Raw genomic sequence first — 55,316 nt, 5'->3', positions numbered from 1 at the left:
GAAGGAAAAGCCGGTCGACGCAGCCTATGGCGGCGCCACCCTGCTGCCGGCCTCCGAGACCACCCGCAAGGACGAGTACGAGCCAGCGGAGAAGTCCGGCGACGACCTCAACGTCGACGCCGTGTTCGCCAAGCTCAAGACACTCGGCGGCAAGAAGCACGAGGACAACGAGGAGTAACGCTCCGCTCTTCGTTTACGATCGAACAAGAAAACGCGGCAGGGAAACCTGCCGCTTTTTTTCGAGCTCAATTGCCCATTGTCGTGGGATAACTCTCAGCGATTTCGTCATTGCGAGCGCAATGACGGCGAAAGTGGAGGGAGCGCGCCTTACGGCCGCTCGGGATGGTTCAGCATGTATTCGCCGAGATCGCGCTGGCGGCGGTCGGCGCGGGCGGTGGCGGCACTGCGCTGGACGTCGCGGTCCTTGCGGCAGGCCACGTATTCGGGCGAGCCCTGCGCATAGCCGCGGCTCTGGCAGACCGCATCGTCATCGTCGCCGCCCATCGCCACCGGCGTCTGGTAGCGCGCGGAGCAGGCGGAGAGGGCGATGGCGAGTGCTACGGCTGCAAGCAGGCGCGGCGCGGTGGCGAGTGGCATACGAGGTCCCCTGTTGGCACGGCCCTGTTTAACGCGGAATGAGGAGATAGTAAGTCCCCGGATGCCGTTCCCCAGTCGTCGTCATTCCCCGCGAAAGCGGGGAATCCAGTACGCCGCGGCGGTCAACGGGTTAGACAACAACCGCCGCGGAGTACTGGATCGCCCGCCTGCGCGGGCGATGACAGTGGAGGCGGTGAAGCAGCGCCTCTCCTCGCTGCCATGACGCTTCACCTCACACCCGCCCCTTCAGCGCCTCGCCGATCTCGTCCAGCACCTTGGGGTCCTCGATCGTGGCCGGCATGGTCCAGGGCTCGCCGTCGGCGATCTTCTTGATGGTGCCGCGCAGGATCTTGCCCGAGCGCGTCTTGGGCAGGCGGCCGACGGTGATGGCGAGCTTGAAGGCGGCGACGGGGCCGAGCCGCTCGCGCACCAGCGCGACGATCTCCTTCTCGATCTCGTTTGGTGCGCGCTTCACGCCTGCCTTGAGCACCAGAAAGCCGCAGGGCACCTCGCCCTTGATCGCGTCCTTGACGCCGAGCACGGCGCATTCGGCGACATCCGGATGCGAGGCCAGGATCTCCTCCATGCCGCCGGTGGACAGACGATGGCCGGCGACATTGATGATGTCGTCGGTGCGGCCCATCACGAAGACATAGCCATCCTCGTCCTTGTAGCCGGCGTCCGAGGTTTTGTAATAGCCGGGGAATTCGCTGAGGTAGGCTTCCCTAAAGCGCGCATCCTGATTCCACAGCGTCGGCAGGCAGCCGGGCGGCATCGGCAGTTTGATCACGATCGAGCCCATCGTGTTGGGACCGACCGGCTTTGCCGCTTCGTCCACGACGTCGACCTGATAGCCCGGCATCGGCACCGTCGGCGAGCCGTGCTTCACCGGCAGCATGCCGAGACCGACCGGATTGCCGGCGATGCACCAGCCGGTCTCCGTCTGCCACCAATGATCGATCACGGGCACCTTCAGCTGCTGCTCCGCCCATTCCACCGTCGGCGGATCGGCGCGCTCGCCGGCGAGGAACAGCGTGCGGAATTTCGAGAGGTCGTATTGCCGGATGAACTTGCCGTCCGGATCCTCCTTGCGGATGGCGCGGAACGCGGTCGGCGCCGTGAAGAAGGCGACCGCCTTGTGCTCGGAGATGACGCGCCAGAACGCGCCGGCGTCGGGCGTGCCGACCGGCTTGCCCTCATACATGATCGAGGTCGCGCCATGCAGCAGCGGGCCATAGATGATGTAGCTGTGGCCGACCACCCAGCCGATGTCCGAGCCGCACCACCAGACCTCGCCCGGCTGGACGCCATAGAGGTTGAACATCGACCATTTCACCGCGACCAGATGCCCGCCATTGTCGCGCACCACGCCCTTGGGGATGCCCGTCGTGCCCGAGGTGTACAGAATGTAGAGCGGATCGGTGGCGGCGACGGGAACGCAAGGCGCCTTCTTGCCCTCGTTCAGTGCCTTGCGGCGCAGGCTCGCCCAATCATAATCGCGCCCCGGCGTGAGATCGCAAGTTAGTTGGGGACGTTGCAGCACGATGCAGGCCTTGGGCTTCGCTGATGCGAGCTTGATCGCCTCGTCGAGCAGCGGCTTGTACTGCACGATGCGGCCGGGCTCGATGCCGCAGCTCGCGGAGAGAATCAGCTTTGGCTGCGCGTCGTCGATGCGGGTGGCGAGCTCCTTGGCCGCAAAGCCGCCGAACACCACCGAGTGCACCGCGCCGATGCGCGCGCAGGCGAGCACCGCGACCACGGCCTCCGGCACCATCGGCATATAGAGGATGATGCGGTCGCCCTTGGCGACGCCGAAATCCTGCATGACTGCGGCAAGCGCCTGCACCTCGCCGAGGAGTTCGGCATAAGTGAATTTGGTGATGCTGCCCGTCAGCGGCGAGTCATGGATCAGAGCGACCTGGTCGGCGCGGCCGCGTTCGACATGACGGTCGAGCGCGTTGTGGCAGGTGTTGACCACACCGCCGGTGAACCAGCGGCCGTAGACGCCTTGCGAGGCATCGAAGATCTTCTTCGGCGACTCGATCCAGTCGATCTCCTTGGCCGCCTCGGCCCAAAACCCTTCCGGATCGGCCAGCGAGCGCGCATGGACCTCGTGATACTTGCTTCCACCCTCGGCGTTCATTCCGCGCTCCCGTTCCCTTTATTCGCCTGGCCCCGACCTTGCGGCACGACGGACGTCCCGCCATGACCCGGATCAAGTGCCGGCCTTGTTTGAGGGCTATTTTCCCGGGAACGGGCCGCGGTTCAAGCTGAAATCTATCAGCTCCCTCTCTCCGTTCTTACGGGGAGAGCGTCGGGGTGAGGGTGCTGCATCCGCAAAAGGCGGAGGGAGTCGAACGCGCGGAGAGTCCCCTCGCCCGGAAGCGGAGAGTCCCCTCGCCCGGAAGCGGAGAGTCCCCTCGCCCGGAATTTGCTATCGCAAATTCCGGCCTCTCCCGGCACGCGGGGAGAGGCGAAGAAGAACCTCAATACCCGTCCACGCCGTTGATCCGCTGCAGCCGCTCCTGCATTGCCTTCTTCAGATCATACCCGGGCCGGCCGTACCCGGCATTGCGGCGGGCGATGAATTCATCCTGCTCGCGCTGGTGGTTCTTCGCTTCCGCAGGATTGCGCGCTTCCCGGATCGCGCGCGCATTCGACGCAAAAATCTCGCGGTCGAGATCGGCGAGCTCGCGGCTGGCGCAGATCGCCTTCTCGACGGCCCGGGAGGCGCGGGCGCAGTTGAAGCTTGGCTTGCCGGCGACCGCCATCTGCGCCCCGATCCGCTCGAGCTCCCGCGCCATCGTTCTGTGATTGGCCTTGGCCTTCTCGTGGTTCGGATCGATCTTCAGCGCAGCGCCGAAATCCTGTACCGCCTTGGGCTTGTCGCCCTTCTTCAGCCAGAGCTCGCCGCGCGCGTTGAAGACATCGGCGAGCGTGGGATCGAGCTGCAACGCGCGGGTGTCGTCGGCGATCGCGCGGTCGATCTGGTCATGCCGCGCATAAAGCGCGCCGCGCGCGATCAGCGCCTTGACCAGATCCGCCTTCGCCGTCTTCTCGTTGTCGATCACAGCCGCGCAGGCGGAGGCCGCCTTGTCCATGTCGTCGGCCACGGTTGCCGCGAGGCATGGCGCGACGTCGACCGGCGCGACGGCCACCGGCTCGCCGCCGGTCGCGGCATGAGCGGCGGCGAGCAAGAGCGCGGAAAGCAGAACGGCACCTGACGGTTGAATGAGCTTTTGAAAACGCATGCTGTTGCGGTCGGAAATTCGTCTTCTTGCCTTGCGGCCGTACTATCCAACATACGGCCGGATTGGTGCTAGCTTGTGGCAACGTTCAAATTGGCCTCGGGGATCGACGTGTCGACATTCGAATGGATCATCGCGCTGCTGCTCGGCGCCGTTGCATTATCGGCGCTGGCGCGGCGGATCAAGGTCCCCTACCCGACCTTTCTCGCCATCGGCGGCGCGCTGATCGCCTTCGTGCCGAACAGCCCGTCCTGGGCGCTGGAGCCGGACCTCGCCTTGGCGCTTTTTGTCGCACCGGTCCTGCTCGATGCCGCCTTCGACACCTCGCTGCGGGACTTGCGCAACAACTGGGTTCCGGTCTCGACCCTGGTGGTCGCCGCGGTCGGTCTGACCACGGCTGGCGTCGCCTATGTCGCGCACCGGCTGATGCCCGACATGCCCTGGGCCGCGGCGGTGGCGCTCGGTGCGATCGTGGCGCCGCCGGATGCCGCGGCCGCGGTCGCGATCCTGAGCCAGGTCAAGCTGCCTCACCGCATGGTCAAGGTGCTAGAGGGCGAAAGCCTGCTCAACGACGCCAGCGCGCTGCTGATCTATCGCATCGCGGTCGGCGCGGTCGCCACCGAGCATCTGACCTGGAGCGAGGTCGCGCCGACCCTGGCGCTGGCGCTGGTCGGCAGCGTTCTCGCCGGTCTCCTCGCAGCCCGCATCATCCCGCCGATCATGGAGCGCGTAACCGAGGCCCCGAGCGCGATCATCGTGCAGTTCGCCACCACTTTCATGATCTGGATCGCCGCCGAGCATCTCGGCCTCTCCGGCATCCTCACCATCGTGACCTACGCCATCACCATTGCGCGCACCGCGCCGGCGCGCATACCGGCGCGGCTGCGGGTGCCGTCATATGCGGTGTGGGAGACGATGGTGTTCGTGCTCAATGTGCTCGCCTTCATGCTGATCGGCATGCAGATGCGGCCGATCTGGACGCGGCTGGATACGGACGTGCGGTGGGAATATTGCGTCGCGGCGGCCTGGATCCTGCTCACGGTGGTGCTGGTGCGGCTCGCCTGGATTGCATTCTACCGCACGACATTGCGCGTGCTGATCGCGCGCGGGCTCTATCACCCGAAGGACCCGAAGGCCGTCGCCTCGCCCAAGGGCGGCCTCATCATCTCCTGGTGCGGCATGCGCGGCCTCGTCACGCTTGCCACCGCCTTTGCCTTGCCCGAACACTTCCCCTATCGCGACTTCATCGTCTTCATCGCCTTTGCCGTCGTGCTGGGTTCGCTGGTGGTCCAGGGCCTGACGCTGCGGCCGCTGATCCTGGCCTTCAACCTCAAGGACGACGACCCCGTCGGGATCGAGGTCGCGCGCGCCCGCGCCGTGGCCTATCGCGCGGCGCTCGATGCGATCGAGGACGATCCGTCGGAGGAGGCGGAAATCCTGCGGCTCGAATACCGCGCCATCCTGATGCAGGCCGACGATGATCCGCACGGCGGCATCGCCGATGGCGAACTGCCCGCCGATCCCTTGCGCCGCCGCGCCATCGAGGCCGCACGCAAATCGATCTTCGACCTCCGTACCACCGAGGTGATCGGCGACGATGCGTTTCACCGCATCGAGGAAGAGCTCGATCGCGCAGAATTGAGCGCGGGGGGATAGGCTAGGCTCGCTGTCGTCCCGGACAAGCGTAGCGAAGCTGAGCGCCGATCCAGGACCCATCAGCACAGGGAGAGGTTTTGGCGCGAGACTGCCGATTCCGAGGCTTCGTCAAACACGATCCTGCGGTTATGGGTTTCGGGCTCGCGCTGCGCCGGGACGACACAGGTTTGAACCAAACCCCACTTCCGCAGACACATTCCAGATGACGACCTTGATCGACGACCGTCGTGTACGCGCGCGTGATGCGTCGCCTGCACGATATTTTTATCTCCACATGGCGCTGGCCTGCGCGGCCACCGCATTCCTCGGCTTTGCACCGACCTATTGGCTACCGCTCGCCCACCGGACATTTTCCGCCGGCCCGGTGATTCATTTCCACGGATTGCTGTTCTTCACCTGGACGCTCTATTTCGTGCTCCAGACCTGGCTCGCGGCCTCCGGCCGCGTGGTCAATCACCGCGCCCTCGGCATCGCCGGCGTGTCGCTCACCACCGCGATGACGATCTTCGGCTTCCTCGCCTCGGTCACGTCGATGAAGCACGCCGCTGCAGTCGGGCAAACCGACGCCGGCGTCGCCTTTTCGATCGTGCCGATGAGCGGCATCGCGTTCTTCGCGGTGGTGTTCGTGGTCGCGATCATGAACACGCGCCGGCCCGAGATTCACAAGCGCCTGATGCTGCTCGCTGCGGTCTCGATCCTCGATGCCGCCATCGCACGCTGGTTCCTGACCTTCCTCGCCCCTCCCGGACCGCCCGGCCCGCCGCCGGTGCCCGTCACGATCGCCCCGGCGGTGGTGGCCTCGCTCCTGCTCGTAATCGCCATGGTGCGCGACTGGCGCACCGAGGGCCGCGTGCATCCGGTCTACATCTATGGCACGTTGGCGATGCTGGCGGTGAAATTCTTGAACTGGCCGATCAGCGGGACCGCGACGTGGCACACATTCGCCGGCGGGATCTTGGCGCTGGCGCAGTAGGAGCCACAACCACCGCCGTCGTCCCGGAAGCATGAATGCAAAATCCGTCACCCTGAGGTGGCCGCTTCTTCAGCGGCCCTCGAAGGGCGACGGCCCGGCTGCAGCGGGGCCGCTCATCCTTCGAGGCTCCCCGCGCGATGCTCTGCATCCCGCGCGTCGCACCTCAGGATGACGGGGCTGGTTGAAGTGCGTTAAGCCCCCGCCTTGCACGTGATCCCGCCGTCCACCACGAGCTCGATCCCCGTCACATATTTCGACTCGTCCGACGCCAGAAACAGCGCCGCATTCGCGACGTCCCAGGCATCGCCCATATGCCCCATCGGCACCTGCGCATCACGGGCGCGCCACATCGCCTCGATATCGCCCTTGGCGTAGCTGTTGGCGAGGCCCGCGGAATGCTCCACCATCGGTGTCTTCATCAGGCCGGGCAGGATTGCGTTGACGCGGACATGATGCCGCGCGAACTCGATCGCGGTGGTGCGCGTCATCTGGTTCATCGCCGCCTTCGAGGCGCCGTAGGTCACGTAGGAGATGCCCATGTGGCGGATCGAGGCGATCGAGGAGATGTTGATGATCGAGCCGCCGCCCTGCTTCACCATCACGGGGATGACGTGCTTCATGGCGAAATAGGCGCTCTTGAGGTTGACGCTGAAGACGCGGTCCCAGCTCTCCTCGGTGACCTCGACCACGCTGCCCATCTCGGCGATGCCGACATTGTTGTCGAGCACGTCGATGCGGCCATAGGCTTTCAGGCAAGCGGCGACCATCGCCTCGATCTCGGCAGGCCGCGCGACGTCGGCGGTGAACGCCATCGCCTTGCCGCCCTCGCTGGTGATAATGTTCGCGGTCTCCTGGGCCGCCGCGCCGTTGCGGTCGACGCAAAACACCTGCGCGCCCTCGCGTGCGAATGTCACCGCGGTCGCCTTGCCGTTGCCCCAGCCGGGTCCGATCGAGCCGGCCCCCACCACCATCGCAACCTTGCCCTTGAGCCGATCCATCGCGTGTCTCCCGTGTTGTTGTTCTTGTAGCCCGGGCGTGGCGGGCTACGGATCGTTGCATATCTTCATCGTGGTGACGTTAGCACCGACGGGATGGCCGACAATCTCCGAAAGCGTCTGGCACGTACCCTCATGGCACAACCGCCACTCCCCCGCCGCGCCGGAATTGCCGAGCACGACCTCCGGCAACGACGCGCGCTGCGGCTGCCACTGAAACCAGCCGTCGGCGAGCCGCGCCTCGGGCGGCGGCTCCATGCCGGGACCGGTGCCCTTCACGCGCGCCTGCACCAGCTCGAGACCGGCCGGTGTGACGCGCCAGTCTTCCTGCCAGTCGACCTTGGCGATCGAATGCGTCCATGCAAGCGTGAACGCGGACAGCGCCAGCGCCTTCACGCCGCCAGCTGTCGCAAAGCAGAGACTCACACCGCCTCGACCGCTGCCGGCCGGCGCTGCCGCCATTGCCACAGCAACAGCGCAGCCGAGAGCACGAAGCCCGCGGTGTCGCTGAAGGCGAAATCGCCGAGCAGACACAGCGCGGCCCCGAGCGCGACCACACGTTCGAGCAGCGACAGCCGCGTGAACAGGAATCCGATCGCCACCATGCCGAACAGGCCGATCGCCACCAGCGCCTTGAAGCTCGCCAGCGCCACCGCACCGTAGAAGCCGAGCTTGGCCGCCATGGGATCGCCGGCCTGCAGCATCAAGGCCGGCGAATAGACGAAGATGAAGGGAATGACGTAGCCGGCGAGCGCGATGCGCATCGCCTCCCACCCGATCTTGTCCGGGTTCTCCTTGGCGATCGGCGCCGCCGCGAGCGCGGCCAGCGCCACCGGCGGCGAGAGGTCGGCCATGATGCCGTAATAGAACGCGAACATGTGGCTCGCGATCAGGGGCACCCCTAACTTGGCCAGCGCCGGCGCGGCCAGCGCGGCGGTGATGATGTAGGTCGGGATGGTGGGAATGCCCGTGCCGAGCAGGATCGAGAGCAGCATGGTCATGATCAGCGCCAGGAACAGGCTCTTCTCGCCGAGCCCGATCACCCAGCTGCCGAAGATGGTGCCGACGCCGGTCTGCGACATCATGCCGATGATGACGCCGACGATGGCGCAGGCCATGCCGACGGTGATCGCGGACTTCGCGCTCTCGGCCAGCGCATCGCGGCATTCGCGCAAGGCCTTGAGCCCGCCGCGGATGAAAGCGGTGATCACGATCAAACCGACCACGACGCTCGCGACCGGCACGATCTGGAGACCGTCGCGCGACAGTGCGGCGACGACCAGCGCAAGGCCGATCCAGAAGATGGTGCGGATCACATTCGAGGGCGCGCCGGACGTGATGGCGGTGCCGAGGATCAGCGTCACCGTCAGCGCAAGGCCCATGCTGCCGGCATAGAGCGGCGTAAAGCCTTTGAACAGCATGTAGACGAGGGCTGCCAGCGGCAGCACGAGATACCAGCGCGTCACCAGCGCCTTCCACGCGCTCGGGATCTCCGAGCGCTTCATGCCGACGAGCCCGTGCTTGCCAGCTTCGAGATGCACCATCCAGAACGCGGAAGCGAAATAGAGGATCGCGGGGATCGCGGCGGCCTTCACGATTTCCGAGTACTGGACGCCGAGCGTCTCCGCCATGATGAAGGCGACGGCGCCCATCACCGGCGGCATGATCTGGCCGCCCATCGAGGCCGTCGCCTCGACACCGGCGGCGAAGGCGCGGCGGTAGCCGAACTTGATCATCAGGGGAATGGTGAACTGGCCGACGGTGACGACGTTGGCCACACCCGAGCCGGAGATCGTGCCCATCATGCCCGAGGCGAACACCGCGACCTTGGCGGGGCCGCCGCGGGTGCGGCCGAACAGGCCGAGTGAGACGTCGGTGAACAGCTGGATCATGCCGGCCCGCTCTAGGAACGAGCCGAACAGGATGAAGAGAAAGATGTAGGTCGCCGAGACGTAGATCGGCACGCCGTAGAAGCCTTCGGTGCCGAACGACAGATGCGTGACGATCTGGTCGAAATCATAACCGCGGTGATTGAGCGGCGACGGCAGATATTGCCCGAAGAACCAGTACAGCAGACAGGCGCCGCACATCAGCGGCAGCGCCGCGCCCATCAGGCGCCGCGTTCCCTCGAAGATCAGCACCGCCAGCAGCGTTCCGACCGCGAGGTCGAGTTTGGTCGGATCACCGTCGCGCGCGATCAGATCGGCATAGAAGATCCACTGATAGAGCCCGCAGAAGAAGCCGGCGGCGCCGATCACCCAGCCCAGCGCGCGGCCGAAATCGCTCTTCGCGGTGAAGTTGGCGATCAGGCCGAAGGTGAGCAGCACCAGGAAGCCGACATGAACGCCGCGCACCACCTGGCTCGGCAGATAGTTGAAGGCGGCGACATAGAGCTGGAAAGTCGCAAACGCGATGCCGATCCAGTAGGCGAGCGTGCCCCACCAGCCCGGGCCGAAACCTTCCGGGAAACCGTGCTCGAAATTGTCGAACTCGACCTTGATGGGGTCCTCCGTGGCCTCTGCCTGCAACATCAATGTTCCCCGCGCCCTGATGAGCTCCTACAGCATTCGCTGCTGCACCCCAAATACGTCATGCCCTGCATAGCCGTCTGAAGGACGGCGCCGCTTCCGCTCGCCTATGACCCGGGCATCCACGAAAGTCTCTCGTCGTCATTTCCGGGGCGATGCGAAGCATCGAGCCGGAATCTCGAGATTCCGGGTTCGGCTCTGACGAGCCGCCCCGGAACGACAACAGAGGGAGATTACTTGATCAGCCCCTTTTCCTTGTAGTAGCGGATCGCGCCGGGGTGCAGCGGAACCGGGCTGCCGGTAGCGGCGGTCTCGAGCTTGATCTCCTTGCCGGCGGCGTGCGCGTTGGCAAGCTCGGGCAGCGACTCGTAAACCAGCTTTGTCATCTGATAGGCGAGATCATCCGACACCGCCGAGCTGGTGACGAGATAGTTCACCACGGCCGCGGTCGGCACGTCCTTGTCCTGGCCGGTATAGGTGTTGGCCGGAATGGTCGCGGAGATGAAGGGCGGGCCGATCTTGTCCACGGTCTCCTTCGGCACCGACACCACGGTGATCGAGGCCGAGGTCGAGAGGTCCTTCAGCGAGGCGACGCCGAGGCCGGCCGATTGAAGCGTCGCAACCAGCTGGCGGTTCTTCATGAGGTCGACGGATTCGGCGAAGGGCAGATATTCGACCTTGCCGAGGTCCTTGTAGCTCATGCCGGCGGCGGCCAGGATCGCGCGGGAGTTCAGCTCGGTGCCCGATTTGGGCGCGCCGACCGAAAGGCTCTTGCCCTTGAGGTCCGCGAGCGTCTTGATGCCGCTTTCGGCGGTTGCGACGATCTGGATGTAGTTCGGATAGATCGCGCCGATGGTGCGCAGCTTGTCCAGCTTGGTCTTGAAACCGGCTTCCTCGTCGCCATCCCAGGCGGCTTTCAGCGAGTCGCCCAGCGTGAACGCCAGCTCGCCGCGGCCCTGCTGCAGCAGGATCAAATTCTCGACCGAGGCCTTCGTGGCCTGCACCTGGGTCTTCACGTTTGGAATCTTGTCGCCGTAGATCTTCCCGATCGCGACGCCGAGCGGATAGTAGACGCCGGAGGTGCCGCCGGTCAGCACGTTGATGAAAGACTGCGCGTGCGCGCAAGGCGCCGACGCCGCCAGGGCAAGAGCCGCGGCCACGCCGATGATCGTCCGTTTCATGGTTGTTGTACTCCCCAAACCGGCGGCGAAATTGGCCGGATGAAGGGGGCGGGTCAACCCATCCAAAAGGCAAAACAGCACTGCGGTAAACGGCCGTTCCGGCTCGACTTTTTGGGAACCGGACGGTGCGGCGAGGTGGCGCAGCCGCCCGCGTCACATCCTTCGAGACGCCCGCCTACCGCGGGCCCTCAGGATGAGGACGGAGAGCGTGGCAACAGTTTCGACAGGCAAAGCTGCCGCTCAGCCTCCTCCTGAGGAGACCGCTGAAAGCGGTCGTCCCGAAGGACGAGGCGCTCGCTCAGGCCCCGCCAAACTCATATGCGATCGCGCTCCCCGCAAGCTTGCGGGAGAGAGCGCGGCATCACTGGAACGTCATGTCCAGGCACTTCGAGATGTCGGAGCCGAGGCCGGAGGAGATGGTGATGCAGCCGCGCACTTTCTGCGCAGTGACATCGGCGGCCCAGATCGAATAGCCCCCGGGGCCGAAGAACGAGTTGGTGTTCGGCGGCTCGGTCTCGGTGGTGTCGAAATCGTACTTGCCGTCGGTCTCGAAGATGCGCGGCTTCTTGGTGCAGCCGCCGTCGGTCTGGACGTTGATGACCTCCTTGTTGTCGCGGGTCAGCGCCAGCGAGACCTGGCAGCGGAAATATTCCGAGGTCTTGGTGTTGAAGACATAGGTGTAGGATTTGCAGGTCGCGGTGTTCAGCTTGCCCGGGGCAAGGCCGCGGCTGCAGGAAATGCGCTGGTTGTGGCTGAGCTGGTAATCATCGGCCCTGGCGGCCGGCGCCAGCACCGTCAGCAGCAGCGCCGCAGCCGGGCAAACTCTCATCACATGCTTCATCCCGAATCATCCCCACCAATATTTTTGTCGAATTGCGTTCTAGACCGAAAGCGGAACATAGTCGCGCGGGGTCGAAGGGAAAATCACAAACTGCTGGGCAGGACGTGATGCGCTGCGGCGCTATCGCAAATTGACCGGGACATACCGTTCGTGATTTGTTCAAGACGGATGCCCCAACGAAGGGGAGGATGGATGATGGCATTTTCAACGAAGCCGTTTGCAGTTGTAGCCGTGCTCGGCGCATTTGCCGCGCCCGCATACGCGCAGACCGCGGCGATGCCGTGGGAGCTCAAGCCCGACACGGGCTATGCCTATGACAAGGACGGCAAGACCTTTTCCTACAAGATGGGCACGAGCAATGCCGGCGAACTCTTGAAGGGCGCCAAGAAGGTGCCGAAGGGCACGCTGTTTTTCATCGGCCACAACGGCCAGCTCTACATGCGCAGCGGCCCGTATCTGGAAGGCGACGGCAAGTTCAAGTTCGGGCCGGATCAGTAGGGCGACGCGGGGTGACGGCGGGCGACAGCGCTGCCACACACTCGCTGTCATCACCCGCCTTGTGCGCAACTTGCGCACTGGGGCGGGTGATCCAGTACTCCGAGGCGCCAGTAAGATACGGAGAAGCCGCGGCGTACTGGATGCCCCCGCCTTCGCGGGGCATGACGGCTCCCTGGCACTAAAACGCCCCCGCCAATTCCCTTGCACCGGCGTTGCTGCTGTTCGAGTCCATCCGCGTATCCGTCACCGCCAGCAGCTTCGCCACCGTGTTGTGGCGGATCGCGACCGGGTTGCGCTCGTAGCCGCCGCGCTGGAAGAAGTTCGAGGTCGGCACCTGCTCGCGCATCGCCTGCGGCATCGTCACCATGTCGAGGCCGGTGCCGTCGCCGGTGAGATTCATCATCTCGAGCTCGGCCGCGGTGAGCGGACGGGTGTAGCCCTTGGCGCGCGCGAACAGCACTGACGTCAGGAGCTTGTGGGTCTGCAGCATCGGGCCGACATCGACGTCGAGCACCATGGCATGCATCGCCCAGCCCTGCGCGGTGTTGCCGATCTTCTCGTGCTCCGACCAGGTGTCCGGCACCGACTTCGCATGCGCCACCATCTTCTTCAGCACCGCAAGCTTGTGCTCGAGGGACTGGCGCGCCGGCCCGGAGGTGCGCGCCACCTTGTCGGAGAGCGCGCGGATGAATTCATGTCCCTGCTCGGCCAGCAGCTCGACGCTGTTGGTGGTCAAAAGCTGGTTGTAGCCGATTGCGGTCGAGATCGCGCGCTTGCCGCCATGCTCGATGCCGGCCTGCACGTCGTAGCTGCCGGTGCCACCGGTCTCGAACGAATAGACCCGCACCGCCTGCTCGCGGGTCAGGCCAGAGGTCAGCGCGTAGCGCGCATAGGCGCGCTTGAACTCGAGCTCGCTGGACGGACGCTGGGGCGTGAACTGGTAGAGCTCCTGCGCGGCGCGCAGGAAATCGGCGACGACGGGAATGGGCTTCCTGGCGGGACGCTCGGGCGTCTCCTCCGGCTCCGGGTTCACCGGCCGCTTCGGCCCGTTATAGAGCGGCGGGTGCTCCAGCACGTAATCGTCGAGCGTGATCTGCTGGCCATTGCGCCGCTTGGCGTTGCGACCTTTCCGCTTCTCCGAGATCTGGCCCCAATAGGCGCCGGCCTCCTCGTCGAAGGCGGCGCGCGCGGCCTGATATTCCTGGAGCTTGCGGCGATATTCGAGCACGGCAGGCGACGCCCCGCCTTGCGCGAAAAACTGCGACAGCAGCTGGGCGTTGGCGTCACGAAGGGCCGGCGGCAGCGCGTCGGCTTCGCCGCCGCGCGCGGTGGGGGCGAGCAGGACAAACGCGAACGGAACCAACGCCAGAGATTTTCGAATCGAGTGATGCATGCTGCCCTCTTAGCAGGCATCCGGTAACCGTCACGTTAACACGCCGTTTACCATCTCATTTCCAGGCGAACACCGGCTGTTCCAGGTCGGTGACGCGGGTGTGACGCCCTGCCAGCACCTCGCGGAACTGGTAGATCAGCGCCGCCGTCGGCGCGTGGATCAGGCTCATCTGGTGATGGAAGCGGATCACCCGGCGCGTGCTTTCGGGGATCGCGGTGAAATCGAAGGCGTCGTCGCGCTCGATCGTGTCGAGCGCGATGCGATGGACGGAGGCGACCTCGTCCGGGTTCGGGTGGATCGCGGCGCTGTCCGCGGCCCACACCACGACCGGCGTGATCAGATAGCCCGAGCGCGTCGGATAGTCGTCGAGCAGGCCGAGCACCGCGTCGGCCGAAAGCCGGAGCGCGAGCTCCTCATCGAGTTCGCGCAGCGCCGCGTCGACCGGCGTCTCGCCGGCATCGCAGCGTCCGCCCGGCAGCGCCCATTGGCCGCGATGCGCACGCAAGCTCGATGCACGCCTGGTGAGCAGGAAAGCCGTGTCGTCACCGTCATTGGACTCGGTGAGCGCCAGCACCACCGCGGCGCGCTTCAGCGCCGACGGCTCGGCCGCATCAGGCAGCCGCGCGAAGGCCGCGCAGGCCTCTGCGATATTCCGTCTGGTGGCATCGTCGAAAGCTCTCATGATGCTTGACTACACCAGGACCGCATCTGATGAAACGAGGAGAGACAGCGTTGCAGGAATGGACGGAGCGATGACGAGCAAGGCCGCCGCAAGGCTGAAATCAGACGGCTGGACCATCCTGGAGACCACCGGCTTCCTACACCTGATCGGTCCGTTATGGGAGCGCAAGGTTGACGGCCACTACGAATTCGCGCTCGCGACCGAAGACAAGCATCACAACCGCCGCGGCATGGTCCAGGGCGGCGTGATGATGACCTTCGCCGACCGCACCTGCGGCATGACCGCCCGCTATGTCTCGGGCAAGGAGTACATGGCGACGGTGCAGCTCGATACTCATTTCGTCGAAGCCGGCCAGATCGGCGACGTCCTGATCTCCCGCCCACGCGTGGTCCGCTCGACCCGCAGCCTGATCTTCATGAGCACCGAAGTGACGGTCGATGATCGCTGCATCGTGATGGCAAATGGCGTGTTCAAGATCTTGAAGGGGCCGGCGTAGCTCCACCCCACTGCTGTCATTCCCCGCGAAGGCGGGGATCCAGTACGCCGCGGCCTATCGATTGAACTACCAGCCGTCTCGGAGTACTGGATCGCCCGGTCAAGCCGGGCGATGACGGCGGAGAATGCGGAGCGCACCTGCCTCCTCAACTTCGTCATTGCGAGCGCAGCGAAGCAATCCAGGAATCCCTCGGCAGACACATTTCTGGATTGCTTCGCTGCGCTCGCAATGACGGGATTAGCTGGCTATGCTGCCAGCTTCGATAGCGTTGAGGACCCGCCCATGCAATACCGCCAGCTCGGCCGCTCTGGCCTGAAAGTGTCGCCGATCTGCCTGGGCACCATGATGTTCGGCGGACCGACCGATGAAGCCGTCTCGAAGCGGATCATCGACAAGGCGCGCGGCGCCGGCATCAATTTCATCGACACCGCCGACGCCTATTCGAAAGGTGCCTCCGAGGAGGTCGTCGGCCGTGCCATCGCCGATAGCCGCCAGGCCTGGGTGCTCGCGACAAAACTCGCGAATCCCATGAACATTGGTATGGGCGACGATCCCAATCGCGTCGGCCTGTCGCGCCGCTGGGTGTTGCAGGCCGCCGACGAAAGCTTGAAGCGGCTCGGCACCGATCACATCGACATCTACTATCTGCACAAGGAAGACCATGCGACGCCGCTGGAGGAGACCGTGCGCGCGATGGGCGATCTGATCCGCGCGGGCAAGGTGCGCTATTTCGGTGTCTCGAACTATCGCGCCTGGCGCGTCGCCGAGATCTGCAACATCTGCGACCGGCTCGGCATCGACCGGCCCGCCGTGAGCCAGCCTTACTACAACGCGATGAACCGCATGCCCGAGGTCGAGCATTTTCCGGCCTGCGCCTATTACGGCCTCGGCATCGTGCCCTATAGCCCGCTGGCGCGCGGCGTGCTCACCGGCAAGTACAAGCCGGATGCTGCTCCCGACAAGGAGACGCGCGCGGGACGCAACGACACCCGCATGATGCAGACCGAATGGCGGCCGGAATCGCTCCAGCTCGCGCAGGAAATCAAGAGCCACTCCGAGAGGAAGGGCATCACCGCCGGCCAGTTCGCGGTCGCCTGGGTGCTGAACTCCGCATTCGTCTCCTCGATCGTCGCAGGTCCCCGCACCGAGGAGCAATGGGACGACTACATCGGCGCGCTCGACTACCGCTTCACCGCCGATGACGAGGAGCTGATCGACCGCCTCGTCGTACCGGGCCATCCCTCGACGCCGGGCTACAACGACCCGGCCTATCCGATCGAAGGACGCCGCGCACGAACGGCTTGAACTTTCGGAGGCGACGATGGCGCATCAAGACCGTTACGGCCTTCCGATCTCCACCACCTCCGATCAGGCGGCATCCGCCTATCGCGACGGTGTCGATCTCATGCTGGCGGGATGGACCGGCACGGCGGAGACGCTGGAGCGCGCGATCGCCGCTGATCCGGATTTCGCGCTGCCCTACATCGCCCGCGCCCGCGTGCATGCCTTCTACCAGCAGGGCGATCTCGCACGGCAGAAGGCGGCGCTCGCGCGCGAGCTGGTCGTCAGACGCGGCACGGAGCGCGAGCGCTCGCATGTCGAGACGCTGGCGCTCGCGATCGAGGGCCGGCTGCCCGAGGCGATCGCATCGACGCTGAAGCACGTCGAGCGCTGGCCGCGCGATGCCGTGGTGCTGTCGCTGCCGCTCGGCGCCTTTGGCCTGTTCGCCTTCTCCGGCATGGCCGACCACGACCGCGCGCGGTTTGAGCTGCGCGAGCGCGTCGCGCACCACTATGGCGAGGACTGGTGGTTCCTCACCTTGTATGGCTGGGCGATGACGGAGAACGGCGACGTCGCCCGCGGCCGCAGCGTCACCGAACGCTCCTTCGCTCTGCGGCGCGCCAACGCCCACGCAGCCCACGCGGTGCTGCATGCGATGTTCGAGGACGGCTCGATCGAGGAGGCCGACCGCCTCGTCGACGAGTGGATCCCCTCTTACGACCGTGCCGGAATTTTGCATGGCCATATCCGCTGGCACCAGGCGCTCGGCGCGCTCGAGCATGGCGATGCGGCGCGGGCGCTTGCGATCTATGCCGACGAGCTGCAGCCCTCCGCCACGCAGGCGCCGCCGCTGAACGCCGTCACTGACAGCGCCTCGCTGCTCTGGCGCCTCTCGGCGTACGGCCACACGGTGCCGAAGGCGCTCTGGGTCGAGGCCGACGCCGCCGCGCAAAAACTGTTTCCGAAATCGAGCCTGCCCTTTGCCGACGTCCACATGGCGCTGTTCGCGGCGGCGACGCAAAATCGCGACGCGCTCGCCGCACGCCTTGCCGTGATCGAACAGCGGCTCGCCGAGGGCAAGCTGCCGGCCGGCTCGGTGGTGCCGGCGATCTGCCGCGCGCTCGCGGCCTTCGCCGATCAGGATTACGCGTCATGCGTGCAGACGCTGGCGCCCGTGCTCAGCGAGGTCGTGCGCATCGGCGGCAGCCACGCCCAGCGCGAGCTGATCGAGGACACTTTCATCGTCGCCCTCATGCGCAGCGGCGAAGTGCCTCGCGCCCGCGCGCTGCTCGATGCCCGCCTGCACCGCCGCCCGTCCCTGCGCGATGCGCGCTGGCAGGCGGCGATGGCGTGAGGCAGGATTCGACTTTGACGAGCCGGAGGTCGTGCGCGAAACGCCGCGGTCCGATGCGGCGACGCTTTGGCTGCGGCGTGGACGATTTTCGACGAGCTGGCCGAGACTTATCCGGCCTTTGCACGGGCCATGAGAGGCAGCTTGACCCGTCATCTCTGGGTCTCTGCCACGAAAAAAACATCGGCCTGACGGCAAGTGCCCGCCGGGACGGTCTTGGGGTGATGGGGCGAATCGCCGATGGGTGGTGCGGTGGTATTCCAGTCGGGTTTGACGGCACAAACGGGATCGCAACCAATTTCGGCTTCGATGGTTGTCAGACGGGCATATTCCGTGGCCCCTTGGCATACGAGCATGACGATGCGCCTCCGCAAACCGGTTCTGGCCGCAACGCTCCTCGCGTTGGCATGCGCAACTCCTTGTTTCGCCGAGTCTTCCGCGCCGATCCCGGTCAATAATCCGCAGCCTCAGCAGAACGCCTATATCGATCTCCTGGCGCTGATCTCAGGCCACTGCAAGACGCTGAAGGTCGCCGGGCGCACCCTCGCCTGCAAGACGGTGGCCTACGCCCATGGGGACAAGGGCCGGGTCAATTTCGCGGTCGCAGTCGACGATCCCAGCGATGCGAATCACGTGGTGTCGTTCTCCGGCGAGAACGGCAAGCGCGCCGACGACAATTCCTACGAGCTACCGGTCGATCGCATGCTGCTCAACTCCAAGGACCGGCCGAAGGTCGACGGCCTGCCGGTGCCGGCCGAGCAGGTCTCCAGGGGTGTCTGCCGCCAGACCGGCAATTTCGCCGCCAGGAAGGTCAACGACGTCACCTGCTCGGCGACCGACAGCGAAGGCCGGACCTACGAGCTGCTGTTCGTCTCCGACGGCAAGCCGGTGAGCGTGCGCCGCATCCGGCAGTCGGCGCCGTCGATCCAGGATCCGTTCAAGTAGCTCGTACTCCATTGTCGTCAGTGTGTATGATCGCGGCCATCTGGAGCGAGCCATGACGCGCGACCGCCTGTTTCTGCTGCGCCCCGGTTTCGAGGACCCGGCGTTTCCGAACCAGCGCTTCTATTGCTGGCACTGCGCGTTGATCGAGGGCGTGCTGGCCTCGTTTCCGGAGTTTGCCGAAAAACTCGATGTCGAGCGCATCGGCTGGCCGCGGCCGCGCCAGGCGGTGATCGCGCTGCTCGGCGAAGAGAACCAGTCGTTGCCGCTGCTCGTGCTGACGGAGGGAGCGACATCGCGGCACCAGACCGGCAGCCATCAGGGCCGCGCCTTCATCGCCGACAAGGACGCGATCCTCGCGGCGCTCTCCGAGCGACATGGATTCCCCCATCCGCATCCGTGAATGAAGACGTCCTGCAGCCCTTGTCATGAAACGAGGGAAAATCGGCATTGCCTGCGCGCGCACAGCCCGCATATTCGTCTCGACGAAAACGTGGAAGCCGCGCCCATGACGAACCCCCTCCCCGCCCTCATCGTCGTCGACGTCCAGCGCGCATTCGACGAATGGGAGGCGGCGGGCAAGCGGCGCAACAATCCGGACGCGGTGGCGCGCATCGCCGACCTGCTGAAGGCGTTCAGGGCGAACGGTGCACCGATCTTCCACATCCGCCACGAAGGCACCAAGCCGAACTCGACATTCCTGCCATCGCGCCCCGGGTATGCCGTCAACGACGAGGCGCGTGAGCAAGCGGGCGAGCCCGTCATCGTCAAGCGCGTCAACAGCGCCTTCATCGGCACCGACCTCGAGCCGCGCCTGCGCGCTCGTCACATCACCACGCTCGTGATCTGCGGCGCCACCACCAATCATTGCGTTGAGACCACGACGCGGATGGCCGGCAATCTCGGCTTCGATGCGCGTCTCGTGCGCGATGCGACCTGGACCTTCGACCGCGTCGGCCCCGACGGCGAGCCGCATTCCGCCGAAGAGATCCACGCGATGACGCTGTCGAATCTGAACGGCGAATTCGCACGGATCGTCACCACCGGTGACGTGATCGCGTCATTCGCGGCGGAGTGATGGCGGCGGTGCGGCCAACACCGCCGATGCGACAATACATCTCACGACACTCGCTGATTCGCGCAGAATGAGGCCTCGCGCGCTGCGTCGTTTCGACGCCCGCACTGGACGGAACGCAGCCGACGTCCATCTGTTGTCACGCGACATTCAACTGGAGTGATGACATGAAGTATCTCTTTGTCGCGCTAGCGGTCGGGGCTGCGGCGCTTGCCGGCGGATCGGCGGCGCACGCGGCCAACGACACAAGCGCGAAGCAAAGCGCGCGAGGAAGCCAGGCGACCGACATCAGCGCGCAGCATCGGCACCATCATCACGGCTATCGTCATCATCACTGGCGCCATCACCACCATGGCTACTATCGTCCGCACTACAGGAGCTATGGCTATTACCCGCGGCACCACGGCTATTACGGCGGCGGACCGTATGGATATTACGGCGGCGGTCCCGGCGTGACGTTCAGCTTCGGCGGCAGCCGCTGGTGACGCAAGGCCCGCAGACATGCGGGCCTCTCTTTCTCAATGATGATCTGATCGTCATGGCCGGGCTTGTCCCGGCCATCCACGTTCTTGTCGGTCACCAAGACGTGGGGCATGACGAATAACTATGGCCGCAAAATCATCCTGGCCGTCTCGAGCCCGGTCGCCAGCGCCGCCTCGACCGTGCCCATGTCGCGGCCGCGATAGAGCGCTTCGCCGGAGAACAGCACGGGGCCATCGGCGCGCGCGAGGATCGCCTGCGCCGCGCGTGTCTGCGGCGTTGCCCAGGAATAGGCACCACGGGCGAAGGGATCGTGCGCCCAATTGATCGCCGCGGACGCGACGAGCTCACGCGCAATCTCCCCGCGCGGCAGGCCGAAGATGGTCGCAAGCGAAGCGACACCGGCATCAACCAGTCCCTGTGGATCGAGGCATTGCAAGTCCGCCGTGCGCGGGCCGCCGAACCAGCCTGTGAGCACGGGATGCTGATCCGGATATCGCGTCCACCACACCGGAATCGTTGCGTCCGACAGCAGGAAGGTCATGTTCGCGAGATCCGGCTTGAGCTCGCGCCACCACGGCCGCGCGAAACGCAGCACGATCTTGATGACGCTGCCGAAACCGATGTCGTCGCTGGCCGCAGACTTCGCGCGTGCCACCGCGGGCAGAGCGATGTCGCGGAGCAACGGCAGCGGCACGGTGAGGATCACGCGATCGCAGCGATGCACCTCGCCGCCGGCGCAGCGAACGGCCAATACGCCGCCCTCCTCCTCGATGGCCGATACCGCGCAGCCAAACCGGATCACGGCGCCGTGCCTGCGGCACTCCGCCGCCAGAAACGCGATCAGCGCGCCATAGCCGCCATTGATGCGCGCCTGCACGCGGTGTCCGCCGTCCATCCATTCCTCGCGTATCGCCAGGATGGAGGCGCGTTCGGGATCGGCAGCATCGTAGCCTTCGACCATTCGCTCGATCGAGTGGCGCAGCCGCGCATATTTCTCGCCGGCGAAGTGACGACGCAGAAATTCGGCGACGGTGAGGTCGTCCTTCAGCTCGCTGAGCACGGCACGAAGCTCCGCCTCATACGGATCGTGCCGATCCTCGCGCGACAATTTTGTGCCGTCAAAGCTCCATTGCGTGCCTTCGATCTCCTGTAGCGACAGACCGGCCTCGCGCAGCAGAGCGCGCGTGACCGGCGCCTCGCCATGGACGAATTCGGCGCCGCCGTCGGCGGGATCGCCGAATTCCGCCGCCGGCAGCGGATGGATACGCCCGCCGCAGCGCTCGCGCGCCTCCAGGATCGTCACCGTCCGGCGCGCACGCGCGAGCGAGCGCGCTGCCGTCAACCCGGCCGCACCCGCGCCGACGATGATGATGTGCTCCGACTTGTTCGACATGCCGGCGCTTCACATCGCTACGGCTGCGGATCGTTCTTGATCAGATAGCGCAGCAGCAGAACGCCGCCCCCGAGGTCACGCGTGCTCTCCAGCGTCATCGCCTTGATCGGCGCGCGCTTGTCGGCATCCGCTTCGGTCGAATCGAACACGAACGGGGCACCTTTCGCGCCGTCGATCGCGGGGCTGAGGATCAGGTTGAATTCGTCGATGAGACCGGCGCGCAGGAACGCGCCATTGGCGACACCGCCGCCCTCCACCAGGAGACGCTTCACCCCAAGGTCGCGATTGAGGATGTCCAGCGCCAGCACAAGATCGATCTCGGACGTGCCGGCGAAAATGTAAGACACGCCCTCGCCGCGAAGTCCGGCCAGATGCGAATCCGGCACGCTCTCGGTCAACACCACCAGAAGCGGATCGCCGCCGATATCCGAACGGCCCCAACTGATCTTGCCTCGCGCATCGAGCACGACACCATAGCTCTTCACATCCGGTTTTTGGCCATCGCCCCAGGCGAACCAGCTCTTGCGTGGAAACGTCTCGCTGGACGCCGCGGGATAGGGTTTGCCTTTGGCAAACTCCGAGCCCGTAACGCGGCCGATCACCCAGGCATCGCCGCCGAGCTCCTCGTGAATCTTCTCGAACCAGTCGGTGCCCGCGCCCTTGGGACGCCAGCGGCTCGGATGCGTGCGGCCGTCGAGGCTCGAGTGCATCAGACAGATGACGTAGGGCTTCATGGCAGTTCTCCAGATAACGCTCAAGTCGCGGTGCCGCTGCCGCTTTCGGCCTTGGCGCGATCGTTCACGATCACGGCGAGCGGATTGAGCTTCGGCGGCGCGACGAGCTTGAGCGTATTCGTGTCGTGATGATCGAACGGCGCGCCGCGGACGAACAACTCGGTCTGGATCAGATAGGTCCAGCTTCCATCCTCGTTGAAAGTGATGTCGCAGCGGTAGGAATCGGTGCGGAAGGCCTGTTCCAGGAAATCGGTCGAGCAGATCCCGTAAGCGGTGTCGCCGCGCCTCGCCGTGACGGAGATCTTTCCGTCGTCAGACCTGGCGTTGCCGGAGGCGAGCAGCACCTGTCCGCGCGGGATCGCCAGCGTCTGCAGGATCAGCCCGGTCGCGGGCTCCCACAGCCAATAACCGACCTGGTCGTGGAAGGTGATGTCTTCCCCGGGCGTGTTGATGTGGATGTGGTAGCGTAGGCCATAAAACAGCTGCGGGCCGTTGGCCTGCGGATCGATCGGGTCCATCCGGATGCGCTCGATGAAGGTCCGCCGCTCCGGCCCCTCCGCCTTCGGATTGATGTCGATGCCCTTGTCTGCCTGCCAGGTGCCGGCCAGACGGCGGAGCGGGCCGAGATTGGCAAGGGCGTCTGGCGAGACGTTCTCGGGTTCGGTGAAGATGTCGGCGGGAAGGGGCAGCATGGGGGCCTCGCGGAAGTTGCGGAGGCAGCAATAGCACAGCCGAATGCGGCGTGGATTCAAACCCGTGCCTCCGACCAACGCCGGAGGGCATTCGAGCCATGCGGCGATGCCTCATGATTCGGCAATTGAAGTTGCATCGTAAAATCCTGCAGCCCGACACGCTGCCGCAATCTTGATCAGGCAGCATGCCGATCAAGCGTCGGACCTGGGCAATGAAGCCGCGGACATCTCGGTTCGGGAAATCGTGGCACCCGCCCTGGAGGCGTCACAAAAGTTTGTGTTCGACGGTGCCGTTTGCGCCGATAAGACCATCTGTCGATGGGCTGTGACATTCGCCCTCGGCGAATGAATCCAGAACGAGTTTCAGTGACTTCAGTTATTTTCAAGTGAGCAGTTTGGAATGCAGCAGGCCTCGGTCGAACAGTTCTCGGATCTCATCGGCAATATCTATGATTGTGTGATCGCACCCGAACGCTGGACCGGGGTTCTGGACGGGATTTGCGCGGAGTTCGGCTTTGCCACCGGCGCGCTCTCGGTCGCCAGCCTCACCAACATGAAGGCTGTCGTCAACGCGGTCTCCGGGTCCGACCTCGCCCAGATGACCCAGAATGGCATCGGCTATGGGCCCGACATCATCGAGCTCTGGGGTGGTGTCGAGCGCATTCAGCAATACCCGCTCGGCGAGCCCATCGTTCAATCCCAGGCGGTCCGGCAGGACATCATTTCCAGCAATCGTTATTATCGCGAATGGGCCTTGCCCAAGGGCTTGTTCGACGCCGTTGCCGTCGGTCTCGTGCGCGACAGGGCGATGGTCGGAAATGCGATCTTCAGTCAGCATCAATCGGCGGGCCCCATCGACGATGCGCAGCTCAGCGGATTGCGCCTGCTCGCGCCGCATATCCGCCGGGCCGTGACGATCAGCAACCTGTTCGACATGAAGGCGGTGGAAACCGCGACATTCGCCGCGACGGTGGAGGCTCTGACGACCGGTGTCGTGCTGGTGGACGAGGACTCGAAGATCGTTCACGCCAACGCCGCAGCCAATGCGATGCTTGCAGCCGGCGATCCCATCGTGGCGCGACACGACCGGATCGCGGTTCAGTCCGCAGCGACCACCGCCGCATTGCAAGCGGCGGTCGCGCAGGCCGCGAAGGACGAGGCGAGGCTCGGCCAGAAAGGCATCGGCATCCCGATCCCGCGCCCGGGTGCTGAGCCGCTCGTCATCCACGTCCTGCCGCTACGGCGCAGCCATATGCGCGCCGGCTTGATCCAGCGGGCCGCCGCCGCCCTGTTCGTGGCGTCGGCCTCCGGACCGCCGCGAATGCCGCACGACGCGCTCAACCAGCTCTACGATCTGACGCCGGCCGAGATCCGCATCTTCGAGCTGATCTGCGAGGGCCACACCCGCGAGGCGATCTCGGCGCTGCTCGGCGTGTCCATCAGCACCGTCAAGAGCCACCTCGTCCACGTCTTCGAAAAGACCGGCTGCCGTCGCCAGGTCGATCTGGTCAGGCTGGCAAAGTCGCTGACGTTTGCGGTTTAGGGCGCGCTTGATGCCGACGCCAATGACGCGACGACGACAGTCTGACGAAGCCGGGCGGTGCCTTTCGATCCAAGACCGCTCTCAGGCCGCCTCCGACATCGATCTCGCACGCTGCTCGAGCAGGCCGATCGTCGCGACCAGATTGTCGCGTCGCGCGCGAAGGGTCGCCGCGAGCATCGGATAGGTCGGCTGCTGCACGTCGAACACCCCGGCTTTCGCCTCTTCCTCGAGAATGTCGGTGTTGAGCAGCCGAACGCGCCACCATAGATCGGCAATCAACCCATCGAGCCGGAGTTCGTCGGCAGTACCAGAACGGGACACTTCCTGCATTGCTTTGCCTCAACCTGAAACGGTCTCCATGCCGGGACCGGGCTTTGGTCCTGACTCAGCAAGCCGAATGCCAGGAATGGGTGGCGCGATCGGGCGGGGGACTTGACTGCGCGCTGCGGGATGCTCGGCTTGTCAGCGGACGCTGGTGAGCCGCTGCGAGGGCGGATCCGCAGCCGCCTTTCAGGTTGCGGGGGGTCGTGGGCTTCAGCGAATGAGCGATGGCGCCATTCAATACAAAAACTGTGAACTCGCATGCCGTTGAAATAAGTGCATAATTCTGACGAGGTCCGATCTCGCCAAAAGCTTCGTTGAACCACGATCTGCGGCGCCCTCAGGAATTGTCCTCCTTCACGCGTGCGATCAGCTTCTGTCGGGCGCGCGCGAGCCTCGACATCACCGTTCCAGTCGGCGTCCCCGTAATCTCGGCGATCTCACGATATTCGAGTCCGTGAATATCGCGCAATACGAGCACTTCCCGGAAGTCGGCTGGCAAAGACGCGATTGCTGCTTCCAGCTTGGACGCGTCAGCCGCGGCAATGAGCGCCGTCTCAGGTGATCCGTCGCTTCCGAGCTCGCCGCTCCGCTCGACAGCCAAGCGATCGTCCTCGCCGAGCTCGTCGAAGCTGACCAGAGCGGCGGCCCGCTTCTCTCTGAGCCAGGTAAAGGCGGTATTCTTGACAATCGTGAGCAGCCAGGCGCGTGCATTCGGTCCCGAAAAGCGATTCATGGCCCGAAATGCCCTGATGCACGCTTCCTGCACGACATCCTCGGCATCCGCCCGGTCGCGGGTGATCCAACGCGCAAAGGCGTACGCATCCGCCAGGTAGGGCGCAATCAGCCTCGCGAACCGCTCTCCGTTGTCGTCGGGGTCCAACATGACCTTCTGCGAAACTACGCAATCTGCCTGCAATAAATTTGGCTTCGGTGCCGCACGTCTCCAGCGACCGGTCGCCCGCGTCAGAAAATTGTCCCACCTGCAAAGGATGGGCTTTGCACCCTCGCCATCATAATCGGCAGTCTGTCATTCGTTGGTGAAATAGGCCACGAACTTGTGCTTTCCGTTCGCGTGCAAGCGCATGAATCTTAAAGGTCGCGTGCACTCCAGCATCGGTGCAAGTCGATGGTCGGCGGCGAAATTAGGTTGGCCCATTTCAACTGGACCTGCGGCGACGCGGATTGCTGCGCAATAACAAGCCGATACGCCTTGGTCGGCGGCCGCCGGATACACTTTGTGAGCTTGCCTATCTGGCTCGTCTGGTGCTGGGTAAGGTCGCTATCCCGCGGCGTCTCGAAACGACTTTACGAAAGCCTCGAGCTCGGCGGAATTCAGGTCCGAGATCGCCACGTAGGACCGGTCACGGTCTCGCCATTGGATAACGTTGAAGCCGTTCTCTGTGCGCCGTTCGAACGACACGCCCATGCGGCCTTGCTCGGCAATTTCGGTCAGGCTGATCATGTGCTCCCGTTTCCGATAGACCAGCGTCGGAACCGGCACCTTGCTCACCACATCAACCCGGCCACCGAGGAGCTCGAAGCCCTGGCTGCCGAGATCAACAACCCGCGGTGATTGCGTGATCCGCCCGTTGAACCAGGGTTTTACCTTGTGTCGATCGGAGGAGCCGACATCCGTCGGCTGCGCGGCCATCAACGAACGCAGGTGTCCATCGATCAGTTCGGCACCCGTGTTGCTCGGCGTGAGCTCGCGCAGCCCGATGGCCGTCAACGCGCTCGACATTGCAACGGCGATCATCAGTGACGCCGCCATCAACATCCAGCGTTGCGGTCGCCAGATGCGTTCGAGTCCCACGGCAGCCCTGATCCGTGTGCGCAGCTGCGCCGGTACGGACTCGCGCGGGAATGTCTTCGCAAGTGCAATCTTCAAGGCAGAAACCTCGGTGGCGAGCTTGCGAAGCGCCGGGTCGGCGGCGATCTTGCGCTCGGTCATCAGTGCAGTCGCGACGTCGAGCTCGCCGTCGAGATAGGCATGAACGAGCTGCGTCTCGTCGTCATTGGCGAAGGTCATCAGAACCTGCTCCCGGTTCGGAGCACGAGGGCACGTCCCGGTATCATCGGACCGATCGGCGCGCCCGCTACGTCCGCGATCTCGCGAAATTCCTCGAATCTGACCAGAGCCACTGTTGTCTCCCGCATCCGGATGAGCGCGAAGGCTTGTCGGTCTGAACTGACAGATCCTGTCGTCGTCCGGCGGACCAACCTTGTTCCCTACCTAGCTGACTCAAACTGGAACCCAAAATTCCCGCCATTCAACAAAAATATGGCGCTGCGCCGCAGCGTACGAGGCGGCACAGCGCGTCGTCCATCAAGCTGCCGGTTGGAGCGGCAGACCTGATCAGACTCAGGTGACGCGTCATTTATTCCCACAGGGCAGCCAAACATTTCTTCGCGCGAGAGCGGAATTTTTCCGCGTTGCATCAAGTTACCTCAATGAGCCCCGCGGGGCGGGATAGCCGGTCACGCCGCCAGAAGTGGAGGATGTTGATGTTGGTAGCTGACGAGCCTTTGCAGGCTGTACCGAGCTCATCCGGAGCGACGATGCTCGATCCCGCCGTTCACCGCCTCGATGCGCGCCACCTTCCGGCAGTTCACCGCTTTTTCACCGGCCTTGATCCGGAGACGCGCTGGGGACGATTTGGCGGGCCGGTCTCCGACGCCGCAGCCGAACTACACGCAGTCAGCGCGCTGCAAGATACCTCGCTGATGCTCGGCGTCTTCACGAGGCACCGGCTGTGCGGAATTCTCGAGCTTTACCCGCGCGTCATCTGCGGAGAGATGGAGCTGTTGCTGGTCGTCGAACAGGATTCGCGCGGGCAGCGCCTCGGCTGGCGGCTCGTGGAGGCCGCGCTGCGATGTGCCCCGCTAATAGGCGCGCGAAGCTATCAGCTCGCCTATTCCAGGGACAACTGGCCGATGCGACGAATTGCGCATCGGGCGCAGGCCAGACTCGATCTGGAATTCGGCACGTACCGCGCCTGCATTGATGTCAGGCATCCGCGTTTCGTTGCAACAGATTTGGAGAGCGCGTTGTGTAGTGACATCGTCGCGCAGCAACAGGGTTTCGCAAGGCGACAGGTGGTTGCACGCTGCGAGTGATCCGCTCGAGCAAGGACACGATCGGTTGCCAGATCGCGGTTGCCAAGTCATCGCCGATATGATCGTCCGGAGGTGTTTCGAAATGCGTGGAGATATTCGTATTGGAGTCTCAAATGACAAAACACTTGGTGGTGGATTGTCGGACCAAAGCATATCTGGAGTACCTCAGGCCCGAGGATCAAGAGCTTTGGCGGAAATGGCAGATTGGTTGGTGCTGTGTCTACTCCGCAGGTCTAGCCGCTCTTATCGCGGTCGGTTTGCTCCTCCTTGGATCCGCCGACACACAGGTCGCGAAAGGCGCCTCGGCAACTCAGCAAGTTAGCGTTCGCCTGGACCGATTGAGATGACGGTCGGCTGCGACGCCTTGCGCAACTGGCTTGGTCGATCGTCCTTGGCTGGTAAATCCTCGAGTTGATTTTCACTGGAGTTATGCATCATGGCAATTCTAGAGCACACCCGCGAGATTTCTTCGGTTCGTGATTACGATGCGTGGATCATCATCGGTTACGCGTCCCTGGCCTTGCTCGTGCTCGTCGCGCTGTATTTCGCGGCCAGCGGACCCGGCTTCTCGGCAGATGACGTTGCTGTCATGACGATCCTGCCCTGACGTCAACAGATATCGGCTCGGCCCAGCAGACCGGCCATGAGCTGATCGACCGGCAAGCGGCGGGTCGTGTGGCCGAACCGGTTGTGCCGAGGGCAGCGGACGCAGAACCAGATTTGGCTCCTTCTCGCGTTCGGCGGTGGCCGGCATGAGGCCTCCGCGATCTCTGTTCGATTCGGCTGCAAGTGGAGCGTGACGCAACTCATGCGCCACGCGGGGAACGCGGCGTGCCCAAAGCTGGCAGCGACAGGCATCGGAGCACGTCAACATCATTCCGCCCGTCTGGGTGAAACCCCGATCGGGTTGAGAGTTCAACATTCGAATGGGTGGCACATCGAGATGAGTATCGTCGGAAGAATGATCTCCCTCATTGGCGGACAGGGGCCGATCCTTCTGGTCGCTGCCCTTTGTTTCGGAGTCATCAGTCATCCACTTGGTGATCTCGGCTACAGACTGTTGCCGGTGTCGGCCTTCCTGCTCACGCTGGGCTCCTTTCTCACCGCCGGCCTCGCCCCCTCCGAGACGAAGTCCCCCAATTGGCTCCTCGCGGTGGTGATTGCCTGGGTCGGCATCGGCCTTCCGCTGGCAGCCGCTGGTCTGCTGTCGCTGTTCCCGCTGGATTCATCGCTCCGAGCAGGCGTGTTGCTGTCGCTGCTTGCGCCGCCGGTCGGCAGCGCGGCAGCGATTGCGGCAATGCTCCGGCTGCAGCCCCGTCTTGCGCTGATCGTTTCGATCTCGCTGACGCTGCTTGCACCGATTTCACTTCCGGGGTTCGCGACGCTGCTTGGCCTCGGCGTTACGTTTGACACGGGAATGCTGGCGCTGCGGCTTCTCAGCATAATTGGCCTGGCGGCGCTGGTCGCTTTCCTCGCGCTCAAATTCCGCGAGAGAATCGCGGTCGTGCTGCCGGACCAGCGCGCCGCGACCGGCATTGCGGTCATCGGATTGATCATCGTCGGCCTGGCGACCTCGCATGGTGTGCTCGCCCAGTGGCAAAGCAGCCCGCACCGCTTCGAGGGAATGCTCACGGCCGCCATCGCGACCAATTTCGGACTGTGCCTGCTGGCTACACTGGCGTTCTCCCGTCTCGGCTTGCAGCTTGCCGGCACCATCGGCCTTGTCAGTGGAAGCCGCAACGTCACGCTGGCCTGGGCTGCCGCGAGCTTCGGCCTGCCGCCGCTGACCGAAGGCTATGTCGCCGTGTGCGTGATTCCCGTGCTCGCGCTTCCCCTCATCATCAAACTCGGTGCGGCGCTCTACGCGAGGACAGGCCTGTTGCCTCTGCAGACGCTCGGCCGCCTGCGCCGTGACAAGCCGGCATCGTGAATTTTAGGCCCCCCGATGCTCAAGATACTCCAAAGAGCCGTGGCGCCTTGGTGCCAGCCGACATTGATCCTGTCAGCCGCGATTCTCGGCCAGTGGCTTGCGCCGGCGATTCCGGCCAGCGCGCACGTCCATCATGGCCGCGACGGCACCGCCGTGAAGTGGTACCCCTACGATTGCTGCCATGACGGCGACTGCCATCCTGTTTCCAGCGTGCGAGCTCGGGCCGACGGCTTCCTGATGACAACCGAAGAGGGAGCCACACTCTTCGTTCCTTCCCAGAAGGCCCGAAGGCAGTCGCAGGATGGCCGATGGCATATCTGCTTCGCCGCAAGCGAAAAGCCTTTGATACTTTGCGTGTTCGAGCCACCAACGTCTTGAACTGGTTATGCAGATCAACGCGAATATGCGAGCAGGGGTTTTGAACGCGCGCGGCCAGGCAATCTCGGGGCCAACCAGGTCCGCGCCCGCTGTTCGGGTTCGTAGCTCTATTCCGAATGGAAGCTTGGTGCCCAGGGAGGGAATCATACGCAACCACCGACAGGAGGGACCGCTGTTTGTCCTTACTATGGTGGCGTGAGCGCTGGCACGGCGGCGGGAATTCGCTATAGCCGCCCTCAGGCGAAGCGATAGTCTGTGATGTCGACGCCAACGAGGCCGCCATGGGCCTCGATTGCCTGCCGCTGAGGATCACGCATCAGCCCCCCTCACTCGTCCAGGAAGGTTCGGCAGTGGGCAACGAACCGCCCTGGATACTGGAACAACGCCCCGTGGCCGGAATCCGGATAGAGAACGAGCTGGGCGTTCCTCATCGCCTTGAACATGTCGTGGGCGTTGATGCTCGGAAACATCGTGTCGTCGCTGCCGTGCACGATGAGCGTGGGCTGCGAGATGGCGGGGAGCGTCGCCTTTCCTTCATGCTTCCTGGCGCACCAGCCAATGATTGCCTTCGCCTGCGCGTTGCTGACATCCTCACCGCTGTCCGGATCACGATTTTGCTTGCGCATCGTGGCGCGGGCGACGAAGGCGCGGCCAGCGCGCTGACTTTCTTCGGAGGGGGTGAAGAATAGGGGCAACCGGACATCGGGCGCACCTCGGGCGAAGGCTTCGTCGACTACGGCGAGCAGATGTTCCTCGCCCCCGCGCGGTGCGGCGCCCGCAATGATGAGCTTGCGGATCAACCCGGGGTGCTGCTCGGCAAGAACCTGAGCGAGCATGCCACCGAGGGAGAAGCCAAGGAGATCGACCTTTGGTAGGCCAAGGCCTCGTATGAACGTCTCGGCATCCGACGCCATCTGCTCCACCGTATCGGGCGTCCGGCCGGTCGAGGTGCCGATGCCGAGATTGTTGAACGCAATGACGGGCCGCGTTTCAGCAAGGCTATTCACCACTGCCGGATCCCAGGCATCCATTGTCCCGGTGAAGTGCTGCAGCAGGATGAGCGGCGTCCCGACCGTCGGGCCGAGCCGCCGGAAGCCGAAGCGCACATCACCGATGTTCAAATATTCTGTTCTAGCGGCTTCGAGCGACATGGTTGCTCCTTCGTGAGTTGCATTGCTTGATGCGGAGCCAATTCTTGTGATTGACGGCGCATCTACATGGTGAGAACGATGCGGAAGCGGGCTTCGCCCGCCATCATCTTGCGATACGCTTTCGGCGCGCGTTCCAGCGGCATCGTCTCGATCATGGCGGCGACGCCGGCGAGTGAGCTGAACCGCAAGGTGGCATCGGCGGTCGCTGGATCGCCGGTCAAGGCGCCCTCTATCGAACGCCCGCCGAACAGGAGGTCGGACGTCGCGATCTCCACAGGTTCGGCAGATGCGCCGAGCGCGATGATCCGGCCGCGCGGCCGAAGCCCCTTCACCGCGTCTGCCACGGCCCTACCACCTGACGCGGTGACGACGACGAGCTGCGCGCCGCCCAGATCCTGCAGCGCGGAAGCAACCGCGACGGTCGAGCTGTCGACATAGTGGTGAGCGCCGAGCTTTCCGGCGAGACCACCCTTGTCCGGTCCGCGCCCGATCGCCACGACCTCGAAGCCCATGCGCCGGGCGAACTGCACGGCGAGGTGCCCGAGACCGCCAATGCCGATCACAGCGACGAGATCGCCGGCGCGTGCGGGAGAGTTGCGGAGCGCGCTGAACGTCGTCAGTCCGGCGCAGAGCAGCGGAGCGGCGTCTTCCGAGGTGAGCCCATCGGGGATCAACACGAGGCCACTTGAGCGCGCGAGCATGTACTGCGCGTAGCCCCCGTCATGATGAACGCCGGTGAACTCCTGGTTCCGGCAATTGACGAGATCGCCGCCGCGGCACTCTGCACAATGTCCGCAACTGCCTCCGAGGAAGCCGATGCCGACGCGCTGCCCGAGCGTCCAACCCTCGACATTGCTGCCGACCGCGTCGATCACGCCTACAGCCTCGTGGCCCGGCACGCGCGGCCATTGGATCGGGAAAGCCCCTTCGACCGTCGCGGCGTCGGAATGGCAGACACCGCAGGCCTCGACGCGAACGCGGACCTGCCCGTGGCCGGGATCGACAAGCGGCTTTTGCGTCAGCTCGAGCTGTCCCGGCGCGACGGCCTGAACAGCGCTGTATGTCGTCGGTTCGCTCGACATGAAAGCTCCAGGGTCTGAAAAACTTTTGTCAGAGCGCTACCAGTGGCCTGCCCAAGTCGACAGGACGTAGATGCCATCATTCCGGCCATGCATGGCGAAACGTCGCTGGAAGAACCATCTAGGCGGGTAGCAACCGTCACGGAGAAAGCATGAAGATCGGCCTGGTCCTTTGCCCGAGTTTCCAACCCATCTGCTTCGGGGCCGTAGCAGCGTTTGACGTGGCCAACAAGCAAGCCGGCGAGACGCTCTACGACGTGCGCGTCCTCTCCGAAGAAGGAGGGCTGGTCGCCTCGTGGGCCGGCATGCAGGTCATGACGGACCCATTCGACGACGCGCCCTATGACACGCTGATCGTCGCCGCGGGCCTGGAGGTACCGACCTCTTCGCCGGGATTGGTCCGGCTGCTTCGCGCCGCTGCTCGCGACGCGCGCCGCGTCGCCGCCATCTGCCTCGGCTCGTTCGTCCTGGGAGATGCAGGCTTGCTGAACGGCCGGCGCGCCACCACGCATTGGCGTTACGCGCAGGCGCTGCAGGACCGTTTCCCCAGCTGCGAGGTCGACATGGACAAGATCTTCATCGCGGATGGGCCGATCTGGACGTCAGCCGGCATGACCGCGGGGACGGACCTGGTCGTGGGCATGATCGAGCGCGACCACGGCTCCGATATTGCCCGTTCGGTGGCGAAGGGCATGGTCATGTACCATCGCCGCTCAGGCGGACAGTCCCAGCATTCCACCTTGCTGGACCTCGGCGCGAATGAAGATCGAGTCCAGCGCGTGCTGAACTACGCTCGTCAGAACCTTGCCGAAAGCCTGACCGTTGACGAACTTGCTGAGGCCGCGTGCCTCAGCCCCCGGCAGTTCACGCGGCTGTTTCGGGCGGAGACCGGCACCACGCCCGCAAAAGCGGTCGAAGCGTTGCGGGTCGAAGCCGCGAAGTTGATGCTGGAACAAAGCCGGTTGCCGATCGAGGTCATCGCTCGCGAGGTGGGGTTCGCGAACCGGGAGCGGATGCGTCTGGCGTTTGCGCGCGTGCGTGGAGAGGTCCCCAGAGCCATCCGCAACGACGCCGGACCGCTCGCCGCGCTATGATCGACGCGCGACCACGGCAGTGCGTGTGAGAAGGCGGCCCACGTCGGACCAGTCGTCAAAGGGCCACCGGATTCTCACGCCGTCGAGCTTGGATTCCATAGGCTCATCGCTAGCTGAGCCGGATGTTGGAGAGATCGATCGAAACGACGAGGGGCTCGGTGCTGAAGCTGCCGTCTAGCTGGCGGGCATAGATACGGCGTTTCGTCGGGAATTTGATGCCCGAGACTTCCGTGTAGTCTTCGATGATATGCGCGCCGGACGTGTTGCCGGATATCTCGACGTTGTAGTCGTGGCGCTTCAGCAGCCCCTCACCGTCGAAATAGAGCGTCTGGACGGTGCTGTGCGTCGCAATTTCTGCCGGAAATCGCACCGCAAGGCGGCGCCAGTCGCCGCTGTCGGTCGGCCAGGGCTCCAGTTCCTCTGTCTCAACTCTCGGCCAGGCGAGCAGGAACGGCATGTTCAGATAGGTCCACATCGCGCAGCCGGCGAAGTAGGCGAGTTGCAGTTCAGTCCACGGCGTTTGCAACTCATGGCCGGTAAAGCTCGCGCGCGGTTCAAGCAGCTCTTCGAGAACCGTTCCGTTGTCTGCTTCCAGAGCCACCCGGCTCGGCTCAAAACGTGAGCGCCGATTGTCAGCGCCGAACGGAGCGTGTGACGCCCACTGCCTCTTCAAACCCACGGTGACGTTGGTCCGCTCGAGGGTGACAGCCTGTCCCTTCAAGGACCACAGGACGCCGCCCTGCACAAGATCGGCCGACACCTGCTCGAACTGCCGCCACCGATCGAGGCCTCCATGAGCTTCGATGGCAAGATCCTTGAGTTGCTTCATTATTGGGCTCCTGCGGAAGCCGCACGGGATCGCGCGGCCTTTGTGGCGGGAGCCTAGGCGGTCGGCCACGCCTGCCGAACGACTTAGATGCCTTGATTCCAGACACCGCCGCGAGCCGGGTTCAGATGCCTCTTCCACGCGTGCGCTGCTTTGAAGCCGCCGCTACGATGCCGTTTCAAGAGAAATACGCGAGCGCGCTTCGCGCCGATCATCTGGCGAGGCGCTATCGTACGAGATCGTGCTCCAGCGTGGAAAAGCGTGGATTTGGTGCCCAGGGGCGGAATCGAACCACCGACACTGCGATTTTCAGTCGCATGCTCTACCAACTGAGCTACCTGGGCGTGCTGAGCGAAGGACCCAAGGCCCATCGAGCGGGCGGTTTATAGTGGGCTCAGGGCTGCCTGTCCACCCGGCTTCGCCAACAGGCTTCGCCGGGCGCGGCCCGGCTGTGCACAAGCCGGGACCGGGTTGCCGCGGCAGGCGCGCGGCGTGGCGGTAACCCCATCAACACACTGATATTCTTTGGTTATTCGACGTCGTCAGTTTCATCGTCGCGGCCGGGGATGACGTAGGAGCCTTTCAGCCAGCGGTTCAAATCGACGTCGCGGCAGCGCGAGGAGCAGAACGGGCGGGTGGCATGCTCAGCGGGCTTGCCGCAGATCGGGCAGGTTTTGAGCGGGCCGGTCGGCTTTTTGACGAGGTCGTCCATGACAGGGCGCAGCTTACATGGTGTGAAGGATTTTAAACGCCAGTCCGCAAACAGGTTCCGGGAGCAGCGGCGCATGCGACCCGGCCGGGGTCCGGCCGAGCCATTCTACTGTGCATGGGGTTGTTTTCGAGATTTTTATCGGTGTGCTTCAGACCGCGGTGGCGTTGAGCCAGCCGAAGCGGATCGGGAAACCCTCGCCGCCGAGCAGTGTCGTGGTCTCGTAGAGAGGCAGGCCGACCACGTTGCTGTAGGATCCGACCATCTTCACCACGAAGGAGCCGGCGATGCCCTGCACGGCGTAGCCGCCGGCCTTCCCGCGCCATTCGCCGGAACCGATATAGGCCTGGATGTCGTCTTCCGAGAGGCGCTTGAAGCGGACGCGGGTCTCGACCAGGCGCTGGCGGAAGGCCTCGCGCGGCGTGACCAGGCAGATGGCGGTGTAGACGCGGTGGTTGCGGCCCGACAGCAGCCGCAGGCATTGCGCGGCTTCGTCCACCAGATTGGCCTTGGGCAGGATGCGGCGGCCGACCGCCACCACCGTGTCGGCGGAAAGGATGAAGGCGCCGCGCAGCTCGTCGTCGAGCCGCACCGATTTGAGCGCCGCGTCGGCCTTGGCCCGTGCGAGGCGGTTGGCGCAGGCGCGCGGCAGCTCGCCCCGTTTCGGCGTCTCGTCGACGTCGGCCGGCCGGAGCGCATCCGGCTCGATGCCGGCCTGGTTGAGCAGCGACAGGCGCCGCGGCGAACCGGAGGCAAGTACGAATTTGGGGCGGCCGAGCATCAGATGATTTGGGGGATGAAGCGGGGGTGAATTGCGCGCGGAACCTATCGGAAGGGGGCTGATTTCACAACCGGGAACCCGAGATTAGGTGATTCGAGGCACCCCGATATGCGTGTGCCTGCGCTCTGTGACGCGGGTGTTACGAGCCTTCGACCCTACCCGCTCGCCGCGCCGACCTTGGCAAACCGCCGGCGGATGCGCATCAGGAGCTGGTCACAGACGTCGCGGTAGGCGGCGAGCTTCTGGTCGCGGCTGCCCTCGATGGTGGTGGGATCGTGCGTCGGCCAGTATTCGACGTCGGCGGCGAGCGTGCGGGTCAGCTCCAGCGCCTTGTGGTGCGCTTCGGGCGAGAGCGTGATGATGAGGTCGAAATTGAGCCCCTCCCAATCCTCCAGCTCCTCGAAGGTCTGCGGCTTGTGGGTGGAGATGTCCTGACCGAGCTCGGCCATCACGGATATCGCGAACGGATCGAGCTCGCCCTTCCTGGCGCCGGCCGACTTCACGTAGAGGCCCTGCGGAAACATGTGCCGCAACAGGCTCTCGGCCATCGGCGAGCGCACGCTGTTCATCGCGCAGGCGAACAGCACCGATTGCGGATCGCGTGCGCGTGGGGGCGCAGCCATCGCTTACGCTCTTTTTGTCTTGCGCATGATCCGATCCGAAAACCGGTTCCCACTTTTCGGGATCATGCGCGTTTAGCCTTTCCAGTGCAGGACGGTAATGAGCGTGAACAGCCGGCGCGAGGTCTCGAAATCGACCCGCACCTTGCCCTTCAGCCGCTCCTGCAGCGTGCGCGATCCCTCGTCATGGATGCCGCGGCGGCCCATGTCGATGGCCTCGATCTTGTCCGGAGTCGCGGTGCGGATCGCCTGGTAATAGCTGTCGCAGATCATGAAATAGTCCTTCACGATCCGCCGGAACGGCGTCAGCGAGAGCAGATGCGCAACCACCGGCGTGCCGTCCTCGCGACGGATGTCGAACATCAGCCGGTTGCCGGTGATGCCGATATGCAGCGTGAACGGGCCCTGCCCGTCCGCGCCATCGGGCGCGAACAGGTTCTGCTCGATCAGGTCGTAGATCGCGATCGCGCGCTCATGCTCGATGTCGGGCCCGGAACGGCCGATCGAGTCCTCGTCGAGCGTGACGCCGACGATGCGGTTCTGCGAGTCGTCCTGTTCGGGCGGCTTTGTCATGACAGATTGAGGCGCAAACCAATCGAGCGCGAATGGGCGTCGAGACCTTCCGCTTGCCCGAGCGTCATCGCGGCAGGTCCCAGCGCACGCAACTGGTCCGGCCCGCATTTCAGGATCGAGGTGCGCTTCATGAAATCGTGCACCGAGAGCCCCGAGGAAAACCGCGCCGAGCGCGCCGTCGGCAGCACGTGGTTGGAGCCGCCGACATAGTCGCCGATCGCCTCCGGCGTATGCGCGCCGAGGAACACCGCGCCGGCATTGCGGATCCTTGCAGCGAGCACGTCGGGATCACCAGTCATGATCTCGAGATGCTCGGCGGCGATCGCATCCGCGAGCGGGATCGCGTCGGCCAGGTTCTTCACCATGATGATCGCGCCGAAATCGGCCCAGGAGGCGGTGGCAATCGTGGTGCGCGGCAGCGTCTTCAGCTGCGCCTCGACGGCCTTTTCGACATCTGCCGCCAGCCGCGCAGAATCAGTGATCAGGATTGACTGCGCGCTGGCATCGTGCTCGGCCTGCGCGAGGAGATCCGCGGCGATCCAGTCGGCATTGCCGGTATCGTCGGCGATGACCAGCACTTCGGAGGGACCGGCGATCATGTCGATGCCGACCTTGCCGAACACCAGCCGCTTGGCGGCGGCGACATAGGCGTTGCCCGGGCCGACGATCTTGGCGACCGGCGCGATCGTCGCGGTGCCGTGCGCAAGCGCAGCCACGGCTTGCGCGCCGCCGACGCGGTAGATCTCGGTGACGCCGCCGAGATGCGCTGCCGCGAGCACCAACGGATTGAGCTTGCCGTCCGGCGAGGGCACCACCATCACGAGGCGCGAGACGCCGGCGACCTTGGCCGGCACTGCGTTCATCAGCACCGAGGATGGATAGGCCGCGGTACCACCGGGCACGTAGAGGCCGGCGGATTCGATTGCGGTGTAGCGCCAGCCGAGCTCGACGCCGAGCGGATCGGTGAAGCGCTCGTCCTGCGGCAGCTGGCGCCGGTGATAGGTCTCAATGCGATCGCGCGCGAGCCTGAGCGCATCCAGCGTCGCGGCATCGCAGTCCTTCACTGCGGCGTCGATCTCGGCGGCAGTGACGCGCAGGCCCGATGCATCCAGCGTCAAGCGGTCGAACTTGGCGGTGGCCTCGAGCAGGGCCGCGTCGCCGCGCTTGGCGACCTCGTCGACGATCGCGCGCGCGGCGGCCTCGACGTCGGCCGAGACCTCGCGCTTGGCGGCGAGGAAGGCCGCGAATCGCTGGTCAAAATCGGCGCTGCTGCGGTCGAGACGAACGGGCATTTTTGGCTTGGCTTCCGGCTGGACTTTGGGGCGGATTGGCTCACCCGGCCCCCTGCTCAATGGCGCGGCGGGGAAGCGGCGTCAACCCTTGGCGGGTGCCGTGCAGGCGAAGGCCTGAGGCGGATCAGCTGGTATACAGGTGACCTCACCCCTCCCCCTCGATCTCCAGCCCCGTTCCCAGTTCGTCCGCCCCGAGGTCGGTCAGCTCGCATTCCAGGCATTCGACGTCGAGGCGGATGGCGCCGCCCTGGGCGAACAAAAGCACGGCGCTGCCGCCGGGCTCCTCGGCGCGCCCGTCCTGGGGGTGAAACTCGATGCCGACGAGGTCCAGCACCTTGTCCGGCGCGTCGAGATCGATGTTGCGCGACTTGCAGGCGAGCACGCGATCGAAGCGAAGCGCGGCGACCAGGCGGCGCGGCTCGGCCTCGCCCGCCAGCGTCTGCTCCCAGTCCAGCCGGTGCATGCCAACCACCAGCCGCTTCTCGCTCTGGCGCCAGATGATGTCGGAGGCCTGCACGCGGGCATCCTGGACATGGGTCGAGATCACGGCGAGATCGTCGGCATCGAGCGCGATCATCTTGAGCTGGGGAGACATCGCGGGCGTTTCTCCTTCAGGGCGACAGAGCTCAACGCGCGCGGTGACGGAAATTTCCTTCACCCGGCGGCGGCGATCTCGTCGAAGGATACACCGGTCAGCGTCGCCGACACCTCCCAAAGCATCGCGGCCGCGGCGAAATCCGTCGCTTGCGGCATGATCTTCGCAGGCACTGGCGGTCCCCGGAGCTTTTCGTGAAGTGGACGTTCGAGGCGATCCGGGCGATATTGAAGTGACGGGCTCACCCTCCCCTGGAGGGCAGGGGAGGTAAGAGTCGCGTCCCGCTTACTCCTTGAAAAACGCCAGCAGGTCGGCGTTGATGGTCTCGGCGTGGGTGGTCGGCATCCCGTGCGGGAAGCCCTTGTAGGTCTTCAGGACGCCCTGCTTGAGCAGCTTGGCCGAGAGAGGCGCGGAAGCAGCGTAAGGCACGATCTGGTCGTCGTCGCCGTGCATCACCAGGACGGGGACGTTGATCTTCTTGAGGTCCTCGGTGAAGTCGGTCTGCGAGAACGCCACGATGCCGTCGTAATGCGCTTTCGCGCCGCCCATCATGCCCTGGCGCCACCAATTCTGGATCACCGCTTCCGACGGTTGCGCGCCGGGGCGGTTGTAGCCGTAGAACGGGCCGGCGGCGATATCGCGGTAGAAGGCCGAGCGGCCGGCCGCGAGCGCAGCCTGAAAGCCGTCGAACACGCTCTTCGGCAGGCCGCCGGGATTGGCCGCGGTCTGCACCATCAAGGGCGGCACCGCGGAGAGGATCGCGGCCTTCGCCACCCGGCTCTCGCCGTGGCGCGCGATGTAGTGCACGACCTCGCCGCCGCCGGTGGAATGGCCGACATGAATCGCGTTCTTGAGGTCGAGATGCGCGGTGACCGCGGCGAGATCGTCGGCATAATGATCCATGTCGTGGCCGTCGGCGACCTGCGAGGAGCGGCCGTGGCCGCGGCGGTCATGGGCGATGACGCGGTAGCCGCGCGTGACGAAAAACATCATCTGCGCGTCCCAATCGTCCGACGACAGCGGCCAGCCATGGCTGAACACGATCGGCTGGCCTGAGCCCCAGTCCTTGAAAAAGATCTCGACGCCGTCTTTGGTGGTGATGGTGGGCATGGTGGGGCTCCTTATTGCCTCGATTCATTCCGGGGCGCGCGAAGCGCGAACCCGGAAATCTGGAGATTGTTGCGCGAGATTCCGGGTTCGATGCGTTGCATCTCGGAATGACGAGAGCATAGCGATCAAGCAAACGTCATCGGCTTGAATCGGCGCCAGGCGCCGATCGTCAACACCACGAAAAACACCAGCACGATGCCCTGCACCACCGCGAACACCGGACCCGAGGGCGGCGCCGGCGGCACGGCGGGCGCGAGCGCGGCCAGCGCCGGCACCTTCAGGAACGACTGGATCACCAGCACGAAGACGTTGAAATAGAGCGAGACCATCGCCGTGACGATGTAGACCGGACGCCAGACGCCGGCGAGCTTCATGCCATAGAGCGAGAAGCAGGCGATCGCGAGCAGCACCAGCGAGATGATGCCGATGATGTGCGAGGGCAGCAGCTCCTTGAACGGAAACAGGAAGCCGGTGGCACTGGTCAGGATGGTGAACAGCAGGAAGGTCGCGGTGAGGCCCGGCATCGACTTGGAGCCGAGCAGGCCGAACATCACGACAAGGCCGGCGGCGATGGCGATCAGGCTGATGATGACATGGACCAGTGTGAAGGCGGGCAGGCTCAACCCAAGGACCATGACACCTCTCCTACGCTCTGCATTGAGATGGAGATTGATATTACGGTCCTCATCGGATGGCTACATGCGCGATGTCACAGGCGCGTGCGGAGCCATGCGTCATCGTGCGAATCGACAAACGCATGGCTGATTTTTTTGCAGCGCTGTCACAAACGACAGCAGCTTCGACAAAAGTTGAAATCGAGGCTCACACTTCCTTGGTATCGAAGATCAGGAGGTCTGCGCCGCCGCTGGCAAACTTCGGCACGTCGCCGGCTGCTGCCTTGCCCGCTTCGCTGCCGAATGCCTTCTGGATGTCGCCCACGCTGTCGAAGGTGAGGATGGCGACGAGATGGATTCCGGACGGCCCGGCGGGCGAGCCGACCGGGCCCGTGCTGACGGCGTATTTCTTCAGGCCGGGCAGCTTCTTGGCGAGCGGAATGTGGGTCTCGGCATAATGCTTGTCGAAGGCGGCAGCGTCCTTGGGCGTTTTGTAGAGCACGACGAGTTCGGCCATTTAGTCCTCCCTTGAAACGTGTTGTTGGTGGATCCTGAGGATGAGGAGAGATAGTCACGCATGGCGCAGCAAAATGGCAAGCCGAATTCGACTTGCCATTTGCTTGTCTTGTTCTTGACTCACTGTTTGAGCACGATGTTTTCGCAAAACCGCTTCACACTTTTCGCTAACGCGGCCCTTCGGGTCCGGATCGTGCTCTAAAGCGCCGGCTTTGCGGCGTCGCCGAGATAGCCGTGGAGGGAGGCGACGACCTGTGCGCCCTCGCCGATGGCGCCGCCGACGCGCTTGACCGAGCCGGAGCGGACGTCGCCGACGGCGTAGACGCCGGGCACGGAGGTCTCGAGCGGCGCCACCAGCTTGCCCTGGTTCTGCTCGGACTGCGCGCCCGTCACGACGAAGCCGCCGCGATCGAGCGTCACGCCGCAGCCGTCGAGCCAGCCGGTGGCGGGATCGGCGCCGACGAACAAAAAGAGATTTCGGATCTCGGCTTCATCCTCGTCGTCCGAGAGCCGGCTCTTCCAGCGGATGCGCCGCAACAGCGAGGTCTCGTCGCCCTCAAGCGCGGTGATCTCGGTGTTGAACATCAGTTCGATGTTCGGCGTCGCTTCGATGCGCTCGATGAGATAGCGCGACATGCTGGCCCCCAGGCCGCCGCCACGGATGATCATCAGCACGCGCTTCGCATGGCCCGACAGGAACACGGCCGCCTGCCCCGCCGAATTGCCGGCACCGACCAGCGCGACCTCTTCGCCGGCGCAGAGCCGCGCCTCGACCGGTGAGGCCCAGTACCAGACGCCGCGTCCCTCGAACTTGTCGAGGTTGGCGATGTCAGGCCGTCGGTAACGCGCACCGCTTGCGACCACCACCGCGCGCGAGCGCAAGGTGTCGCCGCAATCCAGCGCCAGTGCGAAGGTGCCGTGTGTGCGCGAGCAATCCAGCGATTTCACCGACATCGGAATCATGATCTCGGCGCCGAATTTCTGCGCCTGGGTGAAGGCGCGCCCCGCCAGCGCCTGGCCCGAGATGCCGGTCGGAAAGCCCAGATAGTTTTCGATGCGTGCGCTGGCGCCGGCCTGACCGCCGAACGCGCGGGTGTCGACGACGGCGACCGAGAGCCCCTCGGATGCCGCGTAGACCGCGGTTGCAAGCCCCGCCGGTCCGCAGCCGACGATCGCAACATCGTAGATGCGATCATCCTTGGCGCCGCCGATCATGCCGATGGCGCGGCCGAGCTCGGTCTCGCTGGGATTGCGCAGCACGGTGCCATCGGCGGTGACGACGAGCGGCCAATCCTCCGGCTTCGGCGAATAGCGCGTGATGATCTCGGCTGCATCATGCTCGCTGGCCGGGTCGAGCAGATGATGCGGCTGGCCGTTGCGGGTGAGGAAGCCTTGCAGGCGCACCACGCCGGCGGAGTTCGAGGGCCCGATCAGCACGGGCCCGCCGATGCCGCCCTGGATCAGATTGACCCGGCGCAGGATCAGCGCACGCATGATGCGCTCGCCAAGCTCGGCTTCGGCCACCAGCAGCGCACGCAACCGGTTCGGCGGAACGAGGAGCACCTCGACCTCGCCCTCGGCGCGTCCGTCGACCAGCGCCGGCCTGCCCGAGAGCTGGCCGAGCTCGGCCAGGAACTGGCCCGGCCCCTGATCGATCACCGGCGTGACATGGCCGAGCCCGTCGCGCTGGGTGATGGCGACGTGGCCCGCCAGCACCACGAACATGCCGGGACCCTGCTTGCCGGTCTCGAACAGCAGCTCGCCATCTTTATAGCGCCTGAGCTCGCCGAAATGGCGCAGGCGCTCGATCTCGGCAGGCGCCAGCGCCGGAAAGGTCTGCTCGGGACGCGTGAACCGCGCCATGAGCGCGTTCCTGTCGGTTCGTTGCACCTCTTCCTGCGCCATCATCATTCTCGCTCATTGCAAAATTGAGCCGCCTGGCTTTCCGGCGGCTCCCTCGTCGAGGGAATCATCATCGTTTCGCGCGGGCTCGGTGCCTGTGGCGCGTTCGCGCGCCTGCACCTTCCGCCGCTTCAGGTTTTCGCGCAGCGCCGACTTCAGCCGGTCGTCCCGGGACGTCTTCGCCTGCCGCGCGCGCTTGTCGTTCTCGTCAGCCATCACGGCTCCATTCGCGGGATCGGCGATAACATGCCCCATCAACGTGGCAGCTCAAGAGGCGCGCGCAATTCGATCGTGCGAAACTCCAAATGAAGAGAATCCGCCAAGTGGGCCAACTGGCCAGTTGGGCGGGGATATCGGAACCCGAATCGGCAAAAAGACGGTCGTTTCGCGCCAAGACGGGCATTTTGGCGCCGATATCGGCCCGATTTTCTCGTTTTGACGGGACCAGCAAGCTTGCACAGGAGGGGGGCTTGTGGCAGATATCGGCCCGCTTGGTAGGCCCCGTGGCGGCCGATTCTGATCCCAGCACATGCTGCCGTAGCTCAGTGGTAGAGCACTCCATTGGTAATGGAGAGGTCGACAGTTCAATCCTGTCTGGCAGCACCATTTATCTCAAATACTTAGGCTGTCTTCTGCTCGGTCGCATTCACGCGCCGGAAGCACATCGGAAGCACCGCCCAATCCTGCGATGCGGCCGGCGAGGCGACTTTAAAGCCGCCCCGCGCCCTACCGCCGACGGCTCAGTGCAACTGCAAGCGCGCCGCGGCCTCGGACTTTGCGTTCAGCATCTTTGTCGCCATCGGCAACGTCACTGCGGCGTCGACCTCGACCAGGTTGCCGGCCAAGGCGCGGAATTGGCCGGCCGCCTTGCCCTTCAACGGCGCAAGCATCGCAGCGGCGATCGCAGAACTCACCTGACACTGGATGCGCGCGTACGGCCCATCAATGCTCAAGAGGAGGTCGACCTTCCTCCGCGCGAGCTCGCGGCCGATTTCGGTTTCGCAAGGGGTGATAGTAGAGCGGAGAGCGAGAGACGAGCGCATAACGTTTTGCCTTTCGAGCAAGAGCCAAGATCCAGGGGCGAAATGACCGACGTTAGAACGGCCCCGCGCGCCTTTGGGCGTGCGCCTTGGACATACGCGCGCGGCCCCTGGACAATCTGGTGATGCCGACTAACCGGAAATGGCGTTCGGCTAACGTTTGGGCTTTCGACCCGGGATCAGGATGCGCTCTATTGGAAATTCAGCAACGAATGTTTTGTCGATAAAAGTCTAATACGTAAACCCGACAGCTTGGACGTTGATGTTTTAGCGCATTTGGCGATTTGCGCGCTTTTGTCGGATTTTGAAATCGCGCATCACCATACAGAAAACGGCTGTGCCGCAGGCACTTTTGTGACTCGAACATTTGAGTGACGTCAGCGACTTAGCTAAAATCAGTGCGCCGAATAGGAGCGCACATGAGGAAAAAGCGAGTGACGCCGTCGAAGGATCCCGCAGTGATCGCGCTACATCGCGTTATGACCTCGCGTAGCGATGCGCAGTATGACGCCGCAATAGCAGACCTCGAGACGTGCCCCGCGCTCACAGCCCAAGGCGTGCGCGCAAAGCGTAATCTGGAGCGTTCGCGCCAGGCAGCGCTTGAGCAAGGCGATCGCTTGACACCGGAGGGCCGCATCATGATGGGGCGATTGGCGGACACAATCGACGAAGGACTGGCACTGCTTACACGCGCCGGCCTGAGGACGCCTCGGCCTCGGCCGGTACCCACCCCCGGCCCGGCGCCCACCCCTAGGGGGGAGGCCTCGGCCCCGCGTCCAAAGTCCGCAAAGCCGCTCGACTAATTTTCGGATTCTTGAGAAGTTCAGGGCATAATTTTCAGTCGAGATTTTTAGATGCTCTCCTCAATGGAGTTATTGCTCCGATGCGCGGATTCCATTGGACAAAATTCAGATCTGAATTTCGATCGATAGTCTCGCCTCTTGCTCGAAGGCGAAAGCGGCAATTTGCGGACGCGGCAGCTAGCGCGAGCCGCTATGCGCTGGTCACGGCGCGGGATCTAGTCGGGCGTCAGCGCGCGGCGCTGGATGGCGCTTGGGATGCAATGGGATTTCGACTTGATGAGGAAGTCGTTCTCTCGATGGAGCTGCAGTTCCTGTGGGGCGTTTTCCACGAAGTCATTGCAAACGGTCCTGATCTTCCTACCAACGGATACGACCGAATTCTCCTTTGCATCATGTTGTTCTTGCATGAAGAGCGCGGCATGAGCCTCGATCGCGCGCGACTCTTTGCGATGTCCGCACAAACAATGTTCAATCAAGAAGATGAAGTGTTCGAGGCCATTGCGCACAGGGGGCGGCTGGCTTTCCGACACGGAAGTGATCAGCACTACGTCGAGATCGTCATGGCTTTGCGTAAGACTGGACTGAGGTGAGATTTTCACTTTCCAATAACCGCGTCTGAGTTACAATTCTTGCCACGGACGTCTACGCCGCTTCGCCGACGGCACCCACCGCGCAATCCCGCGCACTTCCTCTCACCCCGTCGGCGAAGCAATGTCATCAACGCGTTACGACCGTCAGTCTTCATTTGCACTTTTCAGCGCTGAAAATCCGACCTCCCAGCAGTCCGGCACCGATCTCGACGCGGAGTTCAACGCCGTCAAGCTGGCTATTGACGACACCCAGCAGAACCTGGCCCTCATTCAGGACGACGACGGCGTCCTGAAGCGCGGATCGGTCGGCAAGGCACAGTTCGACAGCAGCGTCTCGATCGGTTTCGCGGCCCCGACGCAGTGGGCGAGCGGTGTCCTCTACACCGCAAACGTCAATACCGTCTTCTACAACTCGATTTTCTACATCGCGAACACCACGCACACGTCGGGTGTCGCATTCGACCCCACCAAATGGGACGAGATCGCCGATTTCACCGCGGCGGCCGCCATTTCTGACGGTTCGATCACCTCGGCCAAGCTGGCCGATGGAGCCGTGGCCGGCAACAAGCTGGCCGATGGCGTCGTGGCGAACGCGAAGATCGCAACCGGCGCGGTGACGACCAACAAGATCGCCGATGGCAACGTGACTCCGATCAAACTCAGCTCGGACGTCGGCGCGGCACTGGTGAACAGTATCTTCCCGCCGGGGCTGGTACTTCCATACGCAGGCAGCGCCGCGCCGACCGGTTGGCTACTCTGCCAGGGTCAATCGTTGCTGCGCGCGGACTATCCGGGCCTGTTTGCCGCGCTGGGCACCATCTTCGGTTCTACCGACGGCACGCATTTCAACGTGCCTGATTTGCGGGGGCGTGTGCCGATCGGCGTGGACGGCGGAGCAAATCGCGTCACGACCGCTGGCGGGGGCATCGATGGCGCAACGCTCGGCGCTTCTGGGGGGCAGCAGAACCGCACGTTGCTGACGGCAAATCTGCCGCCTTACACGCCGGCCGGCACGATCACGAACGGTGCGATTTCCATCTCGTCCAACGCCATCACCGGCAGCACCACTACGGGCGGCGGCGGTTTCCCGGCCGGTAGCAACACGAGCGCAACGATTACCGCGACGCAGGGCGCATCGACGTTCACCGGCGCCGCTCAGGGCGGCTCGAGCACGCCGGTTCAGACGCTCCCGCCCGGGCTAGTCCTCAACTACATCATCAAGGCGCACTGAGGATGCCCCAGCTCATTGAATTCGAAGGGCGTCGTCACGAGTTTCCGGATGACTTCACACAAGCAGACATCCAGCGCGCTTTGAGATCGATGCCGCGCGTGCCACGCTCAGACGGCCCAATTCAGGTGCAGGCGTTTCAGCAGGTGCCGAGCTCGCCGAAGCTCGTGCCGGTGGATGATGATCCGTTTGCGTCGGCGGCAACTCGTGCGGATCAGTTCGATCAATTCGATCCTTCGGCCGCTCAGCCCAAGCTCGTGCCGGTCGATCACGATCCATTCGCGGCGCCCGCCAGTCCACGGCCGGTTACCGACCCCGCATTGCTGGCGCAGCTGGAAGGTTCCGCACCCGCAGCACCCGTGACGACGTCCTCCGGCCGCATCTACGTGTCACCGGCCAACGTCGAGCCGAAGCCGATCGAGCGCCCGGTGTCGATCCTGCCGAGCAGCGTCGGCGGCGCCGTTCGCGACTTTCAGGTCGGCGCGCAGGGCGTCGGCAAAGGGATTACCGACATCGTCACGGGCCCGTTTGACCTCGTGGCCGGCGCGCAGAATCTTGCTACCAGCGGCATCAACAAGCTGTTCGGCACCAATATCCCGTTGGCCACACCGGCGTCGAAGCTGGTCGAGAAGGCCGTCGATGCCAGCGGCATTCCGGTCATCGACCCCGCCACGATGTCGCGCAGCGAGAAGCTCGCCTACGACGCCAACCGGTTCGGCACCCAGGCCGTCGGGACCGGTGCCATGCTCGCACAGCGCGCCCCAAGCGTCGCGGCCGCGGCAACCCGCTCTGAGACGGTCCCAGAGCGAGTGTTGGACCACATGGCCAGGCCCTACACAGAAGCGCCGGCCCGTACGCTGGTCGGCGATACGATCGGTGGTGCGGGGGCCGGTGTCGCCGTCAACGCATCAGACAATTACGTTCCTGACGATGCGAGCGTCTTCGGGCACTATGTCGGGCATGGCCTCAAGGACGTCACGAACCTGCTTGCACCCTTGGCCGGAGCTTCCGGCGCGAATACTTTGCAGGCCGCCGTCGAAGGCCTCGGTGGCCTGATCCGCAATATCGCGTCGAAGACTTTCACGTCTGCGCCGGCGCCGATCCCGCTCAACCCGACCACCAAGGCACCGTACGGCAACGCCGACGTACACCGCGCCGCGGCAAAGCTCCAATCGGCCGCAACAGGCTCTCCGCGGGCTCTGGCCCAGGATATTCGCGAGAACGCGGCCGCGCTTGGTAAGCCCGAGGAGGGCGGAGTACCGCTCCAGCCCTCCGCCATGCCGACGTCGGGATTGCTCTCGCGCGACCCTGGCCTTATCGCAGCAGAGCAGGCCGCCCGCCTGAAATCGTCACCCGACTTCGTTAAGCGGGATCAAAGCGTCAAGGCTGCCGCCGCCGAGCGCGTAGAAGCAATGCGCGATCCGGACGCGGAGTTGGGCGCGGTCATGCGCCGCGCGGCTGAATCGCGGGCGGAGCGGGTCAATGCGGCCGAACGCGAAGTCCTGCAGCGTGAGGATGCAGTCAACTCGCTCGATCAGATCCGGCGCGACCAGGGGCTGCCTCTTGGCGCTGTAGCCAACAGCGAGGCGAAGGCCAGCGCATCCCGCCGGCTCGACCGAGCACTCGTAGAGCAGACCTATCTTCCGGCCCGGGCTGAGAAGAACCGTCTCTTCGACACCGCGCCGGGGCGCAATCAGGAGCTTCCGGCGGATGATGTGTTTGGAGCAATTGATAGGATCCGCGCTGGCGCGAATAACTTGGCGCCCGGCACACTGCCCGAAGACTTCATGCGCCGGCTGAACGCACTGCGGCCTCAGCTGGTCGAACACCCGTCAGAAAGCGGCCAGATGGTGAATGTGGGCGGCCCGGGCACGGCGCTCGGCGGCGATCTGGCCGACCTCCGCAAATTCATCGGTCCGGCTCAGCAGCAAGCACAAGCCCGCGGTAACTTCGATCTTGCCGACAACCTCGGCCGGCTCCGCACGGCCATCAATCGCACTATCGAAGGCGCTCCGGGCTACGCCGAAGCCAACGCCAACTACCAGCAGTTTGCCGACCGGTTCCGCCCCGAGACGAACGATGCGATGGCCAAATTCACCAGGGCGATCGATCGCGGCGGTCAGAACGCCGACGGCGAGCTCAATCGCGGCGCCACCCCGCCGAGCGAGACGGCAGGCCGCTTCCTGAACAGCGCCGAGAATGCTGCGACTTTGCCACGTGCGCTGCAAGGCTCGCCGGCGATGACAGCTGCCGAGACAGCGCTGCGTGACCATTACCGATCGAGCTTGGCTATGTCCGCGCTGAACCCAGACGGGACGATCAATCCAATCCGAGCGTCGGCGTGGGCAAACAGCCACGCGGAGATCCTGGCGCAGTTCCCGGCCATCCGGCGGGAGTTCGATGACATCATCGCTCAAGCACGTCGTGGCGAGCAGCTCTCGACACAGGCGCGCGCGGATCTGGAGGCCGCCCGAAGTGCGCGGAAGGCCACCGAAGCCGAAGTCGACCGATCGGTGGTCGGCACTTTGATCCGGGAAGACCCGCGCGACGCCGCGTCAAGTATCCTCAACGACAAGTACGGCGGGCCGAAGAGACTCGACGAGATTAACGCATTAGTTCGTCACGACGAGCAGGCAACTCGCGGCTGGAAGGCGGCTGTATCGGAGGTACTCGCAGACAAGGTGCAGGGCACTCGACAGGTGGGCGAATCGCTCGAGGTCCAATTCGCGCGGCTCGCGAAAGAGTTCAAGGACAACGAGGCTTTGCTGGCTAAGGTGTTCTCGCCCGAGGAAATGAACAACCTCCGGCAAGCGCACAAAATCCTGTCGTATTTCAAGGAGGCCGAAAAACGCGCGACCGTTGGCAGCGACACCGCGGAAAAGATCGGCATTCCTACCACCGTGCAACTCGCCTTTCGACACATCTACGGCGATCTGAAGGGCGGCGGCGTCATCAAGCGCATGAAGCTCCTCATGGAGATGCTGCCGTCGGGGCGGCAGAACGCGGACGAGATCGTCAACGCAGCGTGGTTCGATCCGAACTTGGCTGCCTATCTACTTGAGCGGCCGGTCAAGAACTACAACGTGCCTCGATACAACATCGACTTGCGGCGGCTCATCGCGGCCGCGAACGCGTCGCGTGACCAGTAATGGGAGAGGAAAGCAATGGTGGCCTTGGTAGCGTCGACTGAATTGACCGATCAGCAACGCGAACTCGTTCGTTGCATCGTGATTGAGGGGCGCCCGCCGGAGGAGGCAGCGGTGATGGCCGGCTATCACCCGAAGTCGGTCTACAGGGCCTTGCGCCTGCCGGCGGTTGCGGAGGCCATCTCGGCGTCGATCCAGCTTGACCTCGCGGCCGTTGGCGCGCCGCTCGCTTACCGAGTCGCCAAGTCGCTCCTCCAGGACGAACGCGTCAGCGCGCGCGTCCGCGCGGACCTGTCGATGAAGGTGCTCGACCGGGCGGGCCATATCGCACCGACGAAAAAGGAGCTCGCGCCCCAGCGAAAGTCGTTGTCAGAGATGTCCCGCGACGAGCTGGCGGCGTTCATCGAAACAAACCAGGCGCAGATCGACACGATAGAGGGCGAACTGGCGTCGAGGGCGACGGATGTGTCGCCACAGGCGTCGACAGAGCCGGCCTTCCTGGGCTAGAGCGCGCTGGACATGTAAGCTGTGGCCCGTGGCGCACGTAGGGCTATGCCCGTGGCTGGGGATGGCCGTGCTGAAAGGCCATCATTCTATCGGCCCGAAGCGCAGATTGCACTTTCCGCGGCCGGAACTTCTGCTAGAATCAACTATTCCTTCACGAGATGCCTCGTGGGGGCGCCGGGGATGTCCGTGAAACGCGTCATGAAACCTACCGCAACGGAACTATCCGTGCTGACTCGATTCTTCTCGGCTGCCGTATTCCGCGAGATGGCGAAGAAGGGGCGGTCAGCATTGTTGGGCCGGTTGCTTGGGCAGACAGAGGTCGCCGACAAGTGTGGCCGACGAGCAACTGTGGCGGATGCTTTTGACGCGGCCTTCGCAGTCTTACAGAAAGCCGGCCAGAGGGATGAGTACATTTACAGGGCGGCGCTCGCCCACAAAATCCTGATGGGCAGGCACTCGCTGCGCACCGCCTCGTTGCTCAGCGAGTTTCGGGCCGGCGTCTGCAAGGCGGACATCGTCATTCTCAACGGCACCGCGACCGTCTACGAGATTAAGTCCGAGCGGGACTCGCTTGCGAGGCTGGCCAATCAAGTCGAGAATTACAAGCGCGTGTTCGCCTCAGTGAACGTGATCGCCAGCGAAGGGCATGTCCCAGGCGTACTCACCGTGGTGCCCGAAGACGTTGGCGTGATGTGCCTTTCGAAAAGCCAACGGATTTCAACCGTGCGAAATGCGATCGATTCTCCAGAGCGAATTTGTCCAGTGACGGTATTCGAGTCCTTGCGGAGCGCCGAGGCCGCCGCGATCCTAAAGGCGTTGGACGTGCCGGTGTCCGAAGTGCCGAATACGCAACGTCATGCGACGATGAGAAAACTGTTCGAGTCTCTCAAGCCGGCCGAGCTTCACGGCGAGATGGTGCGTACACTTAAGCGCACCCGCAATCTCGCGCCCCTCACCCGGCTTGTTGATCAGTTGCCACGCTCGTTACAGGCCGCAGCACTGTCAATCCCGGTGCGCCGAGCCGATCACGACCGGCTCGTGGGAGCTGTCGGCACGCCGCTCCACGTTGCAAAGGCGTGGGCGTAACGCCGGATGTACCACCCATATTTTCGCGGCAAGCAATTCGAACTGATCGCGGTCCGTGAGACCGCGCCATTGCTCGCCGAAAAGAGGTTTGTGCCGGTCATCGAGCCGGTGCGCGAAGCGCTTGGAGGACTTGGGCGGACGCTGAAAGCGATTTGCGAAGCGGGCGGCCGCGCGATCGTGATCGTGAATCCCTATCACGGCGATCATCAGGAAGACGGTGCGAGCATCAGCGAGCTACTGCAGAAGGAGTATATCGGTAACGAGGCGATCGCCGCCGGCATCCTGCTTCGTAGTGACATGACGGCGGGCGAGGCAACCGCCTGTTATTTTGAACATGCCAATCACAATCCCGTGCTGGTGCACGCTGGTTTTTCGGCGCCAAAGGAGCTAGCCGCCGAGCTTGCCGACCACATGGCCGGCATGACCAACGTGTTTGTCGAAAATCAGGACAAGCTTCTCTATCGTAAGCATTTCGAAAAGAGCAAACGCATCCTCGTGCGCGATGGTTTTAAACGCCAGCGCAACGCCGACTATCCAGCGGTTGAAGAATTTTCGGACCTTCACGTCACTTTCCGGGATCGCGGCATGGATGGGTTCGGCGATTTCCTGATGGTCGGCGACGTCTATAGCGAGAGCGGCGGCCCAGCCTATGCGGTCGCGATCCATTTGACCTTCATCGATCCTGGCAAGGACGATGTTATGTATGTTTATCATTTCGTTTCTGACACGAAGGACACGCCGACAGACCCCGCCGGCAAATTCGCCCAGGCGTTGGCGAAGCTCATCAAGAAACTCGACAGTGGTACATCCAATCTGCTCGAAACCAACGCTATCAAGGAATTCCGCGAGCTCCACGCGAAGGGGCATTTTCCGGGGCTCGGTTACGTGAAAAAGCTCTCGATGAAGCACCACATCGAGACGCTGGCTGCCTATCCGCTCTGAGCCGGCTATGGCAAAGAAATATTGTTGCCCCGAATGTTTTGACGATCGCGGCCTGCGCGATGACATCTTCCCCTCGCTTGATCCACAGATGGGTACTTGCAGCTTCTGCGGGACCGCGAATGTGCCGCTAGTCGAACCGGGCCGGCTCGCGACGTGGTTCGAATTACTCGCGAATGTCTACGAGCCCAACAGTGATGGCAAGTCGCTCGTCGAATGGATGAAGGACGATTGGCAGCTCTTCAGCCATCCGGGGATGGACATCGCCCATGCCAAGGAACTGCTCGGCGAGATTCTCGACGACGGCGACGTTGTGCGCAAACCCTTCGCGCCGTCACCAAGCTATATCAGCGAAGGGCTCGCGAAATGGGAAACGCTGCGCGACGAGATGATGTACCGGAACCGCTGGTTCTTGGACATGTCCATAGACGAAGCGCGGCTTCGCCAGCTTCTCGATATGCTCCTCGCGCCCGACATACCGCGCAAATGGTACAGGGCGCGCATCCGGACGGACGACGAGAACTTCCCAATCGACAAGATGGGCGCGCCGCCGAAGCGACGTGCATCACACGGCCGCGCGAATCCTGCTGGCATTCCCTATCTCTACCTCGGCTCTCTGCCTGAGACTGCGGCGGCCGAGGTTAGGCCGCATACTGGCGAGGTAGCATGCGTCGCCGACTTCACCATTCCAGAAATCCAAGCGGTCGATCTGCGCAACCCGCGTAAACTCGTCTCACCGTTCATTCTCACCGATGCCAGCGAGATTGGCCAACTACGTGCCGACTTGCCGTTCCTTGAGCGACTTGGCGAGGAATTGACGCGCCCGGTGCTGCCGCAGGGAGCCGCGATCGACTATATCCCTAGCCAGTATCTCTGTGAGTTCATCAAAAAGAGCGGGTTTGATGGGGTGGTGTATCGCAGCTCGGTAAGCGACGGCATCAACCTCGCCCTTTTCGATCCGAACAAGGCGACAGGCGGAACGGTGGCGCCCTACAATATCGCGCGGGTCCATGTGGACGTTGAGCCGGGTTAACGTTGAGGCGCCTGGCAATATCGGCGAGCCCCTGCGGACCCTCTACCGGGTTGCCGGCGCGGATAGCGAATGCGGAGCTGCTGAAGTGCTGAAACCGCATCAAATATCAGCCGTCTAGATCTTTCGCTTCAACGGGGGCAGCGCCGGCTTCGGCGGCCGCTTCTTTGGATCTTTCCAATTGAAGTGCCCGCGGGTCGGTAGCGGGATCAGCAAGCGCTTGCAAAGCTCTCGGAGGGCAAACTCAGAGATCCCGAGATCCGCGGCCGCTCGAATCAGGGTTTTGCTCCAAACAAGATCACGTAGCTCAGCCTTGGACATGTCTCTGCGCAGTAGGCGTTTCCCAACTGATATCTTTCGGCTCTTGCGTGGGCGCTTGATGCCGTGTTTCCGCTCGAATACCTTGGTGGCTTCTGCTTCGAGTCTCGCCCGCCGGCGAGCCAATCGCGCGGGGTCGGGATACGGACCCGGAGCACACGCCCTCTTCAGCTTGAAGTATCGTCGTGCCCAGGATTGCTGCTCCTCGTCGTCGAACGGATAGAACGGCACATCCGGAGGGACCCATCCGATGTGACCTGGAAGGAAGCCCGGCCTGTTCAGAACGAAATCCCAACCGATAGCACAGCCCATTCGCGTGTGGTGATAGTCAGTCGCTAGGGCATCGATCGTTACCGCACAATACATCGGATCGCTGCCTCGGCGCGCGACCGGAGCGACCATGCCGATGTTGAGGAGCTCCTCGAGCTCCGACGAACGGATCCTCAATCGTTTGAGCACCTGATGTTCGTGGTAAAGCGGCGGTTCTGACACGGATGCTTCCTCAATCTTCGGAGGAGCGGGCCACGGTCAAACGCTGTCTGTCAAATTGTGGGAGTTGCGAACTTATCGGGGCAGAAAGAGTTCTGGTGCGTCAATGCGGCGATTAGGTCGTCGGGTTTGTCAGACTATAGCGTTAAGCCGGCTCTCGCGAATCAGACTCCCGAAAGGCGCACGTGTGACGTCACGTTCGGAGCCGCAAAAGATATGGTCCAAAGCTACGCAACCTCGTTTGGAGTAAGACGATGATCCGCGCAGGCGCCGATCTCGGCATCACCGAGACCGCCCTCCGCAATCTCTGCAAGCAAAATATGTGATCCCGATGCCGACCCGCGGGCACTTCAATCATAAGGATCCGAAGAAGCGACCGCCGAAACCGGCGCTGCCGCCACTCTTGCGAGCAACCCGATGCCGAGACGATTGATGTTTCGGCGCGGCGGAAGGGGTGTCCGCCTTACCAAATCGGTAAGGCTACTGTTTTCGCTTGATCTTGGTCTTCTCCACGATATACCCCACGTCAACGATGCTAGACGGGGATCGGCAGATTATCGCCCCGTAGAAACTCCCGCTCCGCGCTCAGCCAGAATTCTAGGTCCCTGCCCCCTGGCCGCCCCGCGCTCTGCCACAGCTCATAGGCTCGCCTTCTGATCGTTTCTTCGCGGGCCGCCGCTTGCAGTGTGCGCAACCTGTCCCCAATCTCCTGCGCGAACGCCTCAAGACGCTCCACGGTCTCTCTATCGGTAATGAGCCGCACAGCCCTATGCGCCAAGTCGAGCTGATGCTCAAGGCGTCGAAGTTCGGGCAGATATTCCATAACGCACTCTGTACGCAGGATGCGGTTGTCAACCTTCTTGGGCGCTTCGCGGTCAGAACGCCTTGGAACGGGGCCGTTTTCTATTGCCAACAAACACGAATGACCCCGGGTGGTTCCAGGCCCA

General features: G+C 64.0%; 57 protein-coding genes and 2 tRNA genes (1 of these 59 running past the window's edge). 25 read left to right on the top strand and 34 right to left on the bottom strand.

The features are described from left to right. Positions 1-178, top strand: the 3' end of a protein-coding gene (locus ACVWY3_RS33595) for a DUF1013 domain-containing protein (RefSeq protein ID WP_456842287.1). Its footprint begins 518 nt before the window's first position; the window shows 178 of its 696 coding nt (coding positions 519-696); its start codon lies beyond the left edge, outside the window; it ends in the stop codon at positions 176-178. Positions 179-327: 149 nt separating this feature from the next. Here the strand turns inward: ACVWY3_RS33595 and ACVWY3_RS33590 are convergent, their stop codons facing one another. The 3 genes from ACVWY3_RS33590 to ACVWY3_RS33580 form a co-directional block, all read right to left on the bottom strand. Further along, positions 328-597, bottom strand: a complete 270-nt coding sequence (locus tag ACVWY3_RS33590; protein WP_456842286.1) for a hypothetical protein — start codon at positions 595-597, stop codon at positions 328-330. Positions 598-829: 232 nt separating this feature from the next. Then, on the bottom strand, positions 830-2,740 hold the full coding sequence (locus tag ACVWY3_RS33585) for a propionyl-CoA synthetase (protein WP_456842285.1): 1,911 nt from the start codon (positions 2,738-2,740) through the stop codon (positions 830-832). A 343-nt stretch (positions 2,741-3,083) separates the two neighbouring features. Continuing rightward, positions 3,084-3,848, bottom strand: coding sequence for a tetratricopeptide repeat protein (locus ACVWY3_RS33580; RefSeq protein WP_456842284.1), 765 nt, complete (start codon positions 3,846-3,848; stop codon positions 3,084-3,086). Positions 3,849-3,956: 108 nt separating this feature from the next. Here ACVWY3_RS33580 and ACVWY3_RS33575 point away from each other — a divergent pair, with 108 nt between their 5' ends. Together ACVWY3_RS33575 and ACVWY3_RS33570 are read left to right on the top strand one after the other, a co-directional pair. Continuing rightward, on the top strand, positions 3,957-5,501 hold the full coding sequence (locus ACVWY3_RS33575) for a cation:proton antiporter (RefSeq protein WP_456842283.1): 1,545 nt from the start codon (positions 3,957-3,959) through the stop codon (positions 5,499-5,501). Positions 5,502-5,703: 202 nt separating this feature from the next. Beyond that, positions 5,704-6,474, top strand: coding sequence for a hypothetical protein (locus ACVWY3_RS33570; RefSeq protein ID WP_456842282.1), 771 nt, complete (start codon positions 5,704-5,706; stop codon positions 6,472-6,474). A 191-nt stretch (positions 6,475-6,665) separates the two neighbouring features. Here ACVWY3_RS33570 and ACVWY3_RS33565 read toward each other — a convergent pair whose 3' ends face one another. The 5 genes from ACVWY3_RS33565 to ACVWY3_RS33545 form a co-directional block, all read right to left on the bottom strand. Next, entirely contained in the window at positions 6,666-7,472 is an 807-nt protein-coding gene (locus tag ACVWY3_RS33565; protein ID WP_456842281.1) for an SDR family NAD(P)-dependent oxidoreductase, read from the bottom strand. A 45-nt stretch (positions 7,473-7,517) separates the two neighbouring features. Then, a complete protein-coding gene (locus ACVWY3_RS33560; RefSeq protein WP_456842280.1) occupies positions 7,518-7,931 on the bottom strand; it encodes a DUF1850 domain-containing protein in 414 nt (137 codons plus the stop codon). Continuing rightward, entirely contained in the window at positions 7,892-10,000 is a 2,109-nt protein-coding gene (locus ACVWY3_RS33555; RefSeq protein ID WP_456842279.1) for a TRAP transporter permease, read from the bottom strand. The genes ACVWY3_RS33560 and ACVWY3_RS33555 overlap by 40 nt, the downstream gene beginning before the upstream one ends. 230 nt (positions 10,001-10,230) lie before the next feature. Then, positions 10,231-11,178: a TAXI family TRAP transporter solute-binding subunit gene (locus tag ACVWY3_RS33550; protein ID WP_456842278.1), complete on the bottom strand. Its 948-nt coding sequence runs from the start codon at positions 11,176-11,178 to the stop codon at positions 10,231-10,233. Positions 11,179-11,539: 361 nt separating this feature from the next. Further along, complete coding sequence (locus ACVWY3_RS33545) at positions 11,540-12,019, bottom strand: hypothetical protein (protein ID WP_456842277.1); 480 nt, start codon at positions 12,017-12,019, stop codon at positions 11,540-11,542. A 195-nt stretch (positions 12,020-12,214) separates the two neighbouring features. On the opposite strand from ACVWY3_RS33545, the gene ACVWY3_RS33540 reads away from it, so the two are divergent. Then, complete coding sequence (locus ACVWY3_RS33540; RefSeq protein ID WP_456843523.1) at positions 12,215-12,517, top strand: hypothetical protein; 303 nt, start codon at positions 12,215-12,217, stop codon at positions 12,515-12,517. A gap of 178 nt (positions 12,518-12,695) precedes the next feature. On the opposite strand, the gene ACVWY3_RS33535 is transcribed toward ACVWY3_RS33540, so the two are convergent. Then, positions 12,696-13,910, bottom strand: a complete 1,215-nt coding sequence (locus tag ACVWY3_RS33535) for a hypothetical protein (RefSeq protein WP_456842276.1) — start codon at positions 13,908-13,910, stop codon at positions 12,696-12,698. Positions 13,911-13,965: 55 nt separating this feature from the next. After that, complete coding sequence (locus tag ACVWY3_RS33530) at positions 13,966-14,595, bottom strand: NUDIX hydrolase (protein ID WP_456843522.1); 630 nt, start codon at positions 14,593-14,595, stop codon at positions 13,966-13,968. 67 nt (positions 14,596-14,662) lie between these two features. Here ACVWY3_RS33530 and ACVWY3_RS33525 point away from each other — a divergent pair, with 67 nt between their 5' ends. From ACVWY3_RS33525 to ACVWY3_RS33495, 7 genes are all read left to right on the top strand, one after another. Then, positions 14,663-15,088, top strand: coding sequence for a PaaI family thioesterase (locus tag ACVWY3_RS33525; protein ID WP_456842275.1), 426 nt, complete (start codon positions 14,663-14,665; stop codon positions 15,086-15,088). A 282-nt stretch (positions 15,089-15,370) separates the two neighbouring features. Next, the gene (locus ACVWY3_RS33520) at positions 15,371-16,393 is read left to right on the top strand and encodes an aldo/keto reductase (protein ID WP_456842274.1); all 1,023 of its coding nucleotides are present in this window, start codon (positions 15,371-15,373) and stop codon (positions 16,391-16,393) included. A gap of 16 nt (positions 16,394-16,409) precedes the next feature. Continuing rightward, positions 16,410-17,723 carry a tetratricopeptide repeat protein gene (locus tag ACVWY3_RS33515; RefSeq protein ID WP_456842273.1) on the top strand — a complete coding sequence of 438 codons (1,314 nt, stop codon included), beginning with the start codon at positions 16,410-16,412 and terminating at the stop codon, positions 17,721-17,723. A 357-nt stretch (positions 17,724-18,080) separates the two neighbouring features. Further along, positions 18,081-18,665, top strand: coding sequence for a hypothetical protein (locus ACVWY3_RS33510; RefSeq protein WP_456842272.1), 585 nt, complete (start codon positions 18,081-18,083; stop codon positions 18,663-18,665). Between the two features lie 52 nt (positions 18,666-18,717). Next, a complete protein-coding gene (locus tag ACVWY3_RS33505; protein WP_456842271.1) occupies positions 18,718-19,065 on the top strand; it encodes a DUF3088 domain-containing protein in 348 nt (115 codons plus the stop codon). 105 nt (positions 19,066-19,170) lie between these two features. After that, on the top strand, positions 19,171-19,740 hold the full coding sequence (locus ACVWY3_RS33500; protein WP_456842270.1) for a cysteine hydrolase family protein: 570 nt from the start codon (positions 19,171-19,173) through the stop codon (positions 19,738-19,740). A gap of 164 nt (positions 19,741-19,904) precedes the next feature. Beyond that, entirely contained in the window at positions 19,905-20,222 is a 318-nt protein-coding gene (locus tag ACVWY3_RS33495; RefSeq protein ID WP_456842269.1) for a hypothetical protein, read from the top strand. Positions 20,223-20,341: 119 nt separating this feature from the next. On the opposite strand, the gene ACVWY3_RS33490 is transcribed toward ACVWY3_RS33495, so the two are convergent. The 3 genes from ACVWY3_RS33490 to ACVWY3_RS33480 are packed head-to-tail and all read right to left on the bottom strand — an operon-like array spanning position 20,342 to position 23,039. Continuing rightward, entirely contained in the window at positions 20,342-21,613 is a 1,272-nt protein-coding gene (locus ACVWY3_RS33490) for a flavin monoamine oxidase family protein (protein WP_456842268.1), read from the bottom strand. 17 nt (positions 21,614-21,630) lie between these two features. Next, positions 21,631-22,347, bottom strand: a complete 717-nt coding sequence (locus tag ACVWY3_RS33485) for a RibD family protein (RefSeq protein WP_456842267.1) — start codon at positions 22,345-22,347, stop codon at positions 21,631-21,633. A 20-nt stretch (positions 22,348-22,367) separates the two neighbouring features. Beyond that, the gene (locus tag ACVWY3_RS33480; protein WP_456842266.1) at positions 22,368-23,039 is read right to left on the bottom strand and encodes an FABP family protein; all 672 of its coding nucleotides are present in this window, start codon (positions 23,037-23,039) and stop codon (positions 22,368-22,370) included. A gap of 400 nt (positions 23,040-23,439) precedes the next feature. Here ACVWY3_RS33480 and ACVWY3_RS33475 point away from each other — a divergent pair, with 400 nt between their 5' ends. Then, positions 23,440-24,582, top strand: coding sequence for a helix-turn-helix transcriptional regulator (locus tag ACVWY3_RS33475; RefSeq protein ID WP_456842265.1), 1,143 nt, complete (start codon positions 23,440-23,442; stop codon positions 24,580-24,582). An 81-nt stretch (positions 24,583-24,663) separates the two neighbouring features. Here the strand turns inward: ACVWY3_RS33475 and ACVWY3_RS33470 are convergent, their stop codons facing one another. The 3 genes from ACVWY3_RS33470 to ACVWY3_RS33460 all read right to left on the bottom strand — a co-directional run bounded on the left by ACVWY3_RS33470 (position 24,664) and on the right by ACVWY3_RS33460 (position 26,935). Further along, positions 24,664-24,912, bottom strand: a complete 249-nt coding sequence (locus ACVWY3_RS33470; protein WP_456842264.1) for a hypothetical protein — start codon at positions 24,910-24,912, stop codon at positions 24,664-24,666. 331 nt (positions 24,913-25,243) lie between these two features. Beyond that, complete coding sequence (locus ACVWY3_RS33465; protein ID WP_456842263.1) at positions 25,244-25,789, bottom strand: sigma-70 family RNA polymerase sigma factor; 546 nt, start codon at positions 25,787-25,789, stop codon at positions 25,244-25,246. A gap of 396 nt (positions 25,790-26,185) precedes the next feature. Continuing rightward, a complete protein-coding gene (locus ACVWY3_RS33460; protein ID WP_456842262.1) occupies positions 26,186-26,935 on the bottom strand; it encodes an anti-sigma factor family protein in 750 nt (249 codons plus the stop codon). A gap of 530 nt (positions 26,936-27,465) precedes the next feature. Between ACVWY3_RS33460 and ACVWY3_RS33455 the strand changes: the two genes are divergently transcribed. The 4 genes from ACVWY3_RS33455 to ACVWY3_RS33440 all read left to right on the top strand — a co-directional run bounded on the left by ACVWY3_RS33455 (position 27,466) and on the right by ACVWY3_RS33440 (position 30,331). Further along, positions 27,466-28,023 (top strand): hypothetical protein, encoded by a 558-nt coding sequence (locus tag ACVWY3_RS33455; RefSeq protein ID WP_456842261.1) that lies wholly within the window; start codon positions 27,466-27,468, stop codon positions 28,021-28,023. A 436-nt stretch (positions 28,024-28,459) separates the two neighbouring features. Next, positions 28,460-28,630: a hypothetical protein gene (locus tag ACVWY3_RS33450; protein WP_456842260.1), complete on the top strand. Its 171-nt coding sequence runs from the start codon at positions 28,460-28,462 to the stop codon at positions 28,628-28,630. A 66-nt stretch (positions 28,631-28,696) separates the two neighbouring features. Then, entirely contained in the window at positions 28,697-29,953 is a 1,257-nt protein-coding gene (locus ACVWY3_RS33445; RefSeq protein ID WP_456842259.1) for a hypothetical protein, read from the top strand. Positions 29,954-29,968: 15 nt separating this feature from the next. Next, positions 29,969-30,331: a hypothetical protein gene (locus tag ACVWY3_RS33440; protein ID WP_456842258.1), complete on the top strand. Its 363-nt coding sequence runs from the start codon at positions 29,969-29,971 to the stop codon at positions 30,329-30,331. Between the two features lie 326 nt (positions 30,332-30,657). Here the strand turns inward: ACVWY3_RS33440 and ACVWY3_RS33435 are convergent, their stop codons facing one another. Together ACVWY3_RS33435 and ACVWY3_RS33430 are read right to left on the bottom strand one after the other, a co-directional pair. Then, positions 30,658-31,482, bottom strand: a complete 825-nt coding sequence (locus tag ACVWY3_RS33435; protein WP_456842257.1) for an alpha/beta fold hydrolase — start codon at positions 31,480-31,482, stop codon at positions 30,658-30,660. A gap of 62 nt (positions 31,483-31,544) precedes the next feature. Then, positions 31,545-32,564: an alcohol dehydrogenase catalytic domain-containing protein gene (locus ACVWY3_RS33430; protein WP_456842256.1), complete on the bottom strand. Its 1,020-nt coding sequence runs from the start codon at positions 32,562-32,564 to the stop codon at positions 31,545-31,547. Positions 32,565-32,713: 149 nt separating this feature from the next. Here ACVWY3_RS33430 and ACVWY3_RS33425 point away from each other — a divergent pair, with 149 nt between their 5' ends. Then, positions 32,714-33,655, top strand: coding sequence for a GlxA family transcriptional regulator (locus ACVWY3_RS33425; RefSeq protein ID WP_456842255.1), 942 nt, complete (start codon positions 32,714-32,716; stop codon positions 33,653-33,655). A gap of 109 nt (positions 33,656-33,764) precedes the next feature. Here the strand turns inward: ACVWY3_RS33425 and ACVWY3_RS33420 are convergent, their stop codons facing one another. The 13 genes from ACVWY3_RS33420 to ACVWY3_RS33360 form a co-directional block, all read right to left on the bottom strand. After that, positions 33,765-34,484 carry a hypothetical protein gene (locus ACVWY3_RS33420; protein WP_456842254.1) on the bottom strand — a complete coding sequence of 240 codons (720 nt, stop codon included), beginning with the start codon at positions 34,482-34,484 and terminating at the stop codon, positions 33,765-33,767. Between the two features lie 265 nt (positions 34,485-34,749). Then, positions 34,750-34,825, bottom strand: a tRNA-Phe gene (locus ACVWY3_RS33415). 185 nt (positions 34,826-35,010) lie between these two features. Beyond that, on the bottom strand, positions 35,011-35,193 hold the full coding sequence (gene yacG / locus ACVWY3_RS33410) for a DNA gyrase inhibitor YacG (RefSeq protein ID WP_456842253.1): 183 nt from the start codon (positions 35,191-35,193) through the stop codon (positions 35,011-35,013). 148 nt (positions 35,194-35,341) lie between these two features. Beyond that, a complete protein-coding gene (locus ACVWY3_RS33405) occupies positions 35,342-35,971 on the bottom strand; it encodes a Maf-like protein (RefSeq protein WP_456842252.1) in 630 nt (209 codons plus the stop codon). Between the two features lie 155 nt (positions 35,972-36,126). Further along, the gene (locus ACVWY3_RS33400; RefSeq protein WP_456842251.1) at positions 36,127-36,594 is read right to left on the bottom strand and encodes an arsenate-mycothiol transferase ArsC; all 468 of its coding nucleotides are present in this window, start codon (positions 36,592-36,594) and stop codon (positions 36,127-36,129) included. Positions 36,595-36,666: 72 nt separating this feature from the next. Then, positions 36,667-37,164 (bottom strand): UPF0262 family protein, encoded by a 498-nt coding sequence (locus tag ACVWY3_RS33395; RefSeq protein WP_027561449.1) that lies wholly within the window; start codon positions 37,162-37,164, stop codon positions 36,667-36,669. Further along, the gene (gene hisD / locus ACVWY3_RS33390; RefSeq protein WP_456842250.1) at positions 37,161-38,456 is read right to left on the bottom strand and encodes a histidinol dehydrogenase; all 1,296 of its coding nucleotides are present in this window, start codon (positions 38,454-38,456) and stop codon (positions 37,161-37,163) included. Before hisD ends, ACVWY3_RS33395 begins: the two co-directional genes overlap by 4 nt. Before the next feature lie 145 nt (positions 38,457-38,601). Next, positions 38,602-39,051, bottom strand: a complete 450-nt coding sequence (locus tag ACVWY3_RS33385) for a DUF2948 family protein (RefSeq protein WP_456842249.1) — start codon at positions 39,049-39,051, stop codon at positions 38,602-38,604. A gap of 285 nt (positions 39,052-39,336) precedes the next feature. Then, positions 39,337-40,161 carry an alpha/beta fold hydrolase gene (locus ACVWY3_RS33380; protein WP_456842248.1) on the bottom strand — a complete coding sequence of 275 codons (825 nt, stop codon included), beginning with the start codon at positions 40,159-40,161 and terminating at the stop codon, positions 39,337-39,339. Positions 40,162-40,286: 125 nt separating this feature from the next. Then, positions 40,287-40,796, bottom strand: coding sequence for a hypothetical protein (locus ACVWY3_RS33375; RefSeq protein ID WP_456842247.1), 510 nt, complete (start codon positions 40,794-40,796; stop codon positions 40,287-40,289). Between the two features lie 187 nt (positions 40,797-40,983). Continuing rightward, positions 40,984-41,292, bottom strand: a complete 309-nt coding sequence (locus ACVWY3_RS33370; RefSeq protein ID WP_456842246.1) for an EthD family reductase — start codon at positions 41,290-41,292, stop codon at positions 40,984-40,986. Positions 41,293-41,489: 197 nt separating this feature from the next. Continuing rightward, positions 41,490-43,196 carry an FAD-dependent oxidoreductase gene (locus tag ACVWY3_RS33365; protein ID WP_456843521.1) on the bottom strand — a complete coding sequence of 569 codons (1,707 nt, stop codon included), beginning with the start codon at positions 43,194-43,196 and terminating at the stop codon, positions 41,490-41,492. A gap of 12 nt (positions 43,197-43,208) precedes the next feature. Beyond that, positions 43,209-43,409 carry a hypothetical protein gene (locus tag ACVWY3_RS33360; RefSeq protein WP_456842245.1) on the bottom strand — a complete coding sequence of 67 codons (201 nt, stop codon included), beginning with the start codon at positions 43,407-43,409 and terminating at the stop codon, positions 43,209-43,211. 315 nt (positions 43,410-43,724) lie between these two features. Here ACVWY3_RS33360 and ACVWY3_RS33355 point away from each other — a divergent pair. Beyond that, positions 43,725-43,799 (top strand) — tRNA-Thr (locus tag ACVWY3_RS33355). A gap of 134 nt (positions 43,800-43,933) precedes the next feature. On the opposite strand, the gene ACVWY3_RS33350 is transcribed toward ACVWY3_RS33355, so the two are convergent. After that, the gene (locus tag ACVWY3_RS33350; protein ID WP_456842244.1) at positions 43,934-44,107 is read right to left on the bottom strand and encodes a hypothetical protein; all 174 of its coding nucleotides are present in this window, start codon (positions 44,105-44,107) and stop codon (positions 43,934-43,936) included. A gap of 1,009 nt (positions 44,108-45,116) precedes the next feature. Between ACVWY3_RS33350 and ACVWY3_RS33345 the strand changes: the two genes are divergently transcribed. The 7 genes from ACVWY3_RS33345 (at position 45,117) to ACVWY3_RS33315 (ending at position 53,565) form a co-directional block, all read left to right on the top strand. Then, positions 45,117-45,626 (top strand): hypothetical protein, encoded by a 510-nt coding sequence (locus ACVWY3_RS33345; RefSeq protein ID WP_456842243.1) that lies wholly within the window; start codon positions 45,117-45,119, stop codon positions 45,624-45,626. Between the two features lie 121 nt (positions 45,627-45,747). Next, positions 45,748-46,857 (top strand): phage tail protein, encoded by a 1,110-nt coding sequence (locus ACVWY3_RS33340; protein WP_456842242.1) that lies wholly within the window; start codon positions 45,748-45,750, stop codon positions 46,855-46,857. 2 nt (positions 46,858-46,859) lie between these two features. After that, positions 46,860-50,003, top strand: a complete 3,144-nt coding sequence (locus ACVWY3_RS33335; RefSeq protein WP_456842241.1) for a hypothetical protein — start codon at positions 46,860-46,862, stop codon at positions 50,001-50,003. Positions 50,004-50,018: 15 nt separating this feature from the next. Beyond that, positions 50,019-50,507, top strand: coding sequence for a hypothetical protein (locus ACVWY3_RS33330; protein ID WP_456842240.1), 489 nt, complete (start codon positions 50,019-50,021; stop codon positions 50,505-50,507). Between the two features lie 198 nt (positions 50,508-50,705). Beyond that, on the top strand, positions 50,706-51,593 hold the full coding sequence (locus ACVWY3_RS33325) for a sce7726 family protein (protein ID WP_456842239.1): 888 nt from the start codon (positions 50,706-50,708) through the stop codon (positions 51,591-51,593). 6 nt (positions 51,594-51,599) lie between these two features. Beyond that, positions 51,600-52,535: a sce7725 family protein gene (locus tag ACVWY3_RS33320; RefSeq protein WP_456842238.1), complete on the top strand. Its 936-nt coding sequence runs from the start codon at positions 51,600-51,602 to the stop codon at positions 52,533-52,535. Positions 52,536-52,542: 7 nt separating this feature from the next. Continuing rightward, positions 52,543-53,565 carry an RES family NAD+ phosphorylase gene (locus ACVWY3_RS33315; protein ID WP_456842237.1) on the top strand — a complete coding sequence of 341 codons (1,023 nt, stop codon included), beginning with the start codon at positions 52,543-52,545 and terminating at the stop codon, positions 53,563-53,565. Positions 53,566-53,679: 114 nt separating this feature from the next. On the opposite strand, the gene ACVWY3_RS33310 is transcribed toward ACVWY3_RS33315, so the two are convergent. Next, positions 53,680-54,372: a hypothetical protein gene (locus ACVWY3_RS33310; protein WP_456842236.1), complete on the bottom strand. Its 693-nt coding sequence runs from the start codon at positions 54,370-54,372 to the stop codon at positions 53,680-53,682. A gap of 532 nt (positions 54,373-54,904) precedes the next feature. Then, positions 54,905-55,192, bottom strand: coding sequence for a DUF2934 domain-containing protein (locus tag ACVWY3_RS33305; RefSeq protein ID WP_456842235.1), 288 nt, complete (start codon positions 55,190-55,192; stop codon positions 54,905-54,907). Positions 55,193-55,316: the final 124 nt, after the last annotated feature.

Source organism: Bradyrhizobium sp. USDA 4486, from assembly GCF_054057995.1.
Note: the sequence above shows the minus strand (reverse complement) of the source record. Positions and strands in the feature narration are given on the sequence as shown.

Coding starts and splice junctions, on each gene's coding strand:
- ACVWY3_RS33590 (WP_456842286.1), bottom strand. CDS start 597: ATGCCACTCGCCACCGCGCCGCGCCTGCTTGCAGCCGTAGCACTCGCC.
- ACVWY3_RS33585 (WP_456842285.1), bottom strand. CDS start 2,740: ATGAACGCCGAGGGTGGAAGCAAGTATCACGAGGTCCATGCGCGCTCG.
- ACVWY3_RS33580 (WP_456842284.1), bottom strand. CDS start 3,848: ATGCGTTTTCAAAAGCTCATTCAACCGTCAGGTGCCGTTCTGCTTTCC.
- ACVWY3_RS33570 (WP_456842282.1), top strand. CDS start 5,704: ATGACGACCTTGATCGACGACCGTCGTGTACGCGCGCGTGATGCGTCG.
- ACVWY3_RS33565 (WP_456842281.1), bottom strand. CDS start 7,472: ATGGATCGGCTCAAGGGCAAGGTTGCGATGGTGGTGGGGGCCGGCTCG.
- ACVWY3_RS33560 (WP_456842280.1), bottom strand. CDS start 7,931: ATGGCGGCAGCGCCGGCCGGCAGCGGTCGAGGCGGTGTGAGTCTCTGC.
- ACVWY3_RS33555 (WP_456842279.1), bottom strand. CDS start 10,000: ATGTTGCAGGCAGAGGCCACGGAGGACCCCATCAAGGTCGAGTTCGAC.
- ACVWY3_RS33550 (WP_456842278.1), bottom strand. CDS start 11,178: ATGAAACGGACGATCATCGGCGTGGCCGCGGCTCTTGCCCTGGCGGCG.
- ACVWY3_RS33545 (WP_456842277.1), bottom strand. CDS start 12,019: ATGAAGCATGTGATGAGAGTTTGCCCGGCTGCGGCGCTGCTGCTGACG.
- ACVWY3_RS33540 (WP_456843523.1), top strand. CDS start 12,215: ATGGCATTTTCAACGAAGCCGTTTGCAGTTGTAGCCGTGCTCGGCGCA.
- ACVWY3_RS33535 (WP_456842276.1), bottom strand. CDS start 13,910: ATGCATCACTCGATTCGAAAATCTCTGGCGTTGGTTCCGTTCGCGTTT.
- ACVWY3_RS33525 (WP_456842275.1), top strand. CDS start 14,663: ATGACGAGCAAGGCCGCCGCAAGGCTGAAATCAGACGGCTGGACCATC.
- ACVWY3_RS33520 (WP_456842274.1), top strand. CDS start 15,371: ATGCAATACCGCCAGCTCGGCCGCTCTGGCCTGAAAGTGTCGCCGATC.
- ACVWY3_RS33515 (WP_456842273.1), top strand. CDS start 16,410: ATGGCGCATCAAGACCGTTACGGCCTTCCGATCTCCACCACCTCCGAT.
- ACVWY3_RS33510 (WP_456842272.1), top strand. CDS start 18,081: ATGCGCCTCCGCAAACCGGTTCTGGCCGCAACGCTCCTCGCGTTGGCA.
- ACVWY3_RS33505 (WP_456842271.1), top strand. CDS start 18,718: ATGACGCGCGACCGCCTGTTTCTGCTGCGCCCCGGTTTCGAGGACCCG.
- ACVWY3_RS33500 (WP_456842270.1), top strand. CDS start 19,171: ATGACGAACCCCCTCCCCGCCCTCATCGTCGTCGACGTCCAGCGCGCA.
- ACVWY3_RS33495 (WP_456842269.1), top strand. CDS start 19,905: ATGAAGTATCTCTTTGTCGCGCTAGCGGTCGGGGCTGCGGCGCTTGCC.
- ACVWY3_RS33490 (WP_456842268.1), bottom strand. CDS start 21,613: ATGTCGAACAAGTCGGAGCACATCATCATCGTCGGCGCGGGTGCGGCC.
- ACVWY3_RS33485 (WP_456842267.1), bottom strand. CDS start 22,347: ATGAAGCCCTACGTCATCTGTCTGATGCACTCGAGCCTCGACGGCCGC.
- ACVWY3_RS33480 (WP_456842266.1), bottom strand. CDS start 23,039: ATGCTGCCCCTTCCCGCCGACATCTTCACCGAACCCGAGAACGTCTCG.
- ACVWY3_RS33475 (WP_456842265.1), top strand. CDS start 23,440: ATGCAGCAGGCCTCGGTCGAACAGTTCTCGGATCTCATCGGCAATATC.
- ACVWY3_RS33470 (WP_456842264.1), bottom strand. CDS start 24,912: ATGCAGGAAGTGTCCCGTTCTGGTACTGCCGACGAACTCCGGCTCGAT.
- ACVWY3_RS33465 (WP_456842263.1), bottom strand. CDS start 25,789: ATGTTGGACCCCGACGACAACGGAGAGCGGTTCGCGAGGCTGATTGCG.
- ACVWY3_RS33460 (WP_456842262.1), bottom strand. CDS start 26,935: ATGACCTTCGCCAATGACGACGAGACGCAGCTCGTTCATGCCTATCTC.
- ACVWY3_RS33455 (WP_456842261.1), top strand. CDS start 27,466: ATGCTCGATCCCGCCGTTCACCGCCTCGATGCGCGCCACCTTCCGGCA.
- ACVWY3_RS33450 (WP_456842260.1), top strand. CDS start 28,460: ATGGCAATTCTAGAGCACACCCGCGAGATTTCTTCGGTTCGTGATTAC.
- ACVWY3_RS33440 (WP_456842258.1), top strand. CDS start 29,969: ATGCTCAAGATACTCCAAAGAGCCGTGGCGCCTTGGTGCCAGCCGACA.
- ACVWY3_RS33435 (WP_456842257.1), bottom strand. CDS start 31,482: ATGTCGCTCGAAGCCGCTAGAACAGAATATTTGAACATCGGTGATGTG.
- ACVWY3_RS33430 (WP_456842256.1), bottom strand. CDS start 32,564: ATGTCGAGCGAACCGACGACATACAGCGCTGTTCAGGCCGTCGCGCCG.
- ACVWY3_RS33425 (WP_456842255.1), top strand. CDS start 32,714: ATGAAGATCGGCCTGGTCCTTTGCCCGAGTTTCCAACCCATCTGCTTC.
- ACVWY3_RS33420 (WP_456842254.1), bottom strand. CDS start 34,484: ATGAAGCAACTCAAGGATCTTGCCATCGAAGCTCATGGAGGCCTCGAT.
- yacG (WP_456842253.1), bottom strand. CDS start 35,193: ATGGACGACCTCGTCAAAAAGCCGACCGGCCCGCTCAAAACCTGCCCG.
- ACVWY3_RS33405 (WP_456842252.1), bottom strand. CDS start 35,971: ATGCTCGGCCGCCCCAAATTCGTACTTGCCTCCGGTTCGCCGCGGCGC.
- ACVWY3_RS33400 (WP_456842251.1), bottom strand. CDS start 36,594: ATGGCTGCGCCCCCACGCGCACGCGATCCGCAATCGGTGCTGTTCGCC.
- ACVWY3_RS33395 (WP_027561449.1), bottom strand. CDS start 37,164: ATGACAAAGCCGCCCGAACAGGACGACTCGCAGAACCGCATCGTCGGC.
- hisD (WP_456842250.1), bottom strand. CDS start 38,456: ATGCCCGTTCGTCTCGACCGCAGCAGCGCCGATTTTGACCAGCGATTC.
- ACVWY3_RS33385 (WP_456842249.1), bottom strand. CDS start 39,051: ATGTCTCCCCAGCTCAAGATGATCGCGCTCGATGCCGACGATCTCGCC.
- ACVWY3_RS33380 (WP_456842248.1), bottom strand. CDS start 40,161: ATGCCCACCATCACCACCAAAGACGGCGTCGAGATCTTTTTCAAGGAC.
- ACVWY3_RS33375 (WP_456842247.1), bottom strand. CDS start 40,796: ATGGTCCTTGGGTTGAGCCTGCCCGCCTTCACACTGGTCCATGTCATC.
- ACVWY3_RS33370 (WP_456842246.1), bottom strand. CDS start 41,292: ATGGCCGAACTCGTCGTGCTCTACAAAACGCCCAAGGACGCTGCCGCC.
- ACVWY3_RS33365 (WP_456843521.1), bottom strand. CDS start 43,196: ATGGCGCAGGAAGAGGTGCAACGAACCGACAGGAACGCGCTCATGGCG.
- ACVWY3_RS33360 (WP_456842245.1), bottom strand. CDS start 43,409: ATGGCTGACGAGAACGACAAGCGCGCGCGGCAGGCGAAGACGTCCCGG.
- ACVWY3_RS33345 (WP_456842243.1), top strand. CDS start 45,117: ATGCGCGGATTCCATTGGACAAAATTCAGATCTGAATTTCGATCGATA.
- ACVWY3_RS33340 (WP_456842242.1), top strand. CDS start 45,748: ATGTCATCAACGCGTTACGACCGTCAGTCTTCATTTGCACTTTTCAGC.
- ACVWY3_RS33335 (WP_456842241.1), top strand. CDS start 46,860: ATGCCCCAGCTCATTGAATTCGAAGGGCGTCGTCACGAGTTTCCGGAT.
- ACVWY3_RS33330 (WP_456842240.1), top strand. CDS start 50,019: ATGGTGGCCTTGGTAGCGTCGACTGAATTGACCGATCAGCAACGCGAA.
- ACVWY3_RS33325 (WP_456842239.1), top strand. CDS start 50,706: ATGAAACCTACCGCAACGGAACTATCCGTGCTGACTCGATTCTTCTCG.
- ACVWY3_RS33320 (WP_456842238.1), top strand. CDS start 51,600: ATGTACCACCCATATTTTCGCGGCAAGCAATTCGAACTGATCGCGGTC.
- ACVWY3_RS33315 (WP_456842237.1), top strand. CDS start 52,543: ATGGCAAAGAAATATTGTTGCCCCGAATGTTTTGACGATCGCGGCCTG.
- ACVWY3_RS33305 (WP_456842235.1), bottom strand. CDS start 55,192: ATGGAATATCTGCCCGAACTTCGACGCCTTGAGCATCAGCTCGACTTG.